Raw genomic sequence first — 57,671 nt, 5'->3', positions numbered from 1 at the left:
GCAACTGCAAAAGCAAACCAATAATTAACGCTAAAAACGGCCGGCATTGACCGGCCGTTTATTTTTGAGAGTTTATGAGTATTATTTTAGGCATTGACCCAGGTTCTCGTGTAACGGGCTATGGTGTGATTAGACAAAATGGTCGCCATTTAGAATATCTCGGCAGTGGAGCAATCCGCACACAGGTAGAAGATTTACCTACACGCTTAAAACGAATTTATGCCGGTGTGACAGAAATCATCACACAATTTCAGCCCGATATGTTTGCCATTGAACAAGTGTTTATGGCTAAAAATGCGGATTCCGCTTTAAAACTGGGGCAAGCACGTGGTACGGCAATTGTGGCAGCGGTGAATCACGATTTACCTGTATTTGAATATGCCGCTCGTTTGGTGAAACAGACTGTCGTTGGGATTGGTTCGGCAGATAAAGTTCAAGTACAAGATATGGTGACACGAATTTTGAAACTCTCAGATAAACCACAAGCAGATGCGGCAGATGCTTTAGCCATTGCGATTACCCATGCCCACACCATTCAACATTCTTTGCATATTGTAGGCTCTGTCAAAACGACAGAAATGCATGAAAAAATGACCGCACTTTTAAAAACAAGGTACAGCCGAGGTCGATTTAGATTAAAAATTTAACTGGATTAATATCCAGTTTTATTTTATTCTATGCAAAATTTTTTTACATGGAAATCTTATGATTGGTCGTTTAACAGGCATCTTATTAGAAAAACAACCTCCTGAAATTTTGCTTGATGTACAAGGCGTCGGTTATGAATTATTGTTACCGATGACCAGTTTTTATGATTTACCAGAAATCGGGCAAGAAACTACTTTATTTACCCATCTTGTTGTGCGTGAAGATGCTCATCTTCTTTTTGGATTTGCCCAAAAAACTGACCGCACTTTATTTCGTGAATTAATTAAAACCAATGGTGTTGGCCCTAAATTGGCACTTGCGATTTTATCGGCAATGTCAGTAGAGCAGTTTGCTTATGCGATTGAACGAGAAGAACTGTCAAAATTAGTGAAAATTCCTGGTGTGGGCAAGAAAACGGCTGAACGTTTATTGGTGGAGTTAAAAGGGAAGTTTAAGGATGTTCGTCAAAGTGATTTCTTTGTGGAGAGCAAGCATATTCCTTCAACGTCAGAATTACGCCAAGCTGAAAGCTCAGCAGATGAAGCGGTTGCTGCATTGGTTGCATTAGGCTATAAACCAACTGATGCTGAAAAAATGGTAAAAAAAGTGGCTAAAGCAGACTTAACCAGCGAGCAATTAATTCGCGAAGCTTTAAAAACCGCGTTATAAAGATTAAACAGATATGATCGAAGCAGATAGAATTATTAGCAGTCAGGTAAAGATGGATGAAGATGTCATCGATCGTGCGATTCGTCCAAAGCTTTTAGCTGACTATGTGGGACAGCCACAAGTGCGAGAGCAGATGGATATTTTCATTAAGGCCGCAAAGTTACGTCAAGATGCCTTAGATCATCTTTTGATCTTTGGTCCTCCAGGATTAGGGAAAACAACGCTTGCTAATATTGTGGCAAATGAAATGGGTGTAAATATCCGCACCACATCAGGGCCCGTACTTGAAAAAGCTGGCGATTTAGCGGCAATGCTGACAAATCTTGAACCCCATGATGTGTTGTTTATTGATGAAATTCACCGCCTTTCTCCAGCGATTGAAGAAGTGCTTTATCCTGCAATGGAAGATTATCAGCTGGATATTATGATTGGCGAAGGGCCAGCAGCTCGTTCAATTAAATTGGATTTGCCCCCTTTCACATTAATTGGCGCAACAACCCGAGCAGGTTCGTTAACCTCGCCATTGCGTGATCGTTTCGGTATTGTTCAACGTTTAGAATTTTATTCCGTTGAAGATTTAACGTCTATTGTGACAAGAAGTGCCTCTTGCTTAAATCTAGAATTAGAAGATAAAGCCGCTTTTGAAGTCGCTCGTCGTTCACGTGGTACGCCTCGTATTGCAAACCGTTTATTGCGTCGCGTTCGAGATTTTGCTGATGTGCGTAATGATGGCATTATTTCGGCAGACATTGCGAAACAAGCGCTTTCAATGTTAGATGTAGATGATGCGGGCTTTGATTACTTAGATAGAAAATTGCTTACCGCTGTAATTGAGCGTTTTGATGGTGGTCCAGTTGGATTAGATAACTTGGCGGCGGCAATAGGTGAAGAACGAGACACTATAGAAGATGTATTAGAACCTTACTTGATTCAACAGGGATTTTTACAGCGAACCCCTCGAGGTCGAATTGCGACTTCGTTAACTTATCGACACTTCGGACTTCAGAAGCCGTCAGAATAAGAGATAGAAAAAAGGACATATTGATATCAATATGTCCTTTCTTTTTAAAACTTGATTAGTTAGTTTCTTCAGTATAGCTCTTCATGCTATTTAATCTTGCTAAACCCACATCACAGCTTTTTTGTTGAGTGGCTAATTCCATTTCAAGAATTTGCTGTTTGCTTTGATTAAGTTTACTTTTGATCTTACCGACTTGAGTATGGGTGCCAGGCTGTTTTTCTGCTTGGGCAATTAAATTTTCTGTTTCTTTAAATAGCTGTGCACATTGTTGTGGAAGCGCAGCTTTGTTTTCTGTAAGAGGTGATGCAGTAGCTGATAGTGCCACAGAACCGAAAAGTGCGGTCAAAATTAAATAAATTTTCTTCATTATTAATCCCTACAAATCTTTCCAAATATTATTAGGCTAAAAAATAGCAAAATCTTGTCGCGCTGTCTAGCGGTTATTTTGTCCATTCCTTTTCAATAAAGTTTCCTTGTGATAGATAAATTTTTCTATTTTTTGTAAAAACACAAAATCTGATCTATATCAATTTTACTATTACTATACAAAATTGTGATTTTGTAATTTATATCAAAAAAATATGATCGATATAACTGTTTTTTATTTTTTATCCTCATAAATAGTAGTAGAATAGAGCGAAATTTTGAATGTTTATATTGTAATCGGTTACTGTATTCTGTTTTGAGAATAGAAAAGGCAATTATTACGTAAATAATTCAATGTCTCTTAACAATTTGTGTTGAGTAGTTTGGGGTGGTTATTTGGGATTATCCTTGGTAATCATAAAGTGAAAATCTTGTAGATTTATACAAGGAGTTGAGATGTTAGACGTTGTTGATCTCTCACGCTTGCAGTTTGCATTAACTGCGTTATATCACTTCATTTTTGTGCCATTAACATTAGGTTTATCTTTCGTTCTTGTGATCATGGAAACTATTTATGTTAAAACGGGCAAAGAAGTATATAAAGATATGACTAAATTCTGGGGTAAGTTATTTGGTATTAACTTTGCTCTAGGGGTGACGACCGGTATTATTATGGAGTTCCAATTCGGGACAAACTGGTCTTATTATTCTCACTATGTAGGTGATATTTTCGGTGCACCATTAGCGATCGAAGCATTACTTGCATTCTTCTTAGAATCCACTTTCGTGGGTCTATTCTTCTTCGGTTGGGATCGTTTAACTAAAGGTAAACACTTACTCGCAACTTACTGCGTAGCCTTTGGTTCAAACCTTTCAGCAATGTGGATTTTAGTGGCAAACGGTTGGATGCAACATCCGGTAGCGGCAGAATTTAACTTTGAAACCGTTCGTATGGAAATGACCAGCTTCTTAGATCTTTGGTTAAACCCAGTTGCTCAAAGTAAATTCTTACATACATTAACAGCAGGTTATTCAACCGGTGCAATGTTTGTATTAGGTATTAGTGCATTCTATTTATTAAAAGGCCGTGATATTGGTTTTGCTAAACGTTCATTCTCTGTTGCTGCAACCTTTGGCTTTATCGCTGCATCAGCGGTATTAATTATGGGTGATGAATCAGGTTACGACATCGGTAAAGCACAACCTGTGAAATTAGCTGCAATGGAAGCGGAGTTCGAAACTCATCCTGCGCCAGCGCCATTCCACCCAGTTGCGATTCCAAATACGGCAGAAATGAAAAATGATTTTGCGGTTGAAATCCCATATTTAGGTGGTTTAATTGCAACGCGTTCTTTAGACACTGAAATCGTTGGTTTGAAAGAGATTCAAGCGAAAAATGAAGGTCGTGTTCGTAATGGTATGGTTGCTTATGATTTATTCACTCAATTAAAAGCAGAGAAAAAATCAGCAGGTCACGTAAATCCAGAAACTAAAGCAAAATTTGATGAAGTAAAAGGCGATTTAGGTTTTGGTTTATTATTAAAACGTTACACAGATAAAGTTGTTGATGCAACAGATGAACAAATTAAACAAGCGGCTCGTGATACAATTCCAAACGTAGGTCCTAACTTCTGGGCGTTCCGTGGTATGTTAGCGGCAGGTGGTTTAATTATTTTATTAACCTTTGGCGCATTTGTTCAGAATTTACGTAATAAAGTCACATCTTCTCGCTTATTGCTTAAAGCATTGCTTTGGGGGATCCCATTGCCAATCTTAGCGATTGAATTTGGTTGGTTCTTAGCTGAATTTGGTCGTCAACCGTGGGCGATTTATGAAGTATTACCGGTAGGTGTATCTGCCTCTAACTTGAGTGTAGGTGACTTATGGTTCTCTATCGGTTTAATTTGTGTACTTTACTTCTTCTTCATCATTGCGGAAATGTATTTGATGTTTAAATATGCACGTTTAGGTCCAAGTGCATTGAAAACCGGCAAATACTATTTTGAGCAATCATCTAAATAAGCAGGAGATGAATTATGCTTGATTATGAAATTCTACGTATTATTTGGTGGGTGCTAGTTATCGTATTACTTATCGGTTTCTCTGTAACAGATGGATTCGATATGGGCGTGACCGCACTTTTACCCGTAGCAGGTAAGAAAGAAGTAGAAAGACGTATTATGATTAACTCTATTGCTCCACACTGGGATGGTAACCAAGTTTGGTTATTAACTGCTGGTGGTGCAATCTTCGCGGCATGGCCGATTGTTTATTCTGTAGCGTTTTCAGGCTTCTATATTGCCTTATTCCTTGTGTTAGCTGCGTTATTCTTCCGTCCAATTGGTTTTGAATATCGTGCGAAAATTGATAATCCAACATGGCGTGCGATGTGGGATTGGGGCTTATTTGCGGGTGGTTTTGTACCTGCATTAGTATTCGGTGTGGCATTTGGTAATTTATTACAAGGTGTGCCATTCGAATTAAATGAGCTTTCACAAGCAACTTACACCGGTTCTTTCTTTGCATTATTAAACCCATTTGCATTACTTTGCGGTGTGTTAAGCCTTGCAATGTTAGTGACTCACGGTGCAAACTGGTTACAAATGAAAACCACTGCAGCATTGCGTGATCGTGCAAGAGCGATTACACAAATTGGTGCATTAGTAACATTAATTACTTTTATACTTGCCGGTGTGTGGCTTTCTTTCAAAGAAGGTTATGTTGTAACTAGCACTATCGATCACTTTGCAGCATCAGCACCAGCTTCAGGTAAAGAAGTGGCAGTTGAAGTAGGTGCATGGTTCAAGAACTTCAATGAAAATCCAGCTTTATGGGCATTGCCAGTATTAGCTGTGGTGGGGGCATTACTAAATGTCGTTGCATCTAAAGCAAATCGTTGTGGTTTTGCGTTCTTCTTCTCTGTATTAACAATGGCTGGTGTGATTATTACTGCGGCAGTATCAATGTTCCCATTTGTAATGCCTTCAAGTACTCATCCAGAACAAAGCTTGTTAATGTGGGATGCAACGTCAAGTGAATTAACATTAACTTTAATGTTCTACTTGGCATTAGTATTTGTTTCCATCTCATTGCTTTACACCATTTGGTCATACTACAAAATGTTTGGTCGCTTGGATGAAAGCTTTGTTGAAGACAACAAAAACTCATTATACTAAGGAGAAACAATATGTTATATATAATTTGGGTAGTGGGTGTGTTGGCTGCAATTATGGTGAGTGCTAAATTAACCATTGGTAAAGAAAAGTCAGGTAAATTTGACGAGTAATGATGATTAATTCGCTCTATCAATTAAGTAATAAGGGTTCCTTGCGAACCCTTTCGTTTATTTTGGCGTTATTTCTGACCGCGGCTTTCTTTTTAAATTTAAATCAATTTTCGACCGCACTTCGTACTGCACATCCCGCTTGGATTCTTGCGATTTTTTGGGGATTGATTAATTTGTGGATTCACGGTATCGGATTTGAAATTCGCCGAGCAATATGGCAGCTTGTTTTCTTGCCATTTATTGGTTATTTCACCACAATAATTGCCATTGTTCAGCATTGGTTACTATAGAAACTCTAGATAAATATTGTTATTTGGAGCTTGCACATCTAATGAACAGGTTCTAAAATAGGCGGCTTGTTATGGCTGATAATTTGAGCATTATTTTGAATAACCAATGTTTTACCTTTCCGGTTCGTGTCTATTATGAGGACACTGATGCCGGCGGAGTAGTGTATCACGCACGTTATTTACATTTCTTTGAGCGTGCGCGAACTGAATATTTAAGAACGCTTAATTTTTCCCAACAATCATTATTGCAGGAACAACAGTTAGCTTTTGTGGTCAAAACCATGTCTATTGACTATTGTATTCCGGCAAAATTGGATGATTATCTTATTGTCGAAACTGAAATAACAGCAGTGAAAGGAGCAACAATTCTCTTTGAACAGCGGTTAGTTCGTGAGACAGTGGTGTTATCGAAGGCTACTGTTAAGGTAGCCTGTGTTGATCTAGGCAAAATGAAACCTGTCGCAATTCCTGAGGAATTAAAAGCGGCATTTTTAAAGTAAATAACTTTTCGGAGTATGCAATGACTGCAGAATTGAACTTTTTAGATCTTTTTCTAAAAGCGAGTATCGTTGTTCAACTTGTAATTGTGATCTTAATTTCGTTCTCAATTATTTCTTGGGCAATCATAATTCAACGTAGCCGTATTTTGACGAGCGCGTTAAAAGAAGCGAACACTTTTGAAGATCGTTTCTGGTCTGGTGAAGATTTAAACAAACTTTATGATGGTTTATCTAATCGTCGTGAAGTATTAACGGGTAGCGAACAAATTTTCTTTGTCGGCTTTAAAGAATTCTCTCGCTTAAAACAAGTGAATGCAGATGCTCCAGAAGCGATCATCAAAGGTACGACTCGTGCAATGAACCTTGCGATGAATCGTGAAGTAGAAGCGCTTGAAAGCCGTGTACCTTTCTTAGCAACAGTTGCTTCTGTAAGTCCATATATCGGTTTATTTGGTACCGTTTGGGGGATCATGCACGCATTTATGGCATTAAGTGGTGCAAAACAAGCTACATTACAAATGGTTGCTCCAGGTATCGCAGAAGCCTTGATCGCAACAGCAATCGGTTTGTTTGCGGCGATTCCCGCTGTAATGGCATATAACCGTTTAAGCTTACGTGTAAATGCGATTGAACAAAATTATGGTAACTTCATTGATGAATTCACCACAATTTTACATCGTCAAGCTTTTGGTAAAGCGCCCCATTAAAAATCAATGAAAAATTGACCGCACTTGATTAATCAGACGAAAAGTGCGGTGGATTTTAGCGAAGTTTTAGAGGAAATTATGGCTCGTCGTCAGCGTAAAGACATTAAATCTGAAATTAACATCGTGCCATTTCTCGATGTTCTTTTAGTTTTGGTGTTAATTTTTATGGCAACTGCGCCGATTATCAGTCAGAGCGTTCAAGTGGAACTCCCTGATTCGGTGCAAAGTCAAAATGTATCAAATGAAGATAAAACACCGGTTATCTTAGAAGTAGCAGGTGTAGGGCAGTATTCGATTTCTATTGGTGGTCAACGCCAAGAAGGACTTAACGAAGAAATGGTAACCCAATTATCAAAACAAGAATTTGATAAAGACAATAACACAATGTTCTTAGTGGGCGGAGCAAAAGATGTACCTTATGAAGAAGTGATTAAAGCACTGAATTTACTACATCTTGCCGGCATTAAGTCTGTGGGTTTAATGACCAACCCAATTTAAGATAAGTAGGTAAAACCGTGCAGAATAATCGACGAAAAAAACGTGCAAATGAGTTTGTCATCTCTATTGCGATGCATCTTGCATTGTTTGGTTTGTTGATTTGGAGCTCTCTTTATCAAACCGTTGAAATAATGGGTGGTGGAGAAGGTGAAGGTGATGCCATGGGAGCTGTGATGGTCGATACTGGCAGCGCAGCTCAGGAATGGGGACGTATTCAACAACAGAAAAAAGGTCAAACTAATAAACAGAAAAAACCAGAACCTGTAGTCGAAGAGAAAAAACCAGAGCCTGAACCTGAACCAAATCAGCAAGAAATTGCGAAACAAGAAGAGATTAAGCGTCAGCAGGAAATTCAACGTCAAAAAGAACTTGAAAAACAAAAGCAGCAAGAAATTGAAAAGCAAAAACAGCAACAAGAACTTGCTCGTCAAGAGGCGTTAGAAAAGCAGAAACAAGCTGAAGAAGCGAAAGCAAAACAAGCTGCTGAAGCAGCGAAGTTAAAAGCTGATGCAGAAGCGAAACGTTTAGCGGCAGCAGCTAAACAGGCTGAGGAAGAGGCAAAAGCTAAAGCACAAGCCGAAGCTCAAAAAGCCAAAGAAAAAGCTGAAGCAGATGCTAAAGCGAAGGCTGAGGCAAAAGCGAAAGCCGATGCTGAAGCAAAAGCGAAGGCCAAGGCAGAAGCAGATGCTAAAGCGAAAGCTGAGGCGGATGCTAAGGCTAAGGCAAAAGCTGAAGCCGATGCTAAAGCAAAAGCAGATGCAGAGGCGAAAGCGAAGGCAGAAGCAAAAGCTAAAGCGGATGCAGAAGCAAAAGCGAAGGCTGATGCGAAGGCAAAAGCTGACGCAGCAAAACGTAAAGCAGATCAAGCGGCTTTAGATGACTTCATGAACGGCGGAGATGTCGGTGGTGGTAGTGCATCTAAAGGTGGTAATGCAAATAAAGGCGGTACACAAGGTAGTGGTGCAGGACTAGGTGCTGGAGATGGTGGTAAAGTTGGTGACCAATATGCAGGTGTCATTAAACGTGAAATTCAACGCCGTTTCTTAAAAGACCCAAGCTTTGCCGGTAAAGTTTGTAGCATTAAAATCCAACTCGGTCGAGATGGTACGATTTTAGGCTACCAACGCGTTTCAGGATCTGATGATATTTGTACTGCAGCATTAAGTGCGGTAGCTAGAACGAAAAAAGTTCCAGCAGCACCATCTGATGCTATTTATGAGAAATATAAAGCGCCGACTATCGATTTTGATATCAATGCTCGATAATCGGTTTTAGGAAAGTAACAACGTTAAAATAAGGTGATTAAATGAAATTGATCAAACGTGTTATGGGGCTATTTGTGGTGATGTTTGCATTTGCAAGCACAGCAATGGCAGAAGATGAAGTTCGAATTGTGATTGATGAAGGTGTTGATGGCGCTCGTCCTATCGCAGTTGTTCCTTTCGCAGGTTCTGCACCTGAAAATATTGGTCAAATCGTTGCAGATGACTTACGTAATAGTGGTAAATTTAACCCTATTCCAGTAAGCCAAATGCCACAACAACCAACGACTGCAGCAGAAGTGAAACCAGAGGCTTGGACTGCTTTAGGTATTGATGCTGTTGTGGTGGGTCAAGTGACATCAACTGGTAGCGGTTATAACATTTCTTACCAATTAGTTGATACTGTAGGTGCATCAGGTACACCTGGTGCGGTACTTGCACAAAATAGCTATACAGTGACAAATAAATGGTTACGCTATGGTGCACATACTGTGAGTGATGAAGTATTCGAAAAATTAACCGGTATTCGTGGTGCATTCAGAACCCGTATCGCTTACGTAGTGCAAAAAAATGGTGGCTCACAACCTTATGAAGTTCGTGTAGCAGATTATGATGGCTACAACCAATTTATCGTAAATCGTAGCTCACAACCAATTATGTCTCCAGCTTGGTCTCCAGATGGTAAACGTTTAGCATACGTATCTTTTGAGAACAAAAAATCACAACTTGTTGTACAAGACTTAGGTTCAGGTTCTCGTAAAGTAGTTGCTTCTTTCCCTGGACATAACGGTGCGCCAGCATTCTCTCCGGACGGTTCTAAACTAGCATTTGCTTCTTCACAAGATGGTTTATTAAACATCTATGTAATGGGCTCAAATGGTGGTACACCTACTCAATTAACTCGCGGTGCAGGTAATAATACAGAACCATCATGGTCTCCAGATGGTAGCTCAATTCTCTTTACTTCAGATAGAAGTGGTTCACCACAAGTTTATCGCATGAGCGCAAGTGGTGGTGGTGCATCACCAGTTGGTGGTCGCGGTAGTGCGCAAATCAGTAGTGATGGTAAAACTCTTGTGATGATCAACGGTAATAACAACGTGGTGAAACAAGATCTCACCAGCGGTAGTTCTGAAGTATTAAGTACATCTTTCTTAGGTGAAAGCCCAAGTATTTCTCCTAACGGTATCATGATTATTTACAGCTCTACACAAGGGCTAGGAAAGGTGTTACAATTAGTTTCTGCAGATGGTCGCTTTAAAGCGAGTCTTCCAGGAAGTAATGGCCAAGTGAAATTTCCAGCTTGGTCTCCATACTTGACTAAATAAAAAAACTCATTGAGGAGAAATCTAATGAACAAATTTGTTAAATCATTATTAGTTGCTGGTTCAGTAGCTGCATTAGCAGCATGTAGCTCATCAAACAACGATGCAGCAGGCAACGGTGCTAACAACGGTCAAACTTTCGGTGGTTACTCTGTTGAAGATCTTCAACAACGTTACAACACCGTTTACTTCGGTTTCGACAAATTCAACATCGAAGGTGAATACGTTCAAATCTTAGATGCTCACGCTGCATACTTAAATGCAACTCCAGCTTCTAAAGTTGTTGTTGAAGGTAACACTGACGAACGTGGTACTCCAGAGTACAACATCGCTTTAGGTCAACGTCGTGCTGATGCAGTTAAAGGTTTCTTAGCTGGTAAAGGTGTTGATGCTGGTAAAGTATCAACTGTTTCTTACGGTGAAGAAAAACCTGCAGTGTTAGGTCACGATGAAGCGGCATACTCTAAAAACCGTCGTGCAGTGTTAGCATACTAATATTTTTAGAGAATTTTGATTCTTATAAGAAGGGAGAGTAGAAATACTCTCCTTTTTTATTTGTTCTAAGATATTGGCAGAAATTGACGAGTATTCACACAATTAACACAATTTCTTCAGATTTTTCTTGCGTCAGAAAATAAAATCGGTAATATACGCACCTGTTACGAAATGATGTGGGTCGTTAGCTCAGTCGGTAGAGCAGCGGACTTTTAATCCGTTGGTCGAAGGTTCGAATCCTTCACGACCCACCACTTTTATTTCGAAGAATTCCCAAATGGGTCGTTAGCTCAGTCGGTAGAGCAGCGGACTTTTAATCCGTTGGTCGAAGGTTCGAATCCTTCACGACCCACCATCTATTTTACAGATCATTATTTAACCGGTTGGGTTGTTAGCTCAGTTGGTAGAGCAGCGGACTCTTAATCCGTCGGTCGAGAGTTCGAGTCTCTCACAGCCCACCAATCACATTTTCTTTCCATGTGTTAATAAATTTATAAAAAAGTAAAAATTTTTTTAAATTCTTGACTATATTTAGCGGTTATTATGGTAGAATATCCACAAATTTAAGTCGGGCATAAAATGTTACAAAATATTCGAATTGTTTTGGTTGAAACATCACATAGTGGGAACATCGGTTCAGCAGCGCGTGCGATGAAAACAATGGGATTATCCAATCTTTATTTGGTCTCACCAAAATCAGTGGATGAGCAATCTATTGCATTAGCAGCAGGCGCTGATGATGTCATGCGTAATGCCCACATTGTTGATACTTTTGAACAAGCAATAGAAGATTGCTCATTAGTGATTGGTACGAGTGCAAGATTACGTCATTTACAGAGCACGCTGATTGACCCAAGAAAGTGTGCAGAGAAAGCCAGTGCACATCAAGGGCAAGTAGCGATCGTGTTCGGTCGTGAGCGTGTTGGACTCACAAATGAAGAATTACTTAAATGTCATTATCATTTAAATATCCCTGCTAACCCTGAATATTCTTCGCTCAATTTAGCGATGGCAGTACAGTTGGTAAGTTATGAAATGCGAATGGCATTTTTAGCGAAAGATAAAACGGAAAATGCACTTTCAATGATAGAAGATATCTATCCAACAGCACAAGAAATGGAGTATTTTTTTGCTCATACGGAACAGGTGTATCTGTCTCTTGGTTTTATTCAAAATCAAGGGGTTATGCAAAAGTTAAGACGACTTTATAACCGTTCTTCTCTAGAAAAAAATGAATTAAATATTTTGCGAGGAATGTTAAGTGCGGTTGAAAAACGCCTTAATCTGCAAAAAGAGTAAAATTGACTATCATAGTCAGATAGGTAAACTACCTAGATGGCGATTTATAGGGATGCTTTATGAAACTAACATCTAAAGGACGATATGCGGTTACCGCAATTTTAGATATCGCACTACATGCAGGAACAAATCCTGTTTGTTTAGCGGATATCTCAGAACGTCAAAATATTTCACTTTCGTATCTTGAGCAATTATTTGCAAAATTGCGTCGTGGTGGATTAGTAAAAAGCGTTCGTGGCCCAGGTGGTGGCTATCGTTTAGCATTGTCAGCCGATCAAATTTCTATTGGTATGGTGATCTCTGCCGTAAATGAGAACATTGATGTGACAAGATGCCTTGGTAAAGGAAATTGCAAAGGCGGAGTGGAGTGTTTAACTCATTCTTTATGGCAAGATTTAAGTGATCGCATTTCTGATTTTTTAGATGAGATTACATTAGCTGAGCTTGTAGAGAAAAAAACTGGGAAGCATAAAGCTCACAAAGATTTTGATGACTTAATTGTAGTCAACCAATAATGGGAAAGTAGATTAAAGTGCGGTCGAGTTGATAGCATTTTTAGTAGTTATTTAGGAGTGAAAATGAAATTACCAATTTATTTAGATTATGCAGCAACATGTCCAGTGGATGAACGTGTAGCTAAAAAAATGATGGAATATTTAACCATTGATGGTGTATTCGGTAATCCAGCATCTCGTTCACATAAGTTTGGCTGGCAAGCTGAAGAAGCGGTTGATATTGCACGTAATCAAATTGCGGATTTGATTGGTGCAGATTCACGTGAAATTGTGTTTACTTCAGGAGCAACAGAAGCCGATAACCTTGCTATTAAAGGTGCTGCACACTTTTATCAAACAAAAGGTAAGCACATTATCACCTGCAAAACTGAACACAAGGCTGTATTGGATACTTGCCGTCAATTAGAGCGTGAAGGCTTTGAAGTGACCTATTTAGATCCAGAAGAAGATGGTTTAATCGATCTTGAGAAATTCAAAGCTGCATTGCGTCCAGAGACTATTCTTGTGTCAATTATGCACGTGAATAATGAGATTGGCGTGATCCAGGATATTAAAGCAATTGGTGAGCTTTGCCGTGCAAACAAAACAATTTTCCACGTAGATGCGACCCAAAGTGTCGGTAAAGTAGAAATTAATCTTGCTGAATTACCGGTTGATTTGATGTCAATGTCTAGCCACAAATTATACGGACCAAAAGGTATCGGGGCATTATATGTTTGCCGTAAACCGCGTGTTCGTTTAGAAGCCATTATCCATGGTGGTGGTCACGAGCGTGGTATGCGTTCTGGTACATTACCTGTACACCAAATTGTGGGTATGGGTGAAGCTTATCGCATTGCAAAAGAAGAAATGGCGACAGAGATTCCGCGTATCAGAGCTTTACGCGATCGTTTATATAATGGTTTGAAAGAAATTGAAGAAACCTATGTAAATGGTTCAATGGAACACCGCGTAGCAAATAATTTAAATATCAGCTTTAACTATGTTGAAGGTGAATCCTTAATGATGGCATTGCGTGATGTAGCAGTTTCTTCTGGTTCGGCTTGTACTTCAGCGAGTTTAGAGCCATCTTATGTACTACGTGCATTAGGTCGTAATGATGAATTAGCACATAGCTCAATTCGTTTCACACTTGGTCGTTGGACAACGGAAGAAGAAATTGATTACACCATTAATTTAACACGTAATGCAGTAGCAAAACTTCGTGAATTGTCACCACTTTGGGATATGTTCAAAGAAGGCATTGATTTAAATACTATTGAGTGGTCAGCCCACTAATTTTCAAGGCGGCTAGTCCGCCTGATAGCAACTTATTTAGGAAAGGAACATAATATGGCATACAGCGAAAAAGTTATTGATCATTATGAAAATCCACGCAACGTAGGTTCGATGGATAAAAAAGATAATTCAGTAGGAACGGGTATGGTTGGCGCACCGGCTTGTGGTGACGTTATGCAATTACAAATCAAAGTAAATGACAGCGGCATTATTGAAGATGCGAAATTTAAAACTTATGGTTGTGGCTCTGCGATTGCATCAAGTTCTTTAATCACCGAATGGGTAAAAGGCAAATCTTTAGATGAAGCAGGTGCAATCAAAAATAGTCAAATTGCGGAAGAACTTGAATTACCACCGGTAAAAGTTCACTGCTCAATTTTAGCAGAAGATGCAATTAAAGCCGCTATTGCTGACTATAAAAATAAACAAGGTAAGTAATCAAAGTGCGGTTGAAAATAACCGCACTTTATCAATTTAAGGATCAGAATATGTCTATAACACTCACTGAAAAAGCGGCACAACGAGTTCGTACTTTTCTTGAAAATCGTGGAAAAGGCATCGGTTTACGCTTAGGTGTGAAAACATCAGGTTGTTCGGGTTTAGGCTATGTGCTTGAATTCGTAGATGTGCTCAATGATGACGATCTTGTTTTTGAGCAGCATGGCGTGAAAGTGGTAGTCGATCCAAAAAGCTTGGTTTATTTAGATGGTATTGAGCTAGATTATGTCAAAGAAGGCTTGAACGAAGGCTTTAAATATAACAATCCAAATGTGAAAGAATCATGTGGATGTGGTGAAAGTTTCCATGTTTAAGGAATAAAGATGACAAGTCCTTTTGCTATTTTTGATTTACCCGTTGCTTTCAATGTTGATCAAGCCCTTTTGTCTGAGCGTTATTTAGCGCTTCAAAAGAGTTTGCATCCGGATAATTTTGTTACGGCAGATGCGCAAGAACAACGCATTGCAATGCAAAAATCCACAGAAGTTAATGATGCATTAAAAACCTTGAAAGACCCAATTTTGCGTGCGGAAGCGATTATCGCGTTAAATACGGGAAAAACACAGGATTTAGAGCAAAAGAGTACGCAAGATGTCACATTTTTAATGCAGCAATTAGAATGGCGAGAAGAGCTCGAAAACATAGAGCAAAGTCAGGATGAAAATGCACTAGAATCCTTTGCAAAACGCGTCAAAAAAGAAACAAAAGAAATGTTGACCGCACTTGAAGCACAGCTTAATGAGCAACAATGGCCAACTGCTGCACAGTTCTGCGATAAATTACGTTTTCTAAAAAAATTGGCGGATGAAATTAGCCAAGTAGAAGAACGTCTATTTGAATTATAATCTTGAGGGCGTTTAATACGCCCTTTTCGCTATTGATAAATGGGCAGCAGCCCCTCATACTGATGAAATTCGATTATGCAAACTTTAGAACAACTGACTGATGCCTCAAAATCTGCTTGGGGAACCATTTTCCAATGGATTGAGCGTGCTCGTAATCATTGTGAAGTGATTAAAAAAGATCAATCCAGTGCTGAACGTGAGCTTTTCACCATGCAAATGCCTACTTCTTCTCCGATGGGCGCGGTGATTTATGAAACCGGTGGCATCTTAATCCATCATGGTTGGTTGCGTATATTGGGTTCAGGTAATTTTAAATTACCACGTGGCTTAATGGACTGGAATTTCAGCAAATCCTTTAATCAATCAGGTGATAAACCGAAATATTTGCTCGTTGCAGATGATGTCATTGGGGGGTATTTTGCCTTAAATGGTGGTTCTTTAGGGGATAATCTCGGCAAGATTTACTATTTTTCACCGAAAGACTTAACTTGGCATGATTTAAATTTTACCTATACGGATTTCTTAGCTTGGGCATTAAATGGTGACATTGAAGCATTTTACCAAAATCTGTTCTGGCAAAATTGGCAAGAAGATGTAAAACAACTTGATGGCAACCACATGATTGTTTTTACACCAGAGCTTGCAGAAGATAAGACGACTGATATTAATCAGCGTGAACGACGCGAAGTCAACATAGAAACCCATTACAACGCAAGTTTCACCGAACAAGATAAATTTGCACAAGCTTATTCAGTGGCATAACCAGCCTTTAACGAATTAATTATTAGAGATAAAAAGAGATATGGCATTACTCCAAATTGCAGAGCCAGGACAAACGGCTGCACCACATCAACATCGTCTTGCAGTAGGAATTGATTTAGGTACAACGAATTCTTTAGTTGCCGCTGTGCGTAGCGGTCAAGCCACCATTTTAAATGATGAACAAGATAGAAGCCTTGTGCCTTCAGTCGTTTATTATGGTGAAAATGAAAAACTTGTTGGTACTGAAGCATTTGCAAAAGCAACAGTCGATCCTAAAAATACGATTATTTCTGTGAAGCGTCTGATTGGACGTAGCCTTGGTGATGTGCAAGCTCGTTATACCAATTTGCCGTATGAATTTGTAGCAAGTGAAAATGGGTTGCCATTATTGGTCACGCATCAAGGAAAAAAAAGCCCGATTGAAGTCTCTGCAGATATTTTATCTCGTTTAAATCATATTGCAGAACAACGCCTTGCGGGTGAGCTTTCTGGTGTGGTGATTACTGTTCCCGCGTATTTTGATGATGCTCAACGCCAAAGTACAAAAGATGCAGCACGCCTTGCCGGGTTAAATGTATTACGTTTATTAAATGAACCCACTGCTGCAGCAGTGGCGTATGGCTTAGATAGTGGAAAAGAAGGCGTCATCGCTGTTTATGACTTAGGTGGTGGTACCTTTGATATTTCGATTTTACGCTTATCCAAAGGCGTGTTTGAAGTGTTAGCAACAGGCGGAGATACAGCCTTAGGTGGTGATGATTTTGACCATTTAATTGCCGATTGGATTGTTGAGCAAGCGGGTATTCAACCACAAAATGTAAATGAGCAACGTGAGCTTTTAAGTTTAGCTACACAAACTAAAATTGCCTTAACAAGTGCACAAAGTGCGGTCATTTCTTGGCGTGGATTTGAAGGTGAATTAAGTCGTGAGCAATTCAATGAATTAATCCATTCATTGGTTAAACGTTCTTTATTAACCTGCCGGCGTGCATTAAAAGATGCGAATGTTGAAGCTGAAGAGGTGCAAGAAGTGGTTATGGTTGGTGGCTCAACTCGTGTGCCTTATGTTCGTGAGCAAGTAGGAGAGTTCTTCGGTAAAACCCCATTAACATCAATTGATCCTGATAAAGTAGTTGCCTTAGGTGCGGCAATTCAAGCAGATATTTTAGTGGGCAACAAGAATGACAGTGATATGTTGTTACTCGATGTGGTGCCGCTTTCTTTAGGTATTGAAACCATGGGCGGTTTAGTGGAGAAAATTATTCCACGCAACACCACGATTCCAGTGGCTCGCGCACAAGAGTTTACTACCTTTAAAGATGGCCAAACTGCGATGACGGTACACGTGGTACAAGGGGAACGTGAGTTAGTGGATGATTGCCGTTCTTTAGGTCGTTTTACGTTGCGTGGCATTCCACCAATGGTAGCAGGTGCCGCACATATTCGTGTGACTTATCAAGTGGATGCAGATGGCTTATTAAGTGTAACCGCCATGGAAAAATCCACTAAAGTCCAAGCATCAATTCAAATTAAACCTTCTTATGGTTTAACCGATGAAGAAGTAACGGCAATGATTAAGGCCTCGTTTGATAATGCACAAGATGATATGCAAGCTCGTGAATTAGCCGAGCAGCGCGTTGAGGCTAATCGTGTGATTGATAGCGTAATTGTGGCATTGCAACAAGATGGGGCAGACTTATTAACCGAATCTGAATTCCATCAAATTGAACATGCATTGAAACAATTAATGGATGTAAAAGAAGGTACAGATCGTCATGCAATTGCGCAGGGAATTAAAGCTCTTGATGTGGCAACTCAAGAATTTGCGGCAAGACGCATGAATAAATCCATTAATCAAGCGCTGACAGGTAAATTTGTGTCAGATATTGAGCAATAAAGTGCGGTTATAAATTAACAAGTTTTTTATATTGAGGAAAGTAATATGCCAAAAGTGATTTTTTTACCGAATGAAGAATTTTGCCCAGAGGGTATGGTGGTTGATGCGGCAGCTGGAGATAACTTATTAGAAGTGGCACATAATGCGGGTGTAGAAATTCATCACGCTTGTGATGGTTCTTGTGCTTGTACAACATGCCATGTTGTGATCCGTGAAGGGTTTGATTCATTAAATGAAGCAAGCGATCAAGAAGAAGATATGTTGGATAAAGCATGGGGCTTAGAAATGGATAGCCGTCTTTCTTGCCAATGTGTCGTGGGCGATGAAGATTTAGTTGTGGAAATCCCTAAATATAATATTAACCACGCGAATGAGGCGGCTCACTAATGAAATGGACGGATGCACAACTTATCGCAGAAGAGCTGTATGATCGTAATCCGGATTTAGATCCTAAAACAGTACGTTTCACGGATTTACATAAATGGATTTGTGAATTAGAAGATTTCGATGATGACCCAATGAAATCTAACGAGAGTATTCTTGAAGCGATTTTGTTGAAATGGTTAGATGAATACGAATAAGCCTGATTACACAGGCTTATTATATTTTTAATTAGTTAATCTGATAGTTTTTGTATATAAAGTTGGTAAACTGGCAACATTTGTAAAACATGGAGTTTTTGTTGATAGATATTGACATAAGCATCAACAGCAGGTTTTACTAAGTGGTAGTAGTTTTGTTTTCCATTTTCTTCTGGGCTCCATAAATAGTCATCAAAAGCAATAATCCCATTATTTTTTACTAATTTATGGGCTAAAATAGCATCGAACAGTACATCTGGGGCTTCATGAGAACCATCTACATAGATAAAATCAAATTTTCCAGCTTCGCCTTTTGCTAATAGTTCAATCATTTTAGTATGGGAATATCCTTTATGTTTGATAATGTTAAGGGATTTTCCGCATTGTTTGGCATAAATCATTAATGTTTGAATATTCTCATTAAAAGATTGCTCAATAGAACCCATATCCCACTTTCCTTGATGCTCTAATCCACCTTCCCAAGAATCAATACAATGAATCTCTATTTCATTATGGTATTTAAGCATTTCCTCAGTAAAAAAATGAGTTGAACGCCCTTCAAATGAGCCAATTTCTAAGATTCTTTTAGGCGTAAATTGTTCAAAAATATAGGATAGAGAAGGGATATTATGAGTAAACCAGTCAGTACTGAAACTGACAGTCAAATTATCTTTAGTTACGCTGTTTGACATTTTAAATCCTAAATATAAACCGCACTTTATTACTAAAGTGCGGTTATTTTTATCGTTGTTTTTAATTATTTTTTCTTTGCGTATTTCAAGGAGTCAATAGCCACCGCGAGGATGATAATGCTACCTTTAATGATATATTGCCAGTAAGGGTTTACACCGATATAAGTTAAACCGTAGTTAATAACGGTGAAGATGATAACACCCGTGATAACACCGATAACAGTACCCACACCACCTGCGAAAGATACACCACCTACCACGCAGGCAGCAATCGCATCTAATTCATACATGAAGCCGAGGTTGTTGGTTGCACTACCGATACGGCCTGCTTCTAACATACCACCGAATGCATAGAACATACCGGCAATCATGTAAATCACAACAAGGTTACGCGCTACGTTTACGCCAGATACTTTTGCTGCTTCAGGGTTACCACCGATAGCAAAGATATTTTTACCGAAGCGTGTTTTATTCCACATTACCCAAACTAAGAATGCACAAATCGCCGCATAAATAGTGATGTAGGATAATTTGAACGAACCAAGTCTGAAGAAGCCTTGTGCGAAGTTAGAGAAAGATTCACTGAAACCTGCAATTGGTGAGCCACCTACGCCATCATAATAAAGTGAGTTGAAACCGTAAACGATGATCATGGTACCCATGGTTGCAATGAACGGGGTTACATTGAGATAAGCGATAACTAAACCATTCACTAAGCCGATTACAGCACCTACTGCACAAACAGTCAGGATAACTACTGGAATAGGAATTTCACCTAAATCAGGGAACACGCGGTTCATGTTTTCCATTGATTGCAAGAGGGTAGCAGAAATAACCGCTGCTAAACCTACTTGGCGACCGGCAGATAAGTCGGTACCTTGAGTGATAAGCAAGCCTGCAACACCTAGGGCGATAATGAGACGGACAGATGATTGAGTTAAAATGTTACTAAAGTTGCGAACATTCAAGAATGTTGGATCTTGTGCGATGATGATGCCAAGTAAAATCAACAACACAAAATAAATCGCATTTTGTTTTAAGAAATCGAATGATTTATTTTTTTGTAAGGCACTCATAATTTGTTCCTTTATGATTTATAAATATTTTGCGGCAAGTTGCAAAATTTCTTCTTGAGACGTTTTTGCTGTTTCAACGATGCCTGCAACACGACCATTACTCATGACCAAAATTCGGTCTGTTACGCCTAATAATTCCGGCATTTCTGATGAAATCATGATGATGCCTTTATCTTTTTTAGCGAGTTCTTGAATGAGCTGATAAATTTCAAATTTTGCCCCAATATCAATACCACGAGTTGGTTCGTCGAGCATTAAGATATCTGGTTGGGTTAAAAGCCAACGGCCGATAATCACTTTTTGTTGGTTACCACCAGAAAGCGAGCCAATCGTTGTTTTGTGAGAAGGGGTTTTAACGTTCATCGCATCAATCACCCACTGTGTATCGCTTGCCATTTTTTTATTGCTGAGCAATTTCCAAGGAGTGAGGTAAGATTTCATATTTGAAATCAAAGAGTTGAATTCAATACTTAGGTTTGAATAAATCCCGGTTGAGCGACGTTCTTCAGTTACTAAAGCAAAACCGTGGTTAATCGCCTCAAGTGCGGTATGATTTTTCACGATTTTTCCGTTGAGCTTGATCGTCCCCTCTTTTAATTCGCGTACACCAAAAATGGCTTCCACAATATCGGTTCGTTTTGCACCAACAAGACCCGCAATACCTAAAATTTCACCTTTGCGTAAATTAAAGGAAACATCTTGAATAGACGGTTGGTTTACCGCTGTTAAATGTTCCACTTCAAGCGTGATTTCTTTTGGTACGTTTGTTTTTTCTGGGAAACGTTGTGTTAATTCACGGCCAACCATCATTGAAACGATTTCTTCCATAGTGGTGCCTTTAACTTGAACGGTATTGATCCATTTACCATCGCGAAGAATGGTGATTTCATCACAAATTTTGAAGATTTCATCCATTTTGTGTGAAATATAAATAATGCCACAACCGCGATCTTTTAATTTTTGAATAATTTTGAAAAGATGTTCTACTTCTTTTTCTGAAAGTGAGGATGTTGGCTCATCCATAATTACGATTTTAGCGTTATAAGAGAACGCTTTCGCAATTTCGATCATCTGCATTTGTGAAACGGAAAGTTTGGCCACTTTTTCTCTTGGATCAACATCAATGTCCAATTCATCGAAAATCGCTTTGGTATCACGATACATTTTGGCGTGATCCACAAAAGGACCTTTAAGTGGGTAGCGACCCAACCATAAGTTATCCATTACGCTGGTTTGACGCACCAAGTTAAGTTCTTGGTGAACCATTGAAATCCCATTTTCAAGGGCTTCTTTTGATGTTTTAAAATCAACAGGTTTGCCTAAGAATAAAATTTCTCCTTCGTCTTTTGCATAAATTCCGAAGAGGCATTTTAATAATGTCGATTTTCCCGCCCCGTTTTCACCCATTAAGGCGTGAACAGAGTGAGAACGAACTGTTAGATTGGCGTGATCAAGGGCTTTTACACCGGGGAAAGACTTACTGACATCCGTCATCGTCAGTAGTACATCATTGTCTTGGGTTTGAGTTGTCATATCCAACCTCATCAAAAAGGGGGGAAAGGGAATTTGGGTTTCCTTTCCCCCCTAAAATTAAAGAAAAGCAATAGATTTTCTTATTTTAAGAATTCACTTAGGTTATCTTTATCCACACCAACATAAGGGATACGTACAACACGGTTTTCTAATTTCCATTTTGTACCTTCTGTTGCTGCTTTACCGTTAGCAAGGTTTGCAGAAAGTTGAACAACAGCTTTACCTTGGTTAACACCATCGTTTAACACGGTACCAGCAATTTCGCCTTTCTTAATTAATTGAAGTACTTCTGGTAATGCATCCACACCAAAGATTGGTAATTTTTTACCGTGTGCTTTGGTTGCTTCTAACGCACCTAACGCCATACCGTCATTGTTTGAAATGATCATTTCAATTTCGTTAGCTTTAGAGCTAGATAACCATGCATCCACTTTATCTTTAGCCATTGCTGCATCCCACATACCGGTATCAATAAATAATTGTTCGGTTGGAATACCTTTAGCATTTAATTGTTCAATTACATATTTAGTACGTGCTTCCGCATCTGGATGGCCAGGTTCACCTTTTAATAATACATATTGGATTTTACCGTCTTTGTTTAAGTCTAAGGCTGGCATAGCTTTCCATTGTTTTGCAATTAAATCACCTTGGATTAAACCTGATTCTTTCGGATCGGTACCAACATAGTAAGCGTGATCGTAGCTACCAATTGCTTTTGCACCTGGGTCTTTATTGAAGAAAACAACAGGAATGTCATCTTGTTTAGCTTTCTTAATAACAGTTGAAGCTGCTGCTGGGTCTACTAAGTTAATGGCTAGGGCTTTTACACCTTTAGAAAGCAAACCATCTACTTGGTCGTTTTGAATAGATTGTGCATTTTGAGAGTCATTCATTAATAACTCAATACCGCCAAGAGCTTTCGCTTCTTTATCGATTTCTTTACGCATTAATGACATGAAGTTGTCATCATATTTATAAATGGTAACACCAATACGGTTATCGGCTGCAAAACCTGAAGTTGCTGAACCTAAACCGATTGCTAAAGCGACCGCACTTAATACTGCTGTTTTTTTCATAAAAACGCTCCTATCAGAGAAAGTGATTTTATTGTTGATTTTTTATATACCAAATAGAGGAATGTTGCGTAAATCTATTGCAACTGAACCCATCATAACGAAATCAAAATCGTTAATCTGTGATCAAACTCACATAAATGAAAACGATTACATAATAATGTTTAAATTTGTGATCTCCATCACGGTTTCATAGTGTTTTCTACGGAAAAACGTCTTACTAATGTTGGATTAAATTGCACAACAGTTGGTGTGATAATAGATGAATCAACTAAACTTAATGCCAGTTTTGCAGCATAATTCGCCATTAAATCAATTGGATAACGAATAGTTGTGAGCTTTGGAATTAAATATCGAGCAATCGGCATATCATCAAAACCCACAATGGAAAACTGTTTCGGCACTTTGATATTGTTTTCATTTAAAACGGAAATTGCACCCGCTGCCATGGTATCGTTATAGGCTACCACTGCAGTTAAATTCGAGTTGTAGCTTAATAGATCAATCATGGCTTTTTCACCGCCTTCAAAATCCGGTGAATTATGCACAATGGCTTGTTCTACAATGGGGAAGTTATGTGCTTCTAAGGCCTCTAAATAACCTTCTTTACGCTCGGTTTCATCTAAAATACCGTGATTAGATCCAATGTAGGCGATGTGCTTATGGCCATAACGAATCAGCATTTCAGTAGCAAGATAGGTACCTTGGCGATTATCGAGGCTGACACAACGATTTTCATAACCTGCAATTACACGGTTAATCACAACCATACCTGGTACATTTTCGAGATAATGACGTAATTCTTCGTCTGAAAGGGCTTTGGAATGAACAACCAAACAGCTACAACGCTTGCGTAGCAAGGTATCAATCGCTTCACGCTCTTTTTCAGCATGGTGATAGCCAATACCGATCAAAATCGTTTTTTGATGCTCTTCAGCAACTTTATCGACTGATTTGACCAAGATAGCAAAAAACGGATCTGTTACATCAGTAACCACCACGCCAATGGTATCAGTATTTTGTACTGCTAGAGCTTGTGCGTTTGCATTGGGTTGATAATTTAAGACTTCCATCGCGCGTTGTACTGAATAACGGGTTTTTTCACTTACGGAAGGAGAGTGATTAATCACCCGGGAAACAGTGGCAACCGACACGCAAGCTAATTCAGCAACATCTCGAATTGTAGGCATAACAGGGCTCTCATTCATTTTTTCATGGTAATTATCATAGTAAATTTGAATAAAATTGAAAGCGGTTACTTTCAAAAATGCTACATTCGTCACAAAAAAGAGATTAGACTAGTGCCTTATTTCCTGATTTTGTGATAATGATCACGGTTTATTTTTTTTAATTTGTTATCTTATGAAGAAAATTTTGTAATCGTTTACATTTTAGGAGCAAAAATATGAACGAAACCGTATTTGAACCGACAGATCATCCGCATCGTCGTTATAATCCGTTAATTGATCAATGGGTTTTAGTCTCACCACATCGCGCTAAACGTCCATGGCAAGGGCAACAAGAAAAAGTGGGTGAGGAACAAAAGCCAAGCCACGATCCAAATTGTTATCTTTGCCCGCGTAATAAACGTATCACTGGCGAACCTAATCCGGATTACCATAAACCTTATGTATTCAAAAATGATTTCTCGGCTTTATTAGAAAATACACCCGCGCCAGAGCAATCAGCCGATCCTCTTTTCCAAATGAGCCAAGCTCGTGGTGAAAGCCGTGTTATTTGTTTTTCACCAGATCACAGCAAAACCTTGCCATTATTGACCGCACTTGAAATTGAAGAAGTGATTAAAGTGTGGCAAGAGCAATTGTGTGAACTGGGGCAAAAATATCAGTGGGTACAGATTTTTGAAAACAAAGGCGCTGCAATGGGATGCTCCAATCCCCATCCGCATGGACAAATCTGGGCAAATAGCTTTTTACCAAATGAAGTCGCGCGTGAAGATGTTGCTCAACGAAATTATTATGAAAAACACGGTTCGGTGCTTTTAGTGGATTACGTTCAAAAAGAATTAGAGAAAAAAGAACGTATTGTAGTGGAAACCGAGCATTGGGTTGCCGTGGTGCCTTATTGGGCGGTATGGCCATTTGAGACCTTGTTGTTGCCTAAAGTGCATGTCAAACGCTTAACAGAATTAACGGAGGCTCAAGCTAAAGATCTTGCCGTGATATTGAAAAAATTGGCAACGAAATACGATAACTTATTTGAAACGTCTTTCCCTTATTCGATGGGCTTCCATGCTGCACCATTTAATGGTGAAGATAACGAACATTGGCAGTTTCATGCGCATTTTTATCCACCGTTGTTGCGTTCTGCTACGGTTCGCAAATTTATGGTGGGCTATGAAATGCTAGGTGAAAGCCAGCGAGACCTCACTGCTGAACAAGCAGCAGAAAGATTACGTGCGTTAAGCGAAGTACATTATAAAGAACGTTAAGAAACCCTTTCCCTCTTGAGTTAAGAGGGAGTGTGAAAGATAAAGGAAAATAATATGACTCCAGTCCAAAAATCCCAACACATTTTTACGCAAAAATATAACAAGCAACCAGAACTGACCGTGTATGCGCCAGGTCGTGTTAATATTATCGGCGAACATACGGATTACAATGATGGCTTTGTGATGCCTTGTGCGATCAATTATGGTACCGCCATTGCGGGATCAAAACGTACTGATCATATTTGGAATGTTTATGCAGCAGATCTTGATCTTGAGGATACCTTTTCTCTTGATGAAGATTTTCCTCAAAGTGAGCAAAAATGGGCGAATTATGTGCGTGGTGTCGTGAAATTTATTCAAGAACGTTGCCCGCAATTTAAACAAGGTGCTGATTTGGTCATTTCCGGAAATGTGCCACATTCTTCCGGTTTAAGTTCTTCTGCAGCCCTTGAAGTGGCGACGGGTAAGTTTTGCCAACAATTGAGCGATTTACCTTTAACAAATACAGAGATTGCTTTAATAGGTCAAAAAGCTGAAAACAAATTTGTAGGTGCGAATTGCGGAAACATGGATCAATTAATTTCCGCGTTAGGTCAAAAAGAGCATCTCTTAATGATTGATTGTCGTAGCTTAGAAACAAAACCAACACCCGTGCCGAAAGATGTTGCCGTCATTATTGTGAACTCAAATGTACCGCATGATTTGGTCACGGGTGAATACAACACACGCCGTTGGCAATGTGAAAAAGCCGCAGAATTCTTTGGCGTAAAAGCGCTACGTGATGTGTCAGTAGAAGAATTCTAAAAAAGAGAAGCAGAATTGACCGCACTTAATGCTTTAGTGGCCAAACGTGCACGCCATGTGGTGACCGAAAACCAACGTGTGCTTGATGCCGTTGAAGCATTAAAACATAATGATTTAATAAAATTAGGTGAATTAATGGGGCAATCTCACGAGTCCATGCGTGATGATTTCGAGATTACTGTGCCACAAATTGATTATCTTGTGGAACTCGCTCAATTAGTCATTGGTAAAACCGGTGGCGCGAGAATGACAGGCGGTGGTTTTGGTGGTTGCATTGTAGCGCTTGCGCCTCATGATAAAGTCGAATCTGTCCGTAAAATTATTGCCGATAATTATGAAAAACAAACGGGCTTAAAAGAAGATTTCTACGTTTGCACTGCCTCACAAGGAGTGAGTCTATGCTAGAAAAAACGGCGTTCAATGCACCAGATGGACAGCCTTATCAACTTGTTCAACTCACTAATTCGAATGACATGACCGTGCAATTTATGGATTGGGGAGCCACTTGGCTTTCATGTAAAGTCCCTGTGAACAGTGAGTTGCGAGAAGTTTTACTCGGCTGCAAAGTGGAGGATTATCCTCATCAAACTGCTTATTTGGGCGCAAGCATAGGACGCTATGCGAACCGTATTGCTAACGCCCAATTTGAATTGGGTGAGCGAACAATCCAGCTGGTCGCTAATCAAGGCAAACATCAATTACATGGCGGTAAAGAAGGCTTTGATAAACGCCGTTGGAAGGTGGAAGAGTGCGGTCAGAATTTTGTGCGTTTTTCCCTTGTGTCTCCCGATGGTGATCAAGGTTTTGAAGGTAATGTTAAAGCTAATGTGATTTACACGCTGACCGATGAAAATAGTGTAAAAATTGAATACGAAGCAGAAAGCGATAAAGATACCGCGCTGAACTTAACAAACCACGCTTATTTCAATTTAGAAAATGCCGAGCAGGGCAGTGATGTGCGAAATCATACACTACGCCTTAATGCGGATTTCTATTTACCGGTTGATGGTGAAGGCATCCCAAATTCACCACTTAAGCATGTGGTGAATACCAGCTTTGATTTTCGAGTGGCAAAACCAATCGCACAAGATTTCCAACAAGGCGAGCAAGTGGTAACGAAAGGTTACGATCATTCCTTTATCGTCAATAAAGCATGGCAAAAACCTTGCGCATTATTGACTTCCCCTAATGAAGATTTAAGCCTTGAAGTGCTCACATCCCAAGCCGCGTTACAGGTTTATACGGGAAACTATCTTGCAGGCACTCCAACTCGTGAAGGTGACACTTATCAAGATTTCAGCGGCATCGCACTTGAAACTCAATGTCTTCCCGATACCCCTAACCATCCCGAATGGCAAAATTATGGCGGTATTCAAAAAACAGGTGAACGCTATTACCAATGGACAGAGTTTAGGTTTAAATAGGTAATCAGTTAATAAAAGTGCGGTTAAAAATTTTTATGTTTTTAACCGCACTTTATTTTCAGCCATTTAGCTTAAGTTTTTTGCGATTTTTGTCAAAATATGCTACTTTTTACGCAGTCAATCCGACAGTAACACATTTAATTTTATGAACGAAGAACATTCGAGTAATCAAACTGAAACAACTAAAAAATCTTTTTTTCAATCGCTTATTGGGCGTTTTTTCCAAGGTGAGCTGAAAAACCGTGAAGAACTCGTGGAAGTGATTCGCGATTCAGAACAAAACGATTTAATCGATCAAAATACTCGTGAGATGATTGAAGGGGTAATGGAAATCGCCGAGCTTCGTGTACGCGATATCATGATTCCACGCTCTCAAATTGTATTTATTGAATCGAATCAAGATCTCGATGCCTGCTTGAATACCATTATTGAATCTGCCCACTCTCGTTTTCCTGTGATTGCCGATACGGATGACCGCGATAATATTGAAGGTATTTTGCACGCAAAAGATTTGCTTAAGTTTTTACGTGAAGATGCGGAAGAGTTCGAACTTTCCAAGTTGTTACGTCCAGTTGTGATTGTGCCGGAAAGTAAACGTGTCGATCGTATGTTAAAAGATTTTCGCTCTGAGCGTTTCCATATGGCAATTGTGGTAGATGAGTTTGGTGCGGTATCAGGTTTAGTGACCATCGAAGATATTCTCGAACAAATTGTGGGTGATATTGAAGACGAGTTCGATGAGGAAGATGTCGCCGATATTCGTCAGCTTTCTCGTCATACTTATGCGGTGCGTGCACTAACAGATATTGATGATTTTAATACACAATTTAATACGCATTTTGATGATGAAGAAGTGGATACCATTGGCGGTTTGATTATGCAAGCTTTTGGGTATTTGCCTAAGCGAGGTGAAGAAATTACCTTAGAAAATATTCAATTTAAAGTAACTTCTGCCGATAGTCGCCGTTTGATTCAGGTGCGTGTAACTGTGCCGGATGAGCATTTATCGGATATGGAAGGCGTGGAAGAGCAAGCTGAATAAGTTGCTCAGTTGACCGTATTCTTAGCCCCCTCTTTGCTGAAGAGGGGGAATATTTTTTTATAGTATGGATAAAATGAATAAGTTAGTGATTTATCTTATTGCTCTGATTTCTGGTGTGATTGGCGTGTTTGCCTTTTCGCCGTTTGATTATTGGGGATTAGCCTATGTATCGTTGGGCGGATTGCTTTTTGTGGCGAAAAATACCAAAAAATCAACCGCACTTTTGGCCACCTTTTTGTGGTCGATGGGCTTTTTCTGTTTTGGTGTAAGTTGGTTAAATGTCAGCATTCATCAATTTGGTGGCGCTTCCCTTGGCGTGAGTTATCTCTTGGTAGGCTTACTTTCGGCTTACCTAGCACTTTATCCTATGCTTTTCACTTATTTAGTGCAGCGTTTTCAGGTACAAAGTGCGGTCATTTTTGCCGCGATTTGGACATTGACTGAATTCTTGCGTGGTTGGGTGTTTACCGGTTTTCCTTGGTTACAATTTGGTTATACCCAAATCGACAGTCCGTTTTACGGTATCGCGCCGATCTTTGGTGTCACAGGGATGACATTCTTTACCGTTTGGGCAAGTGCGGTCATTTTTAACCTTATTTTTGCACTATCGAAAAAACAATGGAATTTAGTCGGCGTAAATGCGTTGCTATTATTGGTTGTGGGTGGATTAAGCGCTTATGCCGGTAAGGTGAATTTTGTTCAACCCAAAGAAGGTAAAGGGCTAACGATCACGCTTGCACAAGGTAATATTGAGCAAAATTTGAAATGGGATCCAGAATATCTTTATGCCACGGTAGACATCTATCAAAAACAAATTTTGGCGCATTTAGGCAAGTCTGATTTGATTATTTTGCCCGAGTCGGCATTGCCTACTCTTGAAAATGCGATTACGCCATTTTTTGAAGCCTTAGATAAAGTCGCAAAAGAGAAAAACACGGAAGTGATGATTGGCACCGTGTATCGTGATGAGCAAAGCGGTAAATTATTAAATTCCATTGTAACGGCAGGGAATCCTGATTTTCCTTATGAGTTGACGACGAAAAATCGTTATAGCAAACATCATCTCGTGCCATTTGGTGAATATGTGCCATTAGAAAGTTTGTTGCGCCCACTTAATTCTGTATTTAATTTGCCAATGTCTGCGTTCCAAAGTGGCGATGCGGTACAGCCGTCATTTATGGCGAAGCAACATGCTTTTGCACCGGCTATTTGTTATGAAATTATTTTTGGTGAGCAACTTCGTGAAAATCTGAAAAAAGAAACCGATTATTTGCTGACAATTTCTAATGATGCATGGTTTGGTGATAGTATTGGCCCTTGGCAGCATTTACAAATGGCTAGAATGCGCGCGATTGAATTAGGAAAACCATTAATTCGTGCAACGAATACAGGGATTTCAGTGTTTATTGATGCAAAAGGCAAGATTGAAGCACAAGCGCCTCAATTTGAGGAAACCACACTGACCCATAAAATGGTGCCAACAGAAGGCAAAACGCCTTATGCAGCATTAGGTAATTTTCCTATTTATGTGTTGTCATTGATTTTTGTGTTATTACGTGGCTTCACGACGTTATTAAAACGCCGCTTGAACCTTTCACAAAAATAGCAGTCAAAACGACCGCATTTTTTTAACGTGAGAGAAAAATAAATTTCTCTTATAAAACCAATGAGATTTTAATGAATAAAAATCTAATCGAAGTCAAAAACCTGACCTTTAAACGAGGTGAGCGTGTGATTTACGATAACCTGAATTTGAAAGTCCAACAGGGCAAAATTACGGCCATTATGGGGCCATCAGGGATCGGGAAAACCACGCTGCTAAAATTAATTGGTGGTCAGTTGCATCCTGAACAGGGCGAGATTTTGTTTGATGGACAAGATATTTGTCGTCTTTCAAATCGTGAGCTTTACGAAGTGCGTAAACGCATGGGAATGTTATTCCAATCAGGTGCATTATTTACGGATATTTCAACGTTTGATAACGTGGCATTTCCGATTCGCGAGCATACGCGCTTGCCAGAAAGTCTAATTCGTCAAATTGTGTTGATGAAATTAGAAGCGGTGGGCTTACGCGGTGCGGCAGATTTGATGCCTTCAGAGCTTTCTGGGGGGATGGCGCGTCGTGCAGCATTGGCTCGAGCGATTGCACTTGACCCAGATTTAATCATGTTTGATGAGCCGTTTACGGGGCAAGATCCAATCAGCATGGGCGTGATCGTGAGCTTAATTAAACGTTTTAATGAAGCACTGAATTTAACCTCTATCGTGGTTTCCCATGATGTGAATGAAATATTAAGCATTGCAGATTATGCCTATATCATTGCGGATAAACATGTGATTGCTGAAGGAACATCAGAACAATTGCTCGCGAGTCAAGATCCGCAAGTGGTACAGTTCTTGAAAGGTGAAGCCGATGGTCCGGTAAAATTCCATTATCCGGCAGGTGATTATGTGGAGGAATTATTTAAATGATTGTTGATATGATTTCTTCACTTGGACGAAGTGTAATCAAATTTTTCCGCGCATTAGGCCGCTCAGGCTTTATGCTGTTTGGTGCGCTCGTAGGTAAACCGCAAGTTCGTAAACATTTTCCTTTATTAGTGAAACAGTTACACGTATTAGGTGTACAGTCTTTACTAATTATCCTGCTTTCAGGTTTATTTATTGGGATGGTGTTGGGCTTACAAGGTTATGTGGTCTTAGTTGATTTTTCAGCAGAAACCAGCCTTGGACAACTTGTAGCGCTGTCTTTATTACGTGAATTAGGCCCAGTAGTGACCGCACTTTTATTTGCGGGTCGTGCAGGTTCAGCGTTAACGGCTGAAATTGGCTTAATGAAAGCCACAGAACAACTTTCCAGCCTTGAAATGATGGCAGTTGACCCATTACGTCGAGTGATTGCACCGCGTTTTTGGGCGGGCTTGATTGCAATGCCAATTCTTGCGCTTCTCTTTACCGCGATTGGTATTTGGGGCGGTGCGCTTGTTGGTGTAGATTGGAAAGGTGTCGATGCAGGTAGCTTCTGGTCAGTGATGCAAAATGCCGTCAGCTGGAGCTATGACATTTTAAATGGATTTATTAAAAGCGTATTTTTCGCCATTGCAGTGGTGTGGATTGCGTTATTCAATGGTTATGATTGTATTCCAACATCTGAAGGTATCAGTCAAGCCACAACCAGAACGGTTGTCCACGCATCACTTGTGGTACTTGGGCTCGATTTCATCTTAACTGCTATTATGTTTGGGGCAGGTTAATAGGGTATTTTTATGAGACAAACAATTAAATATGAATTTTGGGTAGGCTTATTTTTACTACTCGGTATCGCAGCGTTAGTATTTCTAGGCTTACGTGTAGCAAATGTGCAAGGTTTTGGTGAAACAAAATCTTACACAGTCACTGCAACTTTTGACAATATTGGTGGACTAAAGGTCCGTGCGCCACTTAAGCTAGGAGGAGTGGTAATCGGTCGTGTTTCTGATATTACGTTAGATGAAAAATCTTACTTGCCAAAAGTAAGCATTGCGATTAATGAAGAATATAAAGAAATTCCGGAAAACAGTTCGTTATCGATCAAAACATCTGGATTATTGGGCGAGCAATATATCGCCTTAACAATGGGCTTTGATGATGGTGAAACCGCGATGTTAAAAAACGGTAGCCAAATTCAAGACACAAAATCCGCAATGGTATTGGAAGATTTAATCGGCCAGTTCCTTTACGGCGATAAAAAAGCAGACGGCAATGCTGAAAAAGCAGAACCTGAAGCCAAATAATAATCTTTATTTAGGAGATTTATGATGAAATTTACTCAGTTTAAAAAATGGTTTAGCGTAATGGCATTTGCAGTGACTGCACTTTTTGTGACTCAAACTGTACGTGCAGAAACGAGCCCTTATGTGTTGATGCAACAAGCATCAGATAAGTTATTTGCCGATATCAAAAACAATCAGGCAAAAATTAAAAAGGATCCAAATTATTTACGTACCATCGTGCGTAACGATTTATTACCTTACGTGCAAGTAAACTATGCAGGTTCTTTGGTGTTAGGTTCACACTTCAAATCAACTACGCCAGAACAACGTGAAAAATTCTTTAAAGCATTCAGCGATTTTATCGAACAAGCTTATGCACAAGTGTTAACCGCTTATACCGATCAAAATATTCAAATTGAACCGGCTAAAGAAGTGGGTGACAAAAACCTTGTGAGCATTCGTGTCAACATCATGCAAAATGGTGGACAAGCGCCAATCAAATTAGATTTCAAATGGCGTAAAAACAGTAAAACTGGTGAATGGCAAGCTTATGACATGGTTGCAGAAGGCGTGAGCATGGTTGTAACTAAACAAAATGAATGGAGCGGTATCTTACGTCAACAAGGTATTGAGGCATTAACAGCTCAAATTCAAAAATCTGCCGCAGCACCTGTGACATTGAGCAAATAAGCGAATGACTGCGTTAAAGTGGGATTTAATCCAAAATAATGATAAGATAGCTCTCCAATTATCGGGGGAGCTATCCCGCAACACGTTGTTACCATTATGGCAGCAACGTGCTTCTTTTTTATCAGAAAAGCTAGCTAATCAAAGTACCATTGAATTTGATTTAACGAATATTAAACGAATTGATTCGGCTGGTTTTGCATTATTGTGTGATTTTCTACATGATAGTGAGCAGTTACCAAATAAAAAAGTGCGGTTGATAAATCCGCCGGAACAGTTATTAACCCTTGCTGATTTAGTGAATTTATCTCATTGGATTGGCACTTTTATTGATCATCATTAAAACGGAAATCCTAATGGAACTGCAAGAAATTGAACGTATTTTAAAAGAAAGCCTGAATGTAGATGAAGTTTATGCTCAAGGTGAAAATGCACACTTTGGTGTGATTGTAGTGAGTGATGAGATCTCAGCACTTTCTAAATTAAAGCAGCAACAAACCATCTACGCGCCATTAATGCCTTATTTCCAAACTGGCGAAATTCACGCTTTAACCATTAAAACCTATACCACTGCAAAGTGGAAAATGGATCGTCTATTACATCAAGCAAGCTAGGATTTTCTATGGAAAAATTTCGTGTTTATGGCGGGCAATCTTGCTTAAGTGGTACTGTAACCATCTCTGGTGCAAAAAATGCTGCACTTCCTATTCTTTTTGCCGCAATTTTGGCAACTGAGCCGGTTAAATTAACAAACGTACCAGAACTAAAAGATATTGATACAACCTTAAAAATCTTACGTAAACTTGGCGTTGTAGCTGAGCGTGATGCTGAAGGTGCAGTATTATTAGATTGTTCTAAAATTGATCACTTCGTTGCACCATATGAATTAGTAAAAACCATGCGTGCCTCTATTTGGGCATTAGCACCGTTGGTAGCTCGTTTTAATCAAGGTCAAGTTTCTTTACCGGGTGGTTGTTCTATCGGTGCACGTCCAGTCGATCTTCACATTAGTGGCTTAGAAAAACTCGGTGCGACCATTGAGCTTGATGAAGGTTACGTAAAAGCGGTTGTTGCTGATCGTCTTGTAGGTACGCGTATTGTGATGGAAAAAGTGAGCGTTGGTGCAACTTTATCTATCATGATGGCTGCAACGCTTGCAAAAGGTACAACAATTATTGAAAACGCTGCTCGCGAGCCGGAAATTGTTGATACGGCAGATTTTCTCAACAAAATGGGTGCTAAAATTACAGGTGCAGGTACGGATCATATTGTTATTGAAGGTGTTGAACGTTTAACTGGTTGCGAGCACAGCATTGTGCCAGATCGTATTGAAACTGGTACATTCTTAATTGCAGGTGCTATTTCTGGTGGTCGCGTGGTATGTAAAAATACCAAAGCGGATACCATGGATGCGGTAATTGATAAACTTCGTGAAGCGGGTGCACAAGTTGAAGTCACAGAAGATAGCATTACCTTGGATATGCATGGCAATCGTCCAAAAGCTGTTAATATTCGTACTGCACCACACCCAGGTTTCCCAACCGATATGCAAGCTCAGTTCACTTTGTTAAACATGGTGGCAGAAGGTACAAGTATCATCACTGAAACCATCTTTGAAAACCGCTTTATGCATATTCCAGAATTAATTCGTATGGGTGGTAAAGCTGAGATTGAAGGTAATACTGCAGTGTGTCATGGTGTTGAGCATCTTTCTGGTGCAGAAGTGATGGCAACAGATTTACGCGCATCAATCAGCCTTGTCTTAGCAGGTTGTATCTCAAGTGGTGAAACCATTGTTGATCGTATTTATCACATCGATCGTGGTTATGAACACGTTGAAGATAAACTTCGTTGCTTAGGTGCGAAGATTGAACGTTTCTCTGAAAAGAGCGAAGAAGTTTAATTAAATCCAGATAAAAAAGAGCGGTCAATTTTGACCGCTTTTTTATTTTCTATTCATTATTTTTTCGAATAATCTCTCGCCCCAAAAATGGCTGTACCAATACGTACCATGGTTGAGCCACATTTAATGGCAGTTTGCATATCATCGGTCATTCCCATCGAAAGCGTATCAATTTGTTGATGAGGGAAAGCGACTTTCAATTGCTCAAATAATTGTTCCATTTGGCTAAAAGCCGCTTCTTGTTCTGCAATATTGTCTGTTGGAGCAGGGATAGCCATTAATCCACGTAAACGTAAGTGCGGTAGATTTTCAATGTGTTTTGCAAGCTCGATCATTTCATTAGGTTGAATACCTGATTTACTTGCCTCATCACTGATATTAATTTGAATTAAAACATTCAGCGGAGCTTTATTGGCAGGGCGTTGTTCATTTAAACGATCGGCAATTTTGGCTCGTTCTAGCGTTTGCATCCAATCGAAATGTTCAGCCACAAGACGCGTTTTATTGGATTGCAATGGGCCAATAAAATGCCATTCAAGCTGAATATTCTGTGCTTCAAAATACTGAATTTTATCGACACCTTCTTGAACGTAGTTCTCCCCAAATGCTTTTTGTCCTGCATGATAGGCTTCTAAAATCGCTTCATTGGGTTTCGTTTTAGAAACTGCTAATAAAGTGACCGCACTTTCTGGGCGGTGAGCGAGTTGAGTGGCATCTTGGATTTTTTGATGGATGGTTTCGAGTGCTTGTTTAATTGTCATAATTCCCTTCCTGACCAATGTGAAACTCTCTTTATTCTACACCAAAGCGATGATTTTTAGAAAAAATCTTCATTTTTTCAATTTTGTGTTTGACAAGCCCGCGCTTTTTCGGTATTTCTAAACACATCTTTTTTTTCAAGGTTAAAACACAATGAAAAATAACCGCACTTTCACGATTACCACCATTATTATGATAATGGGGCGGGTTAGTGCGTAACAAACAGGATCAAGAAAACCCGCATTCAGTCTAGTGCGGGTTTTTTAGTATTTAAAAATCACAACATCTGAGGATATTATCATGCGCGTATTAAAATTTGGTGGCACTTCATTAGCCAACCCTGAGCGTTTCTCGCAAGCGGCTCAATTAATCGAAAAAGCTCATTTGGAAGAGCAGGCGGCTGGTGTCTTATCTGCTCCTGCAAAAATTACTAACCATCTTGTTGCCCTCTCTGAAAAAGCCGCATTAAACCAACCTACTGATACCCACTTTAACGAAGCCATTGAGATTTTCTATAACATCATTAATGGTTTACACGCTGAAAATAATAAATTTGATCTTGCTGGTACTAAAGCCCTCATTGATGCAGAATTTGCTCAAATTAAAGGCTTATTAGAAGAAATCCGCCAAGCTGGCAAAGTAGAAGATAAAGTTAAAGCAACTATTGACTGTCGTGGTGAAAAATTATCGATTGCGATGATGAAAGCGTGGTTTGAAGCGCGTGGATACAGTGTTCACATTGTTGATCCAGTTAAGCAATTATTAGCACAAGGTGGTTACTTAGAATCTTCAGTTGATATTGACGAATCGACAAAACGCGTTGATGCGAAAAGTATCGGTAAAGATAAAGTCGTTTTAATGGCTGGTTTTACCGCATGTAATGATAAAGGTGAATTAGTGTTATTAGGCCGTAATGGTTCTGATTATTCAGCCGCCTGTTTAGCCGCTTGTTTAGATGCGTCTGTTTGTGAAATTTGGACTGATGTAGATGGCGTTTATACTTGTGACCCACGTTTAGTGCCAGATGCTCGTTTATTACCAAGCCTTTCTTACCGTGAAGCGATGGAGCTTTCTTATTTTGGCGCGAAAGTGATCCATCCACGTACAATTGGTCCATTATTACCAAAACAAATCCCTTGTGTGATTAAAAATACCGGTAATTCATCTGCACCAGGTTCAATAATTGATGGTCATGTGAAATCTGAAGGGTTACAGGTAAAAGGGATTACTAACCTTGATAACGTGGCAATGTTTAATGTTTCAGGTCCTGGTATGCAAGGTATGGTGGGGATGGCTGCGCGTGTATTTTCAGCGATGTCAAAAGCCGGTATTTCAGTTATTTTAATTACGCAATCGTCCTCTGAATACAGCATTAGTTTCTGTGTACCAGTGAAATCAGCGGATGCAGCAAAAGCGGTTTTAGAACAAGAGTTTGCGACAGAATTAAAAGCGCATGACTTAGAACCTATTGAAGTTGCAAAAGATCTTTCTATCATTTCAGTTGTAGGTGATGGTATGAAACAAGCTAAAGGTATCGCGGCTCGTTTCTTCTCTGCATTGGCACAAGCGAATATCAGCTTAGTCGCAATTGCACAGGGTTCTTCTGAGCGTTCAATTTCAGCGGTAGTGGCGCAAAATAAAGCGATTGAAGCTGTGAAAGCCACTCACCAAGCGCTTTTTAATAACAAAAAAGTTGTTGATATGTTTCTAGTCGGTGTAGGTGGTGTTGGCGGCGAGTTGATTGAGCAAATCAAGCAGCAAAAAGAGTATCTTGCAAAGAAGGACATTGAAATCCGAGTTTGTGCGTTAGCGAATTCAACCAAAATGCTTTTAGATGAAAACGGATTAAATTTAGATAATTGGAAAGTGGATCTTGAAAATGCGACCCAACCTTCTGATTTCGATGTTTTGTTATCTTTCATTAAATTACACCACGTAGTGAACCCAGTCTTCGTAGATTGTACAACAGCTGAATCGGTCGCTGGGCTTTATGCGCGCGCATTAAAAGAAGGCTTCCATGTGGTAACCCCAAATAAAAAAGCGAATACGCGTGAATTAGCCTATTACCACGAATTACGTCGCAATGCACAAGCAAGCCAACATAAATTCCTGTACGAAACCAACGTAGGCGCTGGCTTACCGGTTATCGAAAACTTACAGAATTTATTGGCAGCGGGTGATGAGCTTGAGTATTTCGAAGGCATTTTGTCGGGCTCACTTTCTTTCATCTTCGGTAAATTAGAAGAAGGACTTTCTCTTTCAGAAGTGACCGCACTTGCACGTGAAAAAGGCTTTACAGAGCCAGATCCTCGTGATGATTTATCGGGTCAAGATGTGGCACGTAAATTGCTTATTTTAGCGCGTGAAGCGGGTCTAGAACTTGAGCTTTCCGATGTGGAAGTGGAAGGCGTGTTACCGAAAGGCTTCTCTGAAGGCAAATCAGCTGATGAATTTATGGCGATGTTGCCACAATTAGATGCGGAATTTAAAGCACGCGTTGAAGCCGCGAAAGCGGAAGGCAAAGTATTGCGCTACGTAGGACAAATTAAAGATGGCCACTGCAAAGTGTCAATCATCGCGGTGGATCAAAATAATCCATTGTATAAGGTGAAAGATGGTGAAAATGCCCTTGCATTTTACACTCGGTATTATCAACCAATTCCGTTGTTATTACGCGGTTACGGTGCGGGTAATGCCGTGACTGCAGCGGGTATCTTTGCGGATATTTTAAGAACATTACACCACTAAAAAGGACATAACATGTTAAGAATTTATGCGCCGGCATCGAGTGCAAATATTAGTGTAGGGTTTGACACGTTAGGTGCAGCCATTTCACCGATTGATGGTTCGTTATTAGGTGATGTTGTACAGATTGAGTCTATTCCAAGTGGCTTTGAGCTCGAAAGTGCGGGCTATTTTGTGCGTAAATTGCCAAAAGAGCCGCAAAAAAATATCGTGTATCAGGCCTATGTGCTGTTTAGTGAGCAATTAAAATTACGCAATATGAGAGTCAAACCATTGCGTTTGACCCTTGAGAAAAATATGCCGATTGGTTCGGGCTTGGGGTCAAGTGCGTGCTCTATCGTGGCTGCATTAGTGGCATTAAATAAATTCCACGATGAACCATTCTCAAAAATGGAATTGTTAGAGATGATGGGAGAGCTAGAGGGGCGTATTTCAGGCTCGATCCATTATGATAATGTGGCACCTTGTTACCTAGGCGGTGTGCAATTTATGGTACAATCCCTCGGTAACATTTGCCAAAAACTGCCATTTTTTGATAATTGGTATTGGGTCTTAGCTTATCCAGGCATTGAGGTTTCAACCGCTGAAGCGCGTGCAATTTTACCGAAAAGCTATACGCGTCAGGATGTAATTTCTCATGGTCGTCATTTAGGTGGCTTTGTGCACGCATGTCACACGCATCAAGAAAACCTTGCAGCGATGATGATGAAAGATGTGATTGCAGAACCTTATCGTGAGGCTTTATTACCAAATTTCGCAGAAGTGAAACAAGCTACTCGTGATTTAGGCGCATTAGCGACGGGAATTTCAGGTTCTGGTCCAACGATTTTCTCCATTGCACCCGATTTACAAACGGCAACAAAACTGGCGACTTATTTAGAAAATCATTATTTACAAAACAATGAAGGCTTTGTTCATGTTTGTAAGGTTGATAATGATGGCGCGAGAGAGCTAGGTTAAGCAGTCAATCATCTTCCCCTCTTCTTATTAAGAGGGGAATACCATTTTATTAAAACTCTATAATTAACGGATATACAATGAATTTGTACAACATTAAACACCCCGAAGAACAAGTAAATTTTGCGCAAGCAGTACGTCAAGGACTTGGCAAAGATCAAGGTTTGTTCTTTCCAGAAACTATTCCAACTTTAACTAATATTGATGAGTTATTAGCCTTACCACTGGTTGAACGTAGCCAAAAAATTCTTGGCGCATTAATCGGTGAAGAACTACCGAAAGCAACATTAGATGCAATGGTGAAAAATGCATTTACTTTTCCTGCACCGTTAGAAAAAGTAGAAGACAATATTTATGCCCTTGAATTATTCCATGGACCAACTTTAGCATTTAAAGACTTTGGTGGTCGTTTTATGGCACAGGCGCTCGCTGCAGTGCGTGGTGATGGCAAAATTACTATTTTAACGGCAACATCCGGTGATACCGGTGCTGCAGTTGCCCACGCATTTTATGGGCTAGAAAACATCAATGTGGTGATTTTATATCCGAAAGGCAAAATCAGCCCATTACAAGAAAAGCTCTTTTGTACTTTAGGGGGCAATATTAGCACTGTTGCGATTAATGGTGATTTTGATGCCTGCCAAGCGTTAGTCAAACAAGCGTTTGATGATGCAGAACTACGTCAAGCGATTGGTTTAAACTCAGCGAACTCCATTAATATTAGCCGTTTATTAGCGCAAGTTTGTTATTACTTTGAAGCGGTAGCGCAATTACCAAAAGAAAAACGTGATAACGTAGTAGTTTCCGTACCAAGTGGTAACTTCGGTAACTTAACGGCAGGTTTAATTGCAAAAACATTGGGTTTACCGATTAAACGCTTTATTGCTTCAACCAATGCGAACGATACTGTGCCGCGTTATTTAGAATCAGGTAACTGGGCACCTAAAGCGACTGTAGCAACCCTTTCTAACGCGATGGATGTTAGTCGTCCTAACAACTGGCCACGTGTCGAAGAGTTATTTAAACGTAACGGTTGGAATTTAAGTGATTTAGGTTCAGGCATGTTAAGTGATGGCGAAACAGAAGAAACTTTAAAAGCGATGTACGCAAAAGGTTATTTATGTGAACCACACGGTGCGATCGCCTATCAAGTATTGAAAGACCAACTTAAAGCGGATGAAACCGGTATTTTCTTATGTACGGCACATCCAGCGAAATTTAAAGAGTCTGTTGAGCGTATTCTTTCGCTCGATCTTCCATTGCCAGAAGCGTTGGATAAACACAATAAATTGCCATTACTTTCTGATGAAATGGATGACGATTTTGCACAATTACGTGCATATTTGTTGAAATAATAAAAAAGTGCGGTTGATTTTGACCGCACTTTTGTTTTGTTACTCAAAAGGGCGGGATAAACGCTCTTTCTTTTTGGGTTCCGTTGGCGCGTGGCGGATTTCCTTTTATAATGCTATCAAACTGATATGTTTATTTATTATTTGTATGACAACTTTTATTGCCTACGCCAATATTCAGCAACCTTTTTCTTTTGATGAAATCCCTACGGATCTTGTTCCTGAATATTTGCGTATGGAACTGCATGGGAACTCTCGCATAACGCAACGTCATCAATGTCGTCGATTGGCGCATTTTTTACTTTGGCAGTTGTTAAAAACAGCGGGAAAATCAACCGCACTTTTAGAGCAAATTTATCGTACACAAAGTGGCAGACCACAATTCTCCGTTGATAATATCGATTTTAATATTAGTCACTCAGGCGATTGGGTTGCCGTATTACTGCATATTAATAAATCAGAAAAAAGTGCGGTCGGTATTGATATTGAATTTTCCAAAAAACGGAGTTTTTCTGCGCTAATGGCTCATTTCGCGCCACAAGCAGAGCAAGAATGGTTTGCTAAACAACTTGATGAGGAGCAGGCTTTTTATCGCTGTTGGTGTTTGCGTGAGGCAGTATTGAAATCACAAGGTGTTGGAATTGTAAAACTTTCAAGTGTGATGCATTTGCCAGAACAACTGCAGATCTTTTCAGATTATTGTTCAAAAGGAGAGTTGCTCTTTACCGATGAATTACCTTTTTATTTTGCTGCATTTATTAATCAGTCAAAAATTCAACCGCATTTTTATCAATGGGATGGAAAAGGTTTAGTAGAAAAAAATATACAAAAATCCTTGATTTACCAAGTGAATGAATAAAAGAAAATCCTTGAAAATATTCAAGGATTTTTTATTTTGTAATAATTTGCATTGCCACTTGTATTTTCATAGACTAACCTCATTTATTTCGTTAAACTCATTAAAAACTTTAGACAAATGGAGAACGTAATGTCGCAAAACGGTCCAGATCAAGATCCTTGGGGTAAACCGGGACAGAGTAGCGGTCCAAAACAGTCAGATAATTCATCAGATAAGCAAAATGAAAATGGCTGGGGCGCGCGAGACAATAAGAATCAGGAGCAATCACCACCAGATATTGAAGAGGTATTTAATAATCTGTTGAAAAAATTAGGTGGTGGTAATAAAAAAGGTGGTTCAAATAATACTTCGCCTAATATGCCTTCATTTAATTTAGGTAAAATTTTACCGATCGCCGTGGTGATTGGGGGAATTATTTGGGGTGCAAGCGGTTTTTACACCATCAAAGAAGCGGAACGTGGCGTGACGTTACGTTTTGGCGAGTTTCATTCTATCGTTCAACCCGGTTTAAACTGGAAGCCAACCTTTGTTGATAAAGTGATTCCAGTGAATGTAGAACAAGTTCGTGAGCTTAAAACGCAAGGTGCGATGTTAACCAAAGATGAAAACATGGTTAAAGTTGAAATGACTGTACAATATCGCGTGCAAAATCCTGAAAAATACCTGTTTAGCGTGAGCAATGCAGATAATAGTCTTGGGCAAGCGACTGATAGCGCACTTCGTTATGTGATAGGTCATATGACTATGAATGATGTGCTGACAACCGGTCGTGCCGTGGTGCGTGAAGATACGTGGAAAGCATTGAACGATATTATAAAACCTTATGATATGGGACTTGAAGTGATTGACGTGAACTTCCAATCTGCACGTCCTCCAGAAGAAGTGAAAGATGCTTTCGATGATGCGATTAAAGCACAGGAAGACGAACAACGTTACATTCGTGAGGCAGAAGCTTATGCCCGCGAGAAAGAGCCAATCGCTCGTGGTGATGCACAGCGTATCGTGGAAGAAGCAACGGCTTATAAAGATCGCATTGTGCTTGATGCGCAAGGGGAAGTGGAACGTTTACAACGTCTTCTACCTGAATTTAAAGCGGCACCTGATTTGTTAAAAGAGCGTCTTTATATTCAAACCATGGAAAAAGTGATGGCAAACACACCTAAAGTGATGCTAGATAGCAATAATGGTAACAATTTAACTGTATTGCCATTGGAGCAATTAATGGGTAAAAAAGCGACCAAGCCAATGACTACCACTTCTGAAAGTGCGGTCAGTTCTGCACCTGTTTCAATACAGGACCGTCGTGTAGAAACACAAGTGGCTCAACCGGTTCAATCAAGTGAAGGCATTCGCCAAGGGAGATTTAATTAATGCGTAAATTTTTACTTCCGATTATTGTGGTGATTGCTGCGGTGTTGTATTCCAGCGTGGTGGTTGTAACTGAAGGTACTCGAGGCATCATGTTGCGTTTTAACAAAGTACAACGTGATGCAGAAAATAAAGTGGTGGTGTATGAGCCAGGTTTACATTTCAAATTGCCTTTAATTGATAGCATTAAAGTGCTTGATGCGCGTATTCGTACTCTTGATGGGTCTGCAACCCGTTTTGTGACAGTCGAGAAAAAAGACTTGTTGGTGGATTCCTATGTGAAATGGAAAATCAGCGATTTCGGTCGTTTCTATACTGCAACAGGTGGTGGCGATTATAACCAAGCTTCAAACTTATTAAGCCGTAAAGTGAATGACCGCCTGCGTTCAGAAATTGGTACACGTACGATTAAAGACATCGTTTCAGGTACACGTGGTGAATTAATGGCAGGTGCGAAAAAAGCGTTAAATTCAGGGCAGGATAGTACTTCTGAATTAGGGATTGAAGTCGTCGATGTTCGCGTAAAACAAATTAACTTACCAGATGAAGTTTCCTCTTCGATTTACCAACGTATGCGTGCAGAACGTGATGCGGTTGCCCGTGAACATCGCTCACAAGGTAAAGAAAAAGCGGCGTTCATTCAAGCGGATGTGGATCGTAAAGTTACCTTGATCTTAGCGAATGCAAATAAAACAGCACAAGAATTACGAGGTAATGGTGATGCGGCAGCGGCAAAACTATATTCTCAAGCTTTTGCTCAAGAACCACAGTTTTATAGCTTTATTCGTAGCTTAAAAGCCTATGAAAGTAGCTTCGAAGGTTCAGATAATATGATGATTTTGAAACCTGACAGTGATTTCTTCCGCTTTATGCAAGCGCCAAAGAAATAAGCAAGAGATAATGAAAAGTAAAGTGCGGTTAGAAATAACCGCATTTTTTATTGCTAAATTCTAAAAGAAATTAGCCCTCTATAAAGTAAAAATATCTTAAATGCAATCAATCGAATCTATAGCCAAGGCAGATTAAATCCACATAAAAAATAAGTCAATTTTTTGGCATAATCACCTGACTTTAAGCTTTACCTTTCTTTTTATGTTTTTGTTTTATTGATCGTTTGGAGGATTAGATGAAAAAACTGATTATTGGCGGTGCAGCCATTGCTATCTTAGGTTATTTGGGCGTTGTGGGGTATTTACACCAATTTGATAAAGAGAATGCGACCCAGCTTTTAATGGAAAATCGCTATATTGGCGAACAAGAAAAAGTGGCAAAAGCATTGTTTGATAACAGCTGCCAATATTGTCATAGTCCAAACACTCTACTTCCATTTTATTCAAAATTTCCGATTGTGGGGGATGAAATGCAATCGGATATTCAGCGTGGACTTCGTGCTTTCCGTCTAGATCGTTTACTTGAAGGCTTAAAAGATCCGAGCAAATTATCCCAAGCTGATTTAGCAAAATTACAGCGCGTACTTGAAAATAATGAAATGCCAATTGCTAAATTTAGACATCTTCACTGGGGAAGTAAACCGGATGAGCAAGAAAAAGTGGCATTGCTTAACTGGATTCGTGAAGCACGTAAAATGTCTTTACCAAAAGAAACCCCCAATGTTGATGCAGATCGTTTAGTACAACCGATTCCAGACAGTATTGCGACTGATGAAGCAAAAGTTGCATTAGGTCATGATCTTTTCTTTGATGGTCGTTTATCAGGCGATGGTTCTATTCAATGTCACACTTGTCACCAATTAGATAAAGGTGGTGTAGATAGACTTGAAACCTCAACAGGGATTGAAGGTAAAAAAGGTCCAATTAACGCACCAACTGTATTCAATGCTGCATTTAACTTTGTGCAATTCTGGGATGGTCGTGCAGCAGATTTAGCTGATCAAGCGAAAGGTCCTCCAACAAATCCGGTAGAGATGGGCTCTCATTCTTGGGATGACATTGTGGCACGTTTTGAAATGGATGAAGAATTCAAAAAAGCATTCTTAAAAGAATATCCACAAGTGACGAAAGAAACCTTAACTCATGCAATTGGTGAATATGAAAAAACATTAATTACGCCAAATAGTGATTTCGACCGTTATTTGAAAGGGGATAAAACAGCCTTGAGCGAGCAACAAGTTCGCGGTTATGAATTATTCAAACAGCATAAATGCGATACTTGCCATACCGGTGTGGCAATGGGTGGACAATCTTATGAATACATGGGACTTTACGGCGATTACTTTAAAGATCGTGGTACGCCATTAACAGATGCTGATGAAGGCCGCTTTGCACAAACTAAAGATCCTTTCGATATGCATCGCTTCAAAGTGCCAACTTTACGTAACATCGCACTTACTGCACCGTATTTCCATGATGCATCAGCAAAAGAGCTAAAAGATGCTGTGAGTGCAATGTTGAAATACCAAAGCAACGTGAAACAGCCAGCTCAAAAAGATATTGAAGATATCACGTCTTTCTTAGAAAGCTTAACAGGTGAATTTAAAGGTGAAAAATTAAAATAATCCTTTGAGCGATAAATAGAAACGACCGCAAGTGCGGTCGTTTTTTGTGTGTTAATATTATTGTACACTATTCTTTTCAAGCCATGCCTGAATTCTCGCTTCAACTTTCTTTTCGTCGTAGCCGATTTGTGGGAAGAGGCTAAATTGATAGAACCAGTTGAAGTAGTCACTGGTGATGCGTTTTTCTTTTTTAAAGAACTTACCGTATTCTTCATCGGGGTTTTCGCTGCCTAAATAATCCAAAATAAAGTTCAGTAAGGCATGATTTTGATATTCGCACGCTGGCCGATAAATGCCGAGTGGTATGCGGCAGGCGGATTTTTTATCAGGGTTTTCGTGAGGGATGTTAAATACCAAACTGCCAAAGTGTTTTGGGCGGATCCACGGGGTAAAATATTCCGGGCTTAAAAAGCTGAGCAACTGTTCCCGATCTCGTTGTACGGATTTAGGATAGTGCATAATATAAAGCTGACCCCACGACCAAAAATAGACTAAACGCCGTTTGGCATCAAAGCGCACTGGACGCCATTTCGGGGAAGCAACCATAAAGAACCAGAATAGGGGGAAGAGGATATAGAACCAGCCCCAGTAGAAACTAGCTTTGTGTTTTCTTAACATTCCTTCAGCAAACTCACTAAAATTTGTACCAGCCATTGTATAACCTAAATTATTAGGATCTTCATAGAAATGAAACGTATCTTTTATACTAATCATGGGATCTATCACCCATAATATTTCCTGAAACATACTTTGAGTCGTAAAATAGTCATAAAGCATAAAGCCGATCGTACATAAAAACCACACCCAAGAGAGATCGGCTCTAATATGCCCGTCGTTATAACGGCGGACTTCAATGACACCATTGCCCAGCTGTTTCACATTGCGGGCAATCACATCAGGATTATAGTTGGATATGCACATTTACTTGGCTCCCACATAAGTTATTTGACTTTCAAAATAATCAGCATGAGTTTTACGCCACCAGGTGGAAACATCTTCGCCTAATTTCGGATGTTTTATCGTGACAGTTAAGGTATTGAGCATATCACTTCCTTTCGTATTTGTTGTGTAACGGTAGCTTTTCAATATATTAATCTGTGTCATATCAATTAAAATTTCTCCCTGTGATAAAAACTGTTTTCTCACCTTATTGGTCGGTATCGATACCGGTGCCGGTACGCCTCCTCCCATCATCGGATCGATATTGTCATAATCTTCAATACTGATTTCTATCGTTAATTTATCTGCACTGCTTCTGTCTTTAAACGCTGGACAATAGACCTTCAACTGATATTGATTTGCTAGGGTCGTATCAATGCCAATGCCCCAGATCAGGTTATAAAAACCATCCATTTCTTGCTCAAAGAAGGTTTTAAGTTTTTTAGTTTCGCTGTCTTGCTGTGTAGAGGCCAGTTTTTTAGCTGTTGCTAGTTGCTCTTTTAACTCTTCAGGTCTTCTTTTTCCCCAATAATCCCCCGAATTCCCCCAGAACCCGGTTCTCACCCATTTCTCAAATTCATTATCTGCCACCAGTGAAGTTAAGATTGCACCAATTGCCAATACCACCCCGATACCGACGAACGTGCCGGTGTAGGCAAAGGTGGAAATAAAGAAGCTGATTTCCGCCATACCTGCCAAAATCGCCGAATTACGTGCGGCGGTGTCGCCGGTGCGTACAGCTTGCTGTGCCTGTGCCAAGGCGATAACCACGCCTAATACATTAGCAAACCGCCCCGCATTTTGCAGTGTCAGATGCTTGGCTATTTGTGTCCCTCTACCGGCTGCGGCTTTTATCCCAATCGGTTCTTTAAACCCGGTCAATGCTTGAATTTGTTTCACCGCCGCTTTATCTAAACGGTTATAAAATGTCCCCAACGCCTTCGTACCAAAGCCGCTGCTTCGCTCAAAACTTGCTACCAAAGCGGCAAAATCATTCGCCAAACGAACGGCCGGATGTAAAAACCATGCCGATAAGGAACCGGAATTGTCTTCCTTATATTTTGCCCATTCACGTAAGTTCACGATTAACGCACCGCCTGCAAAAAAGGTGCCAACCGATTCGGTGACTTTCACCACCCGTAGTGCCGGATTATATTCATTTTTTACTACTACATGCACGTTCATATTAATGTAATGGGACGAGCCAAGACGGACGCCTTTAGTGAGTTCCGCCTGATAATGCGAGGCACTTAAGCCTTCAAAAAGTGCCTTAGCATTCTTAATCAAAGTGCGCATTTGCTTATTCACAATATCTGCGCCCACATTAATGCTACCCACATGTGCATGGGAAATAGTCTGTAATTTTAACCCAGCAGCGGCTAAAAAACGTGAATAAGGAATGGCTTCTTTCACGCCTTCTTTCCACAGCAACATCTGTGCAGCCATTACCGATTCAATCATCACCTCAAAACGCAAGGCTTTCACTGTAAGTTTTGCTGCCGTTTCCTTCGTGATTTGATTAAGTTTATCGCCAACTGAAAGTAGATTTGATAAGTTATCACCCCATGAGCTTCCCGTAACAAGCGTATTTTTCTGATATTCCATACCCTTTGGCGTATCACCAAACCCCGCCATCGCTGTGCCATAAAATGCCATGGCATAGTCCGCAATAGAGGCTAATTTATCCAATTGTTGTTGATTGGTTTTACAAAGGCCATCTAAAAATTTCATATGCTCAAGAAGGGTTCCGTTGCCAACTTGATTGAGCAAGTTAAACTGTGCTACAGCCAAGTTTTTCATGGTTTGCTCTGCCATTAGCGGTGACTTTTTCGCATAGATTTTTATTTGCTCTCGCATTCCTTTATCTAATGGGTCGGAACTCATAAGTCGCTTAAACCAGTTGGGATTTTTAAACACATGTTGTTCTATCTGTTCAATTGCCTTGGCGGTGGTGACTGGATAAAGAATGTTGGAAAATTCTTTCAGGTTATTCGCTAAAATCCGCTGATGATAAGCCGAGACGTCTTTAATGTCGCCAATACGATCAAACAAGGCAATGACCACCGTTTTTTTAGCCGAACAACTATCAAACACTTGATGTTGCTTGTTATAACCCAATCCGGTTGCACGACGAAAACTATCCGCTAAATCCTGCACTAACTTTTCTGCTTTAAAATCTGCCACTTTTTCTGTCAGTAACGCACCAGGGAAAATAAACTCAGACGTGCCACCCGTTAGGGAAATCTTCTGCATGACTTTAGCACGTTTAATCGGATCGCGTTCTAACGTTTCGAACATCTCCGGTGCCCAACGCACTTCACTATAAGCACATTCGATGGAACCGACTTGCGCATGAACATAAGCATAAGGAAAGGAACGTGGCAATTTTTTCCATTCGCCACGTGCCGTACCATCTGTCCAGACATATTGAGTAAAGTGATAAGGCGAAACACCCGAACCATTGAGCTTTGGGGCATTACTGTCATCTTTGGCTACCGTATATTCAAAAATTAGCCAGCGCCTCTTTTCGTCAGTCGCATTTCCCACGTGTTTTGCGCGGGCAAGAATATATAAATACCCTTGACGTAAACGGCGTAAATCATATTCCTTATCGCTAATTCCAGTTGGCATTGGTGGAACAGACCCTGTTTTAGCTGCATTATTTAACGTTTTCGAACTCATACTAAAACGCACAGGGAAGATTGGCACGATATCCAATTGACACGCAAGAGGCTGACCTACAGCCTTAGCATTGGGGTCTAAACGATCATCGGTTTTCTTTGTTGACATAGTCATTCCTAAGTATTCATCGAAGGTTTATTTTTTCACATAACAGTTCACCGAGTTCAATTTCGGTAAGGTCATTGCCATACTCTTTTTCAAGCTCAAGCCAATATCTTTTGAGTTTCGTCAAATCTCCAGAAAGATAACAAAGTGTTTTCACTACATTGGTTATACTTCCTTCAATTTTAAACCCTAATTCAAGAGTCTGATTAAAATATTTATCAATATCTGCCTCTGCAATTTTTTGTTCCGGAAATTCGGCTGGAATAATTTCTGTCTGTAGCTTTTCAAGTAATTGGCGTTTGTCGTATTCTTCTAAAAAGCGTTCCATTTCATTATCAAAAGCGACCGCACTTGGTTGTGTCTCGGGTGGTAACTCTTTCAAGTTAAAAATATAAAACCGATTTTCTATTCTTGCCGCAAAATACTCAATGATACATTCTCCATTGCGAAACCCGAAAAATGCAGCTAAACGCGTTGGGTCATATTCAATATGATGCAAATAAGCCACCAATACCTGTGGGTCGTAGAATCGGAAAAAGTACCATTTCTCCGTCTCTTCTTTATAGAGATGGATAAATTTACGCAAATGATAATGTACTTCCTCAAAGGAATGCTTAGTACGAATAAAGATGGCCGGATTGATATCCCAACAACCGAACCATTCCTGTTCGGCTTGTGTAAATAAAATTTGGGTAAACCCACTGATGCCTTCATCATTGACGGTAAGCTGGGTGAGATAAGGTGCATTTGTGTGCATGCGATTTTTTAAATCGCCTTTATATAAAGAATCTGTTTGTCCTTCCCGTTCACAAAGCTGGGGCAAGATAAAAGATTTCACCCCATCGACAACCGCATAATAACGATAGCTATCAGTATTCGGGATGAAATCGGGATTTGGATAAACCAAACCTTCTTTGGGATTCTCCTGTGAATTTAGCTGCGCAAAAAATGGATGATTGACTAATGCCTCCGGCAAATAGGGCGGTTGATATGAATGCGTTTCAAATATCGACTGCAGAGGCGAAATCGTTAAACTTTCTTGCGATAAATAAGATTGGGTGCCTTGTTGAGTTTCTTGTTGTACAAGTAAAAAACGAAGCTCTTGTTCCTTTAATTGTTGTGCTGCTGCCCAAATAGTGGCTTGATAGCCATGACGTTGGAACCATGTGGTGGCAGGTAAAGGGGCAAGTTGGCTACTCAGTTTGCATTGATAATGTGTTTTATAGTCTTCAATTCTTTGTTGGAAAATATCGCGATTTTCGGCAAAACCAATCAGGTGGCCAAAATAAAGGGTATTAGGTTGATTAAGGTAAGTGAGCTGCTAATAACCTATCCAAAGTTGTTTTTCTGTTGTCATAGTTTATTTATGGATAAACAGTTAAATTACTATATAAATAGGACAGCAAAGTTTAACTGCTTAGCTGTCCTTTTGTCGCAAAGTGCGGTTGATTTTAACTCTGTTTTTGATTTTTCATGGCTTCACAAACTTCGCAAATCGGTTTTGCGTCATTAGCAGCAAGAGACAATACAGCTGGTGATTCTGGCGTTCCGCTAGATTGTATTAAATTACCTTTTACAGTCACTTTACCTTTTAACGTGATGCCAGAGCCATCAATAATAATCGTACCGGCTTTTCCACGAATATTTACTTGTGTAGTACCTGTTAATTTAATATTTTTACTATGCTGTTTTAATTCTTTCCCAGCTTTGAAAATCGCATTGCGACTTGTTTGATGGGAATAATCTCGGCCAATTTTAACTTCTTGATTGGCGTATACATCCATCGATAGATGATTCCCAATGTTTAATACTTCATCCTTTTCAATTTTAGTCATGCGATTGCGATTGATTTTATTAGATTGATCGCGTCCCACTGTTAAGGATTCATCTTGTCCAACTGTTTCAGTACGGTTATTGCCGATGTTAATGGTTTCGTCATGTCCAACTTGTTCGGTTCGATCATGCCCAATTTGTGTTGTTTCATCATTATTTACAACATTATTTTGGTCTTTTTCTGCATGAATAAAGATTTCTTCTCGGTCTTTTTCATCTTCAAAGCGTAATTCATTAAAGCCGTTACCTTTATGGGTTTTACTTTTTATAGTCATACGCGTTTTATGTTCAGGCAGAGCATAAGGTGGTTCAGTTGTACTGTGATAAGTACGTCCCATGATGATTGGTTGGTCAGGATCTCCTTCTAAGAAATCAACCATTACTTCATGGCCAATACGAGGGATGGCAATATGCCCAAATTGCGACCCCGCCCAACCTTGGCTGACACGAATCCAGCAAGAGCTATGCTCATTATTTTGTCCTTCACGATCCCAAGGGAATTGAACTTTGACACGTCCCCATTCATCACAATAGATTTCTTCATCAGCAGGACCAACTACATGGGCCATTTGAGAGCCATCAACAACTGGTCTTGGTTGCGGTTCCGGTCGCCATTGTGTGGTATTTGGAATGAGTTTAATACGGTTCTCATAGCGGTTGCCCTCTTCACCGGCTTCTTCTTCCAATACACCAGGTTGCCAACCATAATGTTCAACACCTATAATTAACCAATCACGATTAAAAGCTTCTCGTTGATGTCCCTCTAAGCCAAATACATAGCCGGGTTGCACGCGTAAATCATCGCTTTGCGCAAGAGCTAATTCAGCTTCTCTACGTTCGTATTCTAAACGATATTGGGTAAAAGGCTCACCTTGAGCATCTCGTTTATAACGACCAGGATAGTCATAACGTTCGTAAATGCTACTATGACCTTCGTTATTACCTTGACCAGAATATTGGTGCTCTTGGTTATAACGAGGATTTGTAAAAGTATAATCACGTAAAGTTTGAAGGGTCGTACCTAGTTTTTCTTCGTAAGCCCAATGCCATACCGCAGCTTCTGGACGTTGGCCAGCAGGCATTGCGTTATAAACTAAGTTTCCTTTTTTCTCTGAAAGTGTTGTCGAATTAGAGAAATGAAGGATATGGCTATTATTGGTATGTTCAAAATAATAGTAAGAACCTTCTTCGGCAGCCAAACGTTGAATGAAATTTAAATCAGTTTCGCGATATTGCACGCAGTATTCTCGAGTCCAATATGGCGTTTGTAAATGGAATTGACTCTGAGATACTTGATTTTTACTTAGTAGTGTTTCGATAATTTTTTGAGAGTCTTGTTGTTGGAATATTCGTAAATCAGTTTGTAACCCAGCACGACATAAAGAGGGTTCAATCACCATGTGATAACGAGTACGAGTAAAACCAGTTTCTCCCTGATTTAAGGCGGTGACGATACCGTTAACACTACGAACTGCCTCATCTCCTTGCCAGAAGGTTAGTGTAGCAGGTTGGTCAATTAGAGAATGAAAATTGGGCTCAGCACCAAAACTGGCGAGGTCGAGTTCAAGTCGGAATAGTGTGGATAGATGTTCTTTTAATACAAAACGGACTACTTCAAATTGAGAGGAGCCATTAACGGTAAGACTGTAACGATAATCGGATTGAACGGCCATTTGGGATTCCTATAAAATATATTGGCAGTAATAATAGCGTTGTATACGTTGTATAAATACTAAATAAATTATGCTTTAGCTTTCATCATAGATTGTGAAGCAATTAATTCAGCGCCACAGGCTGTTTTCATTCCTTCAAGAGCAATACCTCTCCCGTTAGCTAGCATTATGGACGAGCCTTCAATAATCGGGAAGTTACCTTTGCATTTGGGACACGAAACCAGATCCCCTTGTCGGGCGACACTTTTGCCTCCTGCGGTCATGGTTTGTGAGCCTTGAAGTACGGTACCTCCGTGGGTGGTCTTATCTCCAATTACGATTACTCTACGAGCGGACATGACTCCTCCTTATTCTATGAAATGTTTCATTTTGATATTTTAAACTAAAATGATAGGATTTTCTTGTGAAATTGATAGTTTATATATTCATTTTAAAAGAAAATACATAATTTCTAAAATAGTAGTCGTGTTTAATTTTGTCACGTAACAATATCATTTGTAAAAAATGATTCTATACTGCAGACTTTATCATTGATTTAGTAGTGGTGATTTTTTATAATCTAGCTATTTTTTAGCTCGTTATCTAAAAATAGAAATAGGTTTAAATTTCAAAGAGGATTTTATAATGTCTAAAACAGGTTCAGTCGCACCAAAAGAGCGAATTAATATTAAATATACTCCGGCTACAGAAGGTCAAACTGATGAAGTTGAATTGCCTTTAAAACTTCTTGTTACTGGTGATTTTAAAGGTGCTGCAGAAGACTTAAGCCTTGAAGAAAGAGAGACAGTTTCTATTGATAAGCACAATTTTGATGCTGTAATGAAACAATCTAATTTGACGATTGATGTAGCTGTTCCAAACCGCTTGGAAGAAAATGCTGAAAATCAAGACCTGGGTGTTAGCCTAAAAATTGAGAGCATGGCGGATTTTTCTCCCGACAATATTGCTAAGCAAGTACCGCAATTAAACAAGTTATTAGAGTTGCGAGAAGCACTTCTTGCCTTAAAAGGACCGATGGGGAATATCCCTGCATTTAGAAATAAATTGCAAGAGTTAATTGCGGATCCTAACGCAAGAGAAACGTTGGAAAAAGAGTTGGCGATCATTTTAGAAAAAGAATAAGGGTAGTAGATTATGGTTACTAAGAATCAAACTGCAAAAGCTGAAAAAAATTCGCAAACAACAAGCTTGCTTGATCAGGTCATGGAACAGACACGTTTTAAACCTGAAAATGAAGATTACAGCATTGCGCAGCGTGGAATTGCAGAATTTATTTCTGAAATGTTGAAATCTGATAGTACAGATGCAGTTGTAAATAAGACGCTGATAGATGAAATGATTGTTCGTCTTGATGAGAAAATCAGTCATCAAGTAGATGAAATTTTACATAATGATAAATTCCAAGAAATGGAGTCTGCGTGGCGTGGTTTGAAACTTCTTGTAGATCGCACAGATTTCCGTGAAAACATTAAAATAGAAGTACTAAATGTAAGCAAAGAAGAATTACTTGACGATTTTGAATATGCCACTGATATCACTCAAAGTGGTTTATATAAACATGTTTATTCAGCAAACTATGGTCAATTTGGTGGTGAGCCAGTTGCTGCGATTGTTGGTAACTACACGTTTACGCCATCAGCACCAGATATTAAATTATTGCAATATATTTCATCTGTTGGCGCAATGTCTCATGCTCCATTTATTTCAGCTGCAGGTCCTGAGTTCTTTGGTCTAGATAGTTATGCATCTTTATCTGAAATTAAAGAAGTAAAAGATATTTTTGAGGGGCCTAGATATGCTAAATGGAGAGCTTTAAGAGAGTCAGAAGATTCAAAATATTTAGCATTAACAATGCCACGTTTCTTGTCTCGTTTGCCTTATGATTCAATTGAAAATCCGATTAAAACTTTTAATTACAATGAAGGAATTGATGGTAATCATAATAATTATTTGTGGAGTAATGTAGCATTTTTGATGGCATCTAAAGTTACTGATAGTTTCGCTAAATATCGTTGGTGTCCAAATATTATCGGCCCACAAAGTGGTGGCACGGTTGAGGATTTACCCGTTCATTTATTTGAATCGTTTGGTCAGTTACAAGCGAAAATCCCAACAGAAGTATTAATTACTGATCGTAAAGAATTTGAATTAGCTGATGAAGGTTTCATTCCTTTAACTATGCGTAAAGGAAGCGATAATGCAGCGTTCTTCTCGGCTAACTCTGTTCAAAAACCTAAAAAATTCCCAAATACAGAAGAAGGAAAAGCCGCTGAAACAAATTATAAATTGGGTACACAATTGCCATATATGTTTATTGTGAACCGTTTAGCGCATTACTTAAAAGTATTACAACGTGAACAGATTGGCTCGTGGAAAGAGCGTCAAGATCTTGAACGTGAGCTGAATGTGTGGTTGAAACAGTATGTTTCAGATCAAGAGAACCCACCAGCAGAAGTGCGTAGTCGTCGTCCGTTACGTTCTGCTAAAGTGGAAGTATCAAGTGTAGCAGGAGAGCCAGGTTGGTACAAAGTTTCTTTATCTGTTAGACCACACTTTAAATATATGGGGGCAAGTTTCGATCTTTCCCTTGTGGGTCGATTAGATATTGATAATAAATAAGTAGTTGTTTTATGGGGTTTTGGAACCGAATTAAAACTGCTCCACAGAATACGGATGTTATAAAAAAGAAAACTGAAGCAGAGATTGTAAGCGACTTAATTCGTTCAATAAAAAGAAACATAGAATTAGTACTTAATTCAAAAGAAGGGTGTACATTATGTGCGCCCGATTTTGGTTTAAGAGACTTTAATGACGCAACTGCAACTACAAAAAGTTTAAGTCAAACAATTGTTGCAAATATTCGTTCTAGTTTAGAGCGCTATGAACCAAGAGTTCGTATTACAAGAATAGAATATATCCAGGATACATATGATGTTCTTCAGCTTAACTTCCGTATAACTTGCGTAGTGTTATTAAAACAAAAAAATGAGTTAACTGAATTAAACATTATTTTAGATAGTTCAAATAAGAAGTTTAGGGTTGTGTAAATGTCTTTGAAAGAGTTTTTTAGAGCTGAGTTAGACTTTCTCAAAAGAGATGGGCTACATTTTTCAAAGATTTATCCCCACTTGTCTAGATTTCTATCTGATGAGATCGTTGATCCTGAAGCTGAGAGAATTATTGAATCTTTTGCTTTTTTAACGGCACGTTTGAAAGAAAAAGTTCAAGATAATTTACCTGAGATAACTCAATCAATGATTCAGCTTCTTTGGCCAAATTATTTGCGCCCTTTACCAAGCTGTGCAATTTTAAACTTTCAACCTAAAGAAAGGGCGATTACAACAAAGCATGTAGTTCCTAAAGGGACATTTGTTTCATCTAAACCTGTAGACGGTACAGCTTGTCAGTTTCAGACAACGATGGATGTCTCAGTTTATCCGCTTGTGTTAAATGATGTAAAAAGCGCATCGGGTAGTGAGTCTACAATCATTGAATTAGAGTTAGAGAATATCACAGATAGTGATTTTTCTTCTATACGGTGCGATGAATTGTCATTTTATTTATCAGGGAGTGATTACAGTGCTTTAACTTGTTATCAATGGGTTTTTAATTATTTAACAAAAGTTTATATCAAATCAGAAGACGGTGTAATTAATTTACCACTGGATGTTATTTCTTCTGTTGGTTTTGATCAAGATGAATCTTTGATTCCTTATCCAGATAATGCATTTGATGGGTATCGATTATTACAAGAATTTTTCTTTTTTCCTAAAAAATTTTATTTCTTTAAGTTAAGAAATTTACATCTATATTTAAATCGATTAGGTAAGAAAAAATTTAAGTTATTTTTTGAGTTTAATCGTTCTTTTCCTAAAGATCTAAAATTAACACGAGCAGATTTTTCTTTGTATTGCGTCCCAGTAATTAATTTATTTGAACATGATGCTATTCCGCTAAATTTTGATGGAAAAAAAGATCTATATCCAGTGATTCCGGCTGGTTTTAATCGGGAGCATTTCGAGATATTCGATATTAAGCGTGTTTCAGGCTCAAAGTTTTTAAAAGAGACGGGAAATAGGATTTATACTTATCCAAAATTTGAATCATTTGTGCACAGTTCCGCATCAGGAAGGTATGGGTACTATAAATCAATTATTAAAAATAATATTGAAGAAACAGGTTATGATCATTTTGTCTCTTTTGTATCTGATTCCAATAAGATTTTAGATACTTCTAGAGAAACTATATCTATAGATTTAGATTGTACAAATTATAATTTACCTGAGTTTTTAGGTATTGGTGATATTTGTGTACCATCACAAAATACTCCTTCTTATATTGACTTTAAAAATATTACGTTGCCTGTAAAAACAGTTCGAGCTGTTTTAGATGAATCGATTCATTGGAAGTTAGTCTCCAATCTTTCACTTAATTATTTATCTTTGACAAAATTAGATGTTTTAAAGGAAATACTATTAACTTATGATTTTTCTGCAATGTATGATGTTCAGGCATTAAGAAGAACTGAAAAACGTTTGGCTGGGATGGAGTCAATTATGACTCGTCCACTTGATAAAGTCATAAAAGGTATCGTATATAGAGGTCAAAAATCAGTATTAAGAATAGATAGTAATAATTTTCTCTGTGAAGGAGAATTATTTTTATTTGGTTCGATTCTTGCTGAATTTTTTAGGTTATATGGAA

At 39.3% G+C, this 57,671-nt stretch carries 58 protein-coding genes, 3 tRNA genes and 1 pseudogene (2 of these 62 running past the window's edge); 50 read left to right on the top strand and 12 right to left on the bottom strand.

The annotated features are described in order from the left end of the window. The 4 genes in view from RDV53_RS01425 to ruvB are tightly spaced (at most 58 nt apart) and all read left to right on the top strand, a layout consistent with a single transcriptional unit that may run on beyond the window. A protein-coding gene (locus tag RDV53_RS01425; protein ID WP_005696685.1) for an ACP-like domain-containing protein crosses the window boundary here: on the top strand, positions 1–24 show its final stretch. The gene continues 411 nt to the left of window position 1, outside the view; only the last 24 of its 435 coding nucleotides appear in the window; its start codon lies off the left edge, out of view; it ends in the stop codon at positions 22–24. 50 nt (positions 25–74) lie between these two features. After that, positions 75–647, top strand: coding sequence for a crossover junction endodeoxyribonuclease RuvC (ruvC, locus tag RDV53_RS01420; RefSeq protein ID WP_005696684.1), 573 nt, complete (start codon positions 75–77; stop codon positions 645–647). A gap of 58 nt (positions 648–705) precedes the next feature. Next, the gene (ruvA, locus tag RDV53_RS01415) at positions 706–1,317 is read left to right on the top strand and encodes a Holliday junction branch migration protein RuvA (protein ID WP_005696683.1); all 612 of its coding nucleotides are present in this window, start codon (positions 706–708) and stop codon (positions 1,315–1,317) included. Positions 1,318–1,330: 13 nt separating this feature from the next. Further along, positions 1,331–2,338: a Holliday junction branch migration DNA helicase RuvB gene (gene ruvB / locus RDV53_RS01410; RefSeq protein WP_005696681.1), complete on the top strand. Its 1,008-nt coding sequence runs from the start codon at positions 1,331–1,333 to the stop codon at positions 2,336–2,338. Positions 2,339–2,393: 55 nt separating this feature from the next. On the opposite strand, the gene RDV53_RS01405 is transcribed toward ruvB, so the two are convergent. Continuing rightward, positions 2,394–2,705: a DUF5339 domain-containing protein gene (locus tag RDV53_RS01405; RefSeq protein WP_005696680.1), complete on the bottom strand. Its 312-nt coding sequence runs from the start codon at positions 2,703–2,705 to the stop codon at positions 2,394–2,396. A 455-nt stretch (positions 2,706–3,160) separates the two neighbouring features. On the opposite strand from RDV53_RS01405, the gene RDV53_RS01400 reads away from it, so the two are divergent. The 23 genes from RDV53_RS01400 to iscX all read left to right on the top strand — a co-directional run bounded on the left by RDV53_RS01400 (position 3,161) and on the right by iscX (position 18,742). Then, positions 3,161–4,726, top strand: a complete 1,566-nt coding sequence (locus RDV53_RS01400; protein ID WP_005696679.1) for a cytochrome ubiquinol oxidase subunit I — start codon at positions 3,161–3,163, stop codon at positions 4,724–4,726. A gap of 14 nt (positions 4,727–4,740) precedes the next feature. Continuing rightward, entirely contained in the window at positions 4,741–5,880 is a 1,140-nt protein-coding gene (gene cydB, locus RDV53_RS01395; protein WP_005696678.1) for a cytochrome d ubiquinol oxidase subunit II, read from the top strand. A gap of 11 nt (positions 5,881–5,891) precedes the next feature. Further along, positions 5,892–5,990 carry a cytochrome bd oxidase small subunit, CydX/CbdX family gene (locus RDV53_RS01390; protein WP_100207847.1) on the top strand — a complete coding sequence of 33 codons (99 nt, stop codon included), beginning with the start codon at positions 5,892–5,894 and terminating at the stop codon, positions 5,988–5,990. 2 nt (positions 5,991–5,992) lie between these two features. Continuing rightward, positions 5,993–6,280 (top strand): cyd operon protein YbgE, encoded by a 288-nt coding sequence (ybgE, locus tag RDV53_RS01385; RefSeq protein WP_032822627.1) that lies wholly within the window; start codon positions 5,993–5,995, stop codon positions 6,278–6,280. Positions 6,281–6,351: 71 nt separating this feature from the next. Further along, the gene (gene ybgC, locus RDV53_RS01380; protein WP_005696676.1) at positions 6,352–6,780 is read left to right on the top strand and encodes a tol-pal system-associated acyl-CoA thioesterase; all 429 of its coding nucleotides are present in this window, start codon (positions 6,352–6,354) and stop codon (positions 6,778–6,780) included. Between the two features lie 20 nt (positions 6,781–6,800). Next, positions 6,801–7,487: a protein TolQ gene (gene tolQ, locus RDV53_RS01375; RefSeq protein WP_005696675.1), complete on the top strand. Its 687-nt coding sequence runs from the start codon at positions 6,801–6,803 to the stop codon at positions 7,485–7,487. Between the two features lie 78 nt (positions 7,488–7,565). Continuing rightward, entirely contained in the window at positions 7,566–7,985 is a 420-nt protein-coding gene (tolR, locus tag RDV53_RS01370; RefSeq protein ID WP_032803822.1) for a colicin uptake protein TolR, read from the top strand. A 17-nt stretch (positions 7,986–8,002) separates the two neighbouring features. Then, a complete protein-coding gene (gene tolA, locus RDV53_RS01365) occupies positions 8,003–9,250 on the top strand; it encodes a cell envelope integrity protein TolA (RefSeq protein ID WP_005696672.1) in 1,248 nt (415 codons plus the stop codon). Between the two features lie 41 nt (positions 9,251–9,291). Next, positions 9,292–10,575 (top strand): Tol-Pal system beta propeller repeat protein TolB, encoded by a 1,284-nt coding sequence (tolB, locus tag RDV53_RS01360; protein ID WP_005696671.1) that lies wholly within the window; start codon positions 9,292–9,294, stop codon positions 10,573–10,575. 24 nt (positions 10,576–10,599) lie between these two features. Beyond that, positions 10,600–11,067, top strand: coding sequence for a peptidoglycan-associated lipoprotein Pal (gene pal, locus RDV53_RS01355; RefSeq protein ID WP_005696669.1), 468 nt, complete (start codon positions 10,600–10,602; stop codon positions 11,065–11,067). 178 nt (positions 11,068–11,245) lie between these two features. Beyond that, positions 11,246–11,321, top strand: a tRNA-Lys gene (locus tag RDV53_RS01350). A gap of 25 nt (positions 11,322–11,346) precedes the next feature. Then, positions 11,347–11,422, top strand: a tRNA-Lys gene (locus tag RDV53_RS01345). Positions 11,423–11,452: 30 nt separating this feature from the next. After that, a tRNA-Lys gene (locus RDV53_RS01340) sits at positions 11,453–11,528 on the top strand. A gap of 118 nt (positions 11,529–11,646) precedes the next feature. After that, positions 11,647–12,366 carry a tRNA (cytosine(32)/uridine(32)-2'-O)-methyltransferase TrmJ gene (gene trmJ / locus RDV53_RS01335; RefSeq protein ID WP_005696668.1) on the top strand — a complete coding sequence of 240 codons (720 nt, stop codon included), beginning with the start codon at positions 11,647–11,649 and terminating at the stop codon, positions 12,364–12,366. A 59-nt stretch (positions 12,367–12,425) separates the two neighbouring features. Next, positions 12,426–12,881: a Fe-S cluster assembly transcriptional regulator IscR gene (gene iscR, locus RDV53_RS01330; protein WP_005696667.1), complete on the top strand. Its 456-nt coding sequence runs from the start codon at positions 12,426–12,428 to the stop codon at positions 12,879–12,881. Between the two features lie 63 nt (positions 12,882–12,944). Then, the gene (locus RDV53_RS01325; protein WP_005696666.1) at positions 12,945–14,159 is read left to right on the top strand and encodes an IscS subfamily cysteine desulfurase; all 1,215 of its coding nucleotides are present in this window, start codon (positions 12,945–12,947) and stop codon (positions 14,157–14,159) included. A gap of 54 nt (positions 14,160–14,213) precedes the next feature. Then, a complete protein-coding gene (gene iscU / locus RDV53_RS01320; RefSeq protein ID WP_005696665.1) occupies positions 14,214–14,597 on the top strand; it encodes a Fe-S cluster assembly scaffold IscU in 384 nt (127 codons plus the stop codon). 50 nt (positions 14,598–14,647) lie between these two features. Beyond that, positions 14,648–14,971, top strand: coding sequence for an iron-sulfur cluster assembly protein IscA (gene iscA, locus RDV53_RS01315; RefSeq protein WP_032822628.1), 324 nt, complete (start codon positions 14,648–14,650; stop codon positions 14,969–14,971). Between the two features lie 9 nt (positions 14,972–14,980). Further along, positions 14,981–15,502 carry a Fe-S protein assembly co-chaperone HscB gene (gene hscB, locus RDV53_RS01310; RefSeq protein WP_005696663.1) on the top strand — a complete coding sequence of 174 codons (522 nt, stop codon included), beginning with the start codon at positions 14,981–14,983 and terminating at the stop codon, positions 15,500–15,502. A 75-nt stretch (positions 15,503–15,577) separates the two neighbouring features. Further along, positions 15,578–16,264 (top strand): DUF2625 domain-containing protein, encoded by a 687-nt coding sequence (locus tag RDV53_RS01305; protein WP_005696661.1) that lies wholly within the window; start codon positions 15,578–15,580, stop codon positions 16,262–16,264. 40 nt (positions 16,265–16,304) lie between these two features. Beyond that, a complete protein-coding gene (hscA, locus tag RDV53_RS01300) occupies positions 16,305–18,161 on the top strand; it encodes a Fe-S protein assembly chaperone HscA (RefSeq protein ID WP_005696660.1) in 1,857 nt (618 codons plus the stop codon). A 45-nt stretch (positions 18,162–18,206) separates the two neighbouring features. Then, a complete protein-coding gene (gene fdx, locus RDV53_RS01295; RefSeq protein ID WP_005696659.1) occupies positions 18,207–18,548 on the top strand; it encodes an ISC system 2Fe-2S type ferredoxin in 342 nt (113 codons plus the stop codon). Beyond that, positions 18,548–18,742, top strand: coding sequence for a Fe-S cluster assembly protein IscX (gene iscX, locus RDV53_RS01290; RefSeq protein WP_005696658.1), 195 nt, complete (start codon positions 18,548–18,550; stop codon positions 18,740–18,742). The genes fdx and iscX overlap by 1 nt, the downstream gene beginning before the upstream one ends. 35 nt (positions 18,743–18,777) lie before the next feature. Here iscX and RDV53_RS01285 read toward each other — a convergent pair whose 3' ends face one another. The 5 genes from RDV53_RS01285 to RDV53_RS01265 form a co-directional block, all read right to left on the bottom strand. Continuing rightward, a complete protein-coding gene (locus RDV53_RS01285; protein WP_005696657.1) occupies positions 18,778–19,434 on the bottom strand; it encodes a class I SAM-dependent methyltransferase in 657 nt (218 codons plus the stop codon). 65 nt (positions 19,435–19,499) lie between these two features. Further along, positions 19,500–20,510 (bottom strand): galactose/methyl galactoside ABC transporter permease MglC, encoded by a 1,011-nt coding sequence (gene mglC / locus RDV53_RS01280; RefSeq protein ID WP_005696656.1) that lies wholly within the window; start codon positions 20,508–20,510, stop codon positions 19,500–19,502. 18 nt (positions 20,511–20,528) lie between these two features. Then, positions 20,529–22,043 carry a galactose/methyl galactoside ABC transporter ATP-binding protein MglA gene (mglA, locus tag RDV53_RS01275; RefSeq protein WP_032822630.1) on the bottom strand — a complete coding sequence of 505 codons (1,515 nt, stop codon included), beginning with the start codon at positions 22,041–22,043 and terminating at the stop codon, positions 20,529–20,531. Between the two features lie 80 nt (positions 22,044–22,123). Further along, positions 22,124–23,119: a galactose/glucose ABC transporter substrate-binding protein MglB gene (gene mglB, locus RDV53_RS01270; protein ID WP_005696654.1), complete on the bottom strand. Its 996-nt coding sequence runs from the start codon at positions 23,117–23,119 to the stop codon at positions 22,124–22,126. A 179-nt stretch (positions 23,120–23,298) separates the two neighbouring features. Beyond that, positions 23,299–24,306 (bottom strand): substrate-binding domain-containing protein, encoded by a 1,008-nt coding sequence (locus tag RDV53_RS01265; RefSeq protein ID WP_005697171.1) that lies wholly within the window; start codon positions 24,304–24,306, stop codon positions 23,299–23,301. Between the two features lie 215 nt (positions 24,307–24,521). Here RDV53_RS01265 and galT point away from each other — a divergent pair, with 215 nt between their 5' ends. From galT to murA, 12 genes and pseudogenes are all read left to right on the top strand, one after another. Then, the gene (gene galT / locus RDV53_RS01260) at positions 24,522–25,568 is read left to right on the top strand and encodes a galactose-1-phosphate uridylyltransferase (RefSeq protein ID WP_005696652.1); all 1,047 of its coding nucleotides are present in this window, start codon (positions 24,522–24,524) and stop codon (positions 25,566–25,568) included. Between the two features lie 54 nt (positions 25,569–25,622). After that, positions 25,623–26,777 (top strand): annotated as a pseudogene (gene galK / locus RDV53_RS01255) (galactokinase). Then, positions 26,771–27,796 carry a galactose-1-epimerase gene (gene galM / locus RDV53_RS01250; RefSeq protein ID WP_005696649.1) on the top strand — a complete coding sequence of 342 codons (1,026 nt, stop codon included), beginning with the start codon at positions 26,771–26,773 and terminating at the stop codon, positions 27,794–27,796. Before galK ends, galM begins: the two are co-directional and overlap by 7 nt. Positions 27,797–27,941: 145 nt before the next feature. Continuing rightward, positions 27,942–28,838 carry a CNNM family magnesium/cobalt transport protein CorC gene (gene corC / locus RDV53_RS01245; protein WP_005696647.1) on the top strand — a complete coding sequence of 299 codons (897 nt, stop codon included), beginning with the start codon at positions 27,942–27,944 and terminating at the stop codon, positions 28,836–28,838. 73 nt (positions 28,839–28,911) lie between these two features. After that, positions 28,912–30,444, top strand: a complete 1,533-nt coding sequence (gene lnt, locus RDV53_RS01240) for an apolipoprotein N-acyltransferase (RefSeq protein ID WP_032822663.1) — start codon at positions 28,912–28,914, stop codon at positions 30,442–30,444. A gap of 71 nt (positions 30,445–30,515) precedes the next feature. After that, on the top strand, positions 30,516–31,310 hold the full coding sequence (gene mlaF / locus RDV53_RS01235; RefSeq protein WP_005696645.1) for a phospholipid ABC transporter ATP-binding protein MlaF: 795 nt from the start codon (positions 30,516–30,518) through the stop codon (positions 31,308–31,310). Beyond that, positions 31,307–32,092: a lipid asymmetry maintenance ABC transporter permease subunit MlaE gene (mlaE, locus tag RDV53_RS01230; RefSeq protein WP_005696644.1), complete on the top strand. Its 786-nt coding sequence runs from the start codon at positions 31,307–31,309 to the stop codon at positions 32,090–32,092. The genes mlaF and mlaE overlap by 4 nt, the downstream gene beginning before the upstream one ends. A 12-nt stretch (positions 32,093–32,104) precedes the next feature. After that, positions 32,105–32,611 (top strand): outer membrane lipid asymmetry maintenance protein MlaD, encoded by a 507-nt coding sequence (gene mlaD, locus RDV53_RS01225; RefSeq protein WP_005696642.1) that lies wholly within the window; start codon positions 32,105–32,107, stop codon positions 32,609–32,611. A gap of 21 nt (positions 32,612–32,632) precedes the next feature. Beyond that, entirely contained in the window at positions 32,633–33,280 is a 648-nt protein-coding gene (mlaC, locus tag RDV53_RS01220) for a phospholipid-binding protein MlaC (RefSeq protein ID WP_005696640.1), read from the top strand. A 4-nt stretch (positions 33,281–33,284) separates the two neighbouring features. Continuing rightward, positions 33,285–33,620 carry an STAS domain-containing protein gene (locus RDV53_RS01215; protein WP_005696639.1) on the top strand — a complete coding sequence of 112 codons (336 nt, stop codon included), beginning with the start codon at positions 33,285–33,287 and terminating at the stop codon, positions 33,618–33,620. 13 nt (positions 33,621–33,633) lie between these two features. Next, a complete protein-coding gene (locus RDV53_RS01210) occupies positions 33,634–33,891 on the top strand; it encodes a BolA family protein (protein WP_005697151.1) in 258 nt (85 codons plus the stop codon). 8 nt (positions 33,892–33,899) lie between these two features. Next, positions 33,900–35,180: a UDP-N-acetylglucosamine 1-carboxyvinyltransferase gene (gene murA / locus RDV53_RS01205; RefSeq protein ID WP_005696637.1), complete on the top strand. Its 1,281-nt coding sequence runs from the start codon at positions 33,900–33,902 to the stop codon at positions 35,178–35,180. Positions 35,181–35,236: 56 nt separating this feature from the next. On the opposite strand, the gene RDV53_RS01200 is transcribed toward murA, so the two are convergent. Then, entirely contained in the window at positions 35,237–35,941 is a 705-nt protein-coding gene (locus tag RDV53_RS01200; RefSeq protein WP_005696636.1) for a YggS family pyridoxal phosphate-dependent enzyme, read from the bottom strand. A 298-nt stretch (positions 35,942–36,239) separates the two neighbouring features. Here RDV53_RS01200 and thrA point away from each other — a divergent pair, with 298 nt between their 5' ends. The 7 genes from thrA to RDV53_RS01165 all read left to right on the top strand — a co-directional run bounded on the left by thrA (position 36,240) and on the right by RDV53_RS01165 (position 45,735). After that, positions 36,240–38,687, top strand: coding sequence for a bifunctional aspartate kinase/homoserine dehydrogenase I (gene thrA, locus RDV53_RS01195; protein ID WP_005696634.1), 2,448 nt, complete (start codon positions 36,240–36,242; stop codon positions 38,685–38,687). Between the two features lie 12 nt (positions 38,688–38,699). Continuing rightward, positions 38,700–39,644 (top strand): homoserine kinase, encoded by a 945-nt coding sequence (gene thrB / locus RDV53_RS01190; RefSeq protein WP_005696633.1) that lies wholly within the window; start codon positions 38,700–38,702, stop codon positions 39,642–39,644. A 77-nt stretch (positions 39,645–39,721) separates the two neighbouring features. Then, the gene (thrC, locus tag RDV53_RS01185) at positions 39,722–40,996 is read left to right on the top strand and encodes a threonine synthase (protein WP_005696630.1); all 1,275 of its coding nucleotides are present in this window, start codon (positions 39,722–39,724) and stop codon (positions 40,994–40,996) included. Between the two features lie 145 nt (positions 40,997–41,141). Further along, a complete protein-coding gene (locus RDV53_RS01180) occupies positions 41,142–41,852 on the top strand; it encodes a 4'-phosphopantetheinyl transferase family protein (RefSeq protein WP_032822632.1) in 711 nt (236 codons plus the stop codon). Between the two features lie 129 nt (positions 41,853–41,981). Further along, a complete protein-coding gene (gene hflK, locus RDV53_RS01175) occupies positions 41,982–43,223 on the top strand; it encodes an FtsH protease activity modulator HflK (protein WP_032822634.1) in 1,242 nt (413 codons plus the stop codon). Continuing rightward, the gene (hflC, locus tag RDV53_RS01170; protein ID WP_005696627.1) at positions 43,223–44,110 is read left to right on the top strand and encodes a protease modulator HflC; all 888 of its coding nucleotides are present in this window, start codon (positions 43,223–43,225) and stop codon (positions 44,108–44,110) included. The genes hflK and hflC overlap by 1 nt, the downstream gene beginning before the upstream one ends. 236 nt (positions 44,111–44,346) lie before the next feature. After that, complete coding sequence (locus tag RDV53_RS01165) at positions 44,347–45,735, top strand: cytochrome-c peroxidase (RefSeq protein ID WP_005696624.1); 1,389 nt, start codon at positions 44,347–44,349, stop codon at positions 45,733–45,735. Positions 45,736–45,792: 57 nt separating this feature from the next. Here the strand turns inward: RDV53_RS01165 and RDV53_RS01160 are convergent, their stop codons facing one another. From RDV53_RS01160 to RDV53_RS01140, 5 genes are all read right to left on the bottom strand, one after another. Beyond that, the gene (locus tag RDV53_RS01160; protein WP_005696623.1) at positions 45,793–46,656 is read right to left on the bottom strand and encodes a hypothetical protein; all 864 of its coding nucleotides are present in this window, start codon (positions 46,654–46,656) and stop codon (positions 45,793–45,795) included. Further along, positions 46,657–49,464, bottom strand: a complete 2,808-nt coding sequence (locus RDV53_RS01155) for a toxin VasX (protein WP_005696622.1) — start codon at positions 49,462–49,464, stop codon at positions 46,657–46,659. A gap of 16 nt (positions 49,465–49,480) precedes the next feature. Next, positions 49,481–50,662 carry a DUF4123 domain-containing protein gene (locus RDV53_RS01150; RefSeq protein WP_309202546.1) on the bottom strand — a complete coding sequence of 394 codons (1,182 nt, stop codon included), beginning with the start codon at positions 50,660–50,662 and terminating at the stop codon, positions 49,481–49,483. Positions 50,663–50,912: 250 nt separating this feature from the next. After that, positions 50,913–52,967, bottom strand: coding sequence for a type VI secretion system Vgr family protein (tssI, locus tag RDV53_RS01145; RefSeq protein WP_005696617.1), 2,055 nt, complete (start codon positions 52,965–52,967; stop codon positions 50,913–50,915). Between the two features lie 68 nt (positions 52,968–53,035). Further along, positions 53,036–53,305: a PAAR domain-containing protein gene (locus RDV53_RS01140; protein ID WP_005696616.1), complete on the bottom strand. Its 270-nt coding sequence runs from the start codon at positions 53,303–53,305 to the stop codon at positions 53,036–53,038. Positions 53,306–53,591: 286 nt separating this feature from the next. Here RDV53_RS01140 and tssB point away from each other — a divergent pair, with 286 nt between their 5' ends. The 4 genes in view from tssB to tssF are tightly spaced (at most 12 nt apart) and all read left to right on the top strand, a layout consistent with a single transcriptional unit that may run on beyond the window. After that, positions 53,592–54,089, top strand: a complete 498-nt coding sequence (gene tssB, locus RDV53_RS01135) for a type VI secretion system contractile sheath small subunit (protein ID WP_005696615.1) — start codon at positions 53,592–53,594, stop codon at positions 54,087–54,089. 12 nt (positions 54,090–54,101) lie between these two features. Further along, a complete protein-coding gene (gene tssC, locus RDV53_RS01130) occupies positions 54,102–55,586 on the top strand; it encodes a type VI secretion system contractile sheath large subunit (RefSeq protein ID WP_005696614.1) in 1,485 nt (494 codons plus the stop codon). A gap of 11 nt (positions 55,587–55,597) precedes the next feature. Then, positions 55,598–56,014, top strand: a complete 417-nt coding sequence (tssE, locus tag RDV53_RS01125) for a type VI secretion system baseplate subunit TssE (RefSeq protein WP_005696613.1) — start codon at positions 55,598–55,600, stop codon at positions 56,012–56,014. After that, on the top strand, positions 56,015–57,671 hold the 5' portion of the coding sequence (gene tssF, locus RDV53_RS01120; protein ID WP_005696612.1) for a type VI secretion system baseplate subunit TssF. The gene runs 95 nt beyond the window's last position; the window shows 1,657 of its 1,752 coding nt (coding positions 1–1,657); the start codon lies at positions 56,015–56,017; the stop codon falls past the right edge of the window.

It is taken from the genome of Haemophilus parainfluenzae ATCC 33392, assembly GCF_031191205.1.
Lineage (GTDB): Bacteria > Pseudomonadota > Gammaproteobacteria > Enterobacterales > Pasteurellaceae > Haemophilus_D > Haemophilus_D parainfluenzae.
Note: the sequence above shows the minus strand (reverse complement) of the source record. Positions and strands in the feature narration are given on the sequence as shown.

Coding starts and splice junctions, on each gene's coding strand:
- tolR (WP_032803822.1), top strand. CDS start 7,566: ATGGCTCGTCGTCAGCGTAAAGACATTAAATCTGAAATTAACATCGTG.
- hscB (WP_005696663.1), top strand. CDS start 14,981: ATGACAAGTCCTTTTGCTATTTTTGATTTACCCGTTGCTTTCAATGTT.
- lnt (WP_032822663.1), top strand. CDS start 28,912: ATGAATAAGTTAGTGATTTATCTTATTGCTCTGATTTCTGGTGTGATT.
- RDV53_RS01400 (WP_005696679.1), top strand. CDS start 3,161: ATGTTAGACGTTGTTGATCTCTCACGCTTGCAGTTTGCATTAACTGCG.
- RDV53_RS01325 (WP_005696666.1), top strand. CDS start 12,945: ATGAAATTACCAATTTATTTAGATTATGCAGCAACATGTCCAGTGGAT.
- pal (WP_005696669.1), top strand. CDS start 10,600: ATGAACAAATTTGTTAAATCATTATTAGTTGCTGGTTCAGTAGCTGCA.
- ruvA (WP_005696683.1), top strand. CDS start 706: ATGATTGGTCGTTTAACAGGCATCTTATTAGAAAAACAACCTCCTGAA.
- RDV53_RS01210 (WP_005697151.1), top strand. CDS start 33,634: ATGGAACTGCAAGAAATTGAACGTATTTTAAAAGAAAGCCTGAATGTA.
- iscX (WP_005696658.1), top strand. CDS start 18,548: ATGAAATGGACGGATGCACAACTTATCGCAGAAGAGCTGTATGATCGT.
- trmJ (WP_005696668.1), top strand. CDS start 11,647: ATGTTACAAAATATTCGAATTGTTTTGGTTGAAACATCACATAGTGGG.
- thrB (WP_005696633.1), top strand. CDS start 38,700: ATGTTAAGAATTTATGCGCCGGCATCGAGTGCAAATATTAGTGTAGGG.
- ybgC (WP_005696676.1), top strand. CDS start 6,352: ATGGCTGATAATTTGAGCATTATTTTGAATAACCAATGTTTTACCTTT.
- mlaE (WP_005696644.1), top strand. CDS start 31,307: ATGATTGTTGATATGATTTCTTCACTTGGACGAAGTGTAATCAAATTT.
- RDV53_RS01285 (WP_005696657.1), bottom strand. CDS start 19,434: ATGTCAAACAGCGTAACTAAAGATAATTTGACTGTCAGTTTCAGTACT.
- mglA (WP_032822630.1), bottom strand. CDS start 22,043: ATGACAACTCAAACCCAAGACAATGATGTACTACTGACGATGACGGAT.
- RDV53_RS01265 (WP_005697171.1), bottom strand. CDS start 24,306: ATGCCTACAATTCGAGATGTTGCTGAATTAGCTTGCGTGTCGGTTGCC.
- cydB (WP_005696678.1), top strand. CDS start 4,741: ATGCTTGATTATGAAATTCTACGTATTATTTGGTGGGTGCTAGTTATC.
- RDV53_RS01180 (WP_032822632.1), top strand. CDS start 41,142: ATGACAACTTTTATTGCCTACGCCAATATTCAGCAACCTTTTTCTTTT.
- ybgE (WP_032822627.1), top strand. CDS start 5,993: ATGATTAATTCGCTCTATCAATTAAGTAATAAGGGTTCCTTGCGAACC.
- RDV53_RS01200 (WP_005696636.1), bottom strand. CDS start 35,941: ATGACAATTAAACAAGCACTCGAAACCATCCATCAAAAAATCCAAGAT.
- hscA (WP_005696660.1), top strand. CDS start 16,305: ATGGCATTACTCCAAATTGCAGAGCCAGGACAAACGGCTGCACCACAT.
- hflK (WP_032822634.1), top strand. CDS start 41,982: ATGTCGCAAAACGGTCCAGATCAAGATCCTTGGGGTAAACCGGGACAG.
- mglB (WP_005696654.1), bottom strand. CDS start 23,119: ATGAAAAAAACAGCAGTATTAAGTGCGGTCGCTTTAGCAATCGGTTTA.
- RDV53_RS01305 (WP_005696661.1), top strand. CDS start 15,578: ATGCAAACTTTAGAACAACTGACTGATGCCTCAAAATCTGCTTGGGGA.
- galM (WP_005696649.1), top strand. CDS start 26,771: ATGCTAGAAAAAACGGCGTTCAATGCACCAGATGGACAGCCTTATCAA.
- corC (WP_005696647.1), top strand. CDS start 27,942: ATGAACGAAGAACATTCGAGTAATCAAACTGAAACAACTAAAAAATCT.
- tssC (WP_005696614.1), top strand. CDS start 54,102: ATGGTTACTAAGAATCAAACTGCAAAAGCTGAAAAAAATTCGCAAACA.
- hflC (WP_005696627.1), top strand. CDS start 43,223: ATGCGTAAATTTTTACTTCCGATTATTGTGGTGATTGCTGCGGTGTTG.
- mlaF (WP_005696645.1), top strand. CDS start 30,516: ATGAATAAAAATCTAATCGAAGTCAAAAACCTGACCTTTAAACGAGGT.
- RDV53_RS01160 (WP_005696623.1), bottom strand. CDS start 46,656: ATGTGCATATCCAACTATAATCCTGATGTGATTGCCCGCAATGTGAAA.
- RDV53_RS01155 (WP_005696622.1), bottom strand. CDS start 49,464: ATGTCAACAAAGAAAACCGATGATCGTTTAGACCCCAATGCTAAGGCT.
- ruvC (WP_005696684.1), top strand. CDS start 75: ATGAGTATTATTTTAGGCATTGACCCAGGTTCTCGTGTAACGGGCTAT.
- mglC (WP_005696656.1), bottom strand. CDS start 20,510: ATGAGTGCCTTACAAAAAAATAAATCATTCGATTTCTTAAAACAAAAT.
- RDV53_RS01405 (WP_005696680.1), bottom strand. CDS start 2,705: ATGAAGAAAATTTATTTAATTTTGACCGCACTTTTCGGTTCTGTGGCA.
- thrA (WP_005696634.1), top strand. CDS start 36,240: ATGCGCGTATTAAAATTTGGTGGCACTTCATTAGCCAACCCTGAGCGT.
- tssB (WP_005696615.1), top strand. CDS start 53,592: ATGTCTAAAACAGGTTCAGTCGCACCAAAAGAGCGAATTAATATTAAA.
- murA (WP_005696637.1), top strand. CDS start 33,900: ATGGAAAAATTTCGTGTTTATGGCGGGCAATCTTGCTTAAGTGGTACT.
- iscR (WP_005696667.1), top strand. CDS start 12,426: ATGAAACTAACATCTAAAGGACGATATGCGGTTACCGCAATTTTAGAT.
- RDV53_RS01215 (WP_005696639.1), top strand. CDS start 33,285: ATGACTGCGTTAAAGTGGGATTTAATCCAAAATAATGATAAGATAGCT.
- iscU (WP_005696665.1), top strand. CDS start 14,214: ATGGCATACAGCGAAAAAGTTATTGATCATTATGAAAATCCACGCAAC.
- galT (WP_005696652.1), top strand. CDS start 24,522: ATGAACGAAACCGTATTTGAACCGACAGATCATCCGCATCGTCGTTAT.
- RDV53_RS01390 (WP_100207847.1), top strand. CDS start 5,892: ATGTTATATATAATTTGGGTAGTGGGTGTGTTGGCTGCAATTATGGTG.
- mlaD (WP_005696642.1), top strand. CDS start 32,105: ATGAGACAAACAATTAAATATGAATTTTGGGTAGGCTTATTTTTACTA.
- fdx (WP_005696659.1), top strand. CDS start 18,207: ATGCCAAAAGTGATTTTTTTACCGAATGAAGAATTTTGCCCAGAGGGT.
- thrC (WP_005696630.1), top strand. CDS start 39,722: ATGAATTTGTACAACATTAAACACCCCGAAGAACAAGTAAATTTTGCG.
- tssE (WP_005696613.1), top strand. CDS start 55,598: ATGGGGTTTTGGAACCGAATTAAAACTGCTCCACAGAATACGGATGTT.
- iscA (WP_032822628.1), top strand. CDS start 14,648: ATGTCTATAACACTCACTGAAAAAGCGGCACAACGAGTTCGTACTTTT.
- mlaC (WP_005696640.1), top strand. CDS start 32,633: ATGATGAAATTTACTCAGTTTAAAAAATGGTTTAGCGTAATGGCATTT.
- RDV53_RS01140 (WP_005696616.1), bottom strand. CDS start 53,305: ATGTCCGCTCGTAGAGTAATCGTAATTGGAGATAAGACCACCCACGGA.
- RDV53_RS01165 (WP_005696624.1), top strand. CDS start 44,347: ATGAAAAAACTGATTATTGGCGGTGCAGCCATTGCTATCTTAGGTTAT.
- tolB (WP_005696671.1), top strand. CDS start 9,292: ATGAAATTGATCAAACGTGTTATGGGGCTATTTGTGGTGATGTTTGCA.
- tolQ (WP_005696675.1), top strand. CDS start 6,801: ATGACTGCAGAATTGAACTTTTTAGATCTTTTTCTAAAAGCGAGTATC.
- tssI (WP_005696617.1), bottom strand. CDS start 52,967: ATGGCCGTTCAATCCGATTATCGTTACAGTCTTACCGTTAATGGCTCC.
- ruvB (WP_005696681.1), top strand. CDS start 1,331: ATGATCGAAGCAGATAGAATTATTAGCAGTCAGGTAAAGATGGATGAA.